Source organism: Microcoleus sp. PH2017_05_CCC_O_A, from assembly GCF_020738785.1.
GTDB lineage: Bacteria > Cyanobacteriota > Cyanobacteriia > Cyanobacteriales > Microcoleaceae > Microcoleus.
The window spans coordinates 1-52063 of the sequence record NZ_JAEQCB010000064.1; the positions used below are offsets into that span (position 1 = coordinate 1).

53 protein-coding genes and 1 pseudogene are annotated in these 52063 nt (G+C 45.3%); 18 read left to right on the forward strand and 36 right to left on the reverse strand.

The genetic code is table 11. The annotated features are described in order from the left end of the window. Window positions 1–199: 199 nt before the first annotated feature. The 3 genes from JGK20_RS15815 to hisF all read right to left on the reverse strand — a co-directional run bounded on the left by JGK20_RS15815 (window position 200) and on the right by hisF (window position 2454). Window positions 200–580 carry an IS200/IS605 family accessory protein TnpB-related protein gene (locus JGK20_RS15815; RefSeq protein WP_293185320.1) on the reverse strand — a complete coding sequence of 127 codons (381 nt, stop codon included), beginning with the start codon at window positions 578–580 and terminating at the stop codon, window positions 200–202. Beyond that, the gene (locus JGK20_RS15820) at window positions 573–1256 is read right to left on the reverse strand and encodes a transposase (protein ID WP_293185319.1); all 684 of its coding nucleotides are present in this window, start codon (window positions 1254–1256) and stop codon (window positions 573–575) included. The genes JGK20_RS15815 and JGK20_RS15820 overlap by 8 nt, the downstream gene beginning before the upstream one ends. Window positions 1257–1683: 427 nt before the next feature. After that, complete coding sequence (gene hisF / locus JGK20_RS15825; protein ID WP_293185318.1) at window positions 1684–2454, reverse strand: imidazole glycerol phosphate synthase subunit HisF; 771 nt, start codon at window positions 2452–2454, stop codon at window positions 1684–1686. Between the two features lie 463 nt (window positions 2455–2917). Between hisF and JGK20_RS15830 the strand changes: the two genes are divergently transcribed. The 3 genes from JGK20_RS15830 to nadB all read left to right on the forward strand — a co-directional run bounded on the left by JGK20_RS15830 (window position 2918) and on the right by nadB (window position 6560). Continuing rightward, on the forward strand, window positions 2918–3901 hold the full coding sequence (locus tag JGK20_RS15830; RefSeq protein WP_293185317.1) for an adenylate/guanylate cyclase domain-containing protein: 984 nt from the start codon (window positions 2918–2920) through the stop codon (window positions 3899–3901). A 202-nt stretch (window positions 3902–4103) separates the two neighbouring features. After that, the gene (gene psbU / locus JGK20_RS15835) at window positions 4104–4538 is read left to right on the forward strand and encodes a photosystem II complex extrinsic protein PsbU (protein ID WP_293185315.1); all 435 of its coding nucleotides are present in this window, start codon (window positions 4104–4106) and stop codon (window positions 4536–4538) included. A gap of 477 nt (window positions 4539–5015) precedes the next feature. Next, complete coding sequence (gene nadB, locus JGK20_RS15840; protein WP_293231304.1) at window positions 5016–6560, forward strand: L-aspartate oxidase; 1545 nt, start codon at window positions 5016–5018, stop codon at window positions 6558–6560. 69 nt (window positions 6561–6629) lie between these two features. On the opposite strand, the pseudogene iscB reads toward nadB, so the two are convergent. The 5 genes and pseudogenes from iscB to btpA form a co-directional block, all read right to left on the reverse strand. Next, window positions 6630–7902: pseudogene (gene iscB / locus JGK20_RS15845) on the reverse strand (RNA-guided endonuclease IscB). 249 nt (window positions 7903–8151) lie between these two features. Beyond that, a complete protein-coding gene (locus tag JGK20_RS15850; RefSeq protein WP_293185313.1) occupies window positions 8152–8400 on the reverse strand; it encodes a hypothetical protein in 249 nt (82 codons plus the stop codon). 462 nt (window positions 8401–8862) lie between these two features. Continuing rightward, window positions 8863–10998 carry a CHASE2 domain-containing protein gene (locus JGK20_RS15855; protein WP_293231307.1) on the reverse strand — a complete coding sequence of 712 codons (2136 nt, stop codon included), beginning with the start codon at window positions 10996–10998 and terminating at the stop codon, window positions 8863–8865. Between the two features lie 1545 nt (window positions 10999–12543). Beyond that, window positions 12544–13470, reverse strand: coding sequence for a vitamin K epoxide reductase family protein (locus tag JGK20_RS15860; RefSeq protein ID WP_293185307.1), 927 nt, complete (start codon window positions 13468–13470; stop codon window positions 12544–12546). Between the two features lie 374 nt (window positions 13471–13844). Continuing rightward, a complete protein-coding gene (gene btpA, locus JGK20_RS15865) occupies window positions 13845–14732 on the reverse strand; it encodes a photosystem I biogenesis protein BtpA (protein WP_293231348.1) in 888 nt (295 codons plus the stop codon). 512 nt (window positions 14733–15244) lie between these two features. Here btpA and JGK20_RS15870 point away from each other — a divergent pair. After that, on the forward strand, window positions 15245–16240 hold the full coding sequence (locus tag JGK20_RS15870) for an SGNH/GDSL hydrolase family protein (protein ID WP_293231310.1): 996 nt from the start codon (window positions 15245–15247) through the stop codon (window positions 16238–16240). Window positions 16241–16590: 350 nt separating this feature from the next. On the opposite strand, the gene JGK20_RS15875 is transcribed toward JGK20_RS15870, so the two are convergent. The 3 genes from JGK20_RS15875 to JGK20_RS15880 form a co-directional block, all read right to left on the reverse strand. Next, window positions 16591–17643 carry a Gfo/Idh/MocA family oxidoreductase gene (locus JGK20_RS15875; protein ID WP_293192652.1) on the reverse strand — a complete coding sequence of 351 codons (1053 nt, stop codon included), beginning with the start codon at window positions 17641–17643 and terminating at the stop codon, window positions 16591–16593. Between the two features lie 106 nt (window positions 17644–17749). Further along, complete coding sequence (locus tag JGK20_RS34555) at window positions 17750–18031, reverse strand: zinc ribbon domain-containing protein (RefSeq protein ID WP_366039024.1); 282 nt, start codon at window positions 18029–18031, stop codon at window positions 17750–17752. Then, window positions 17913–18944 (reverse strand): transposase, encoded by a 1032-nt coding sequence (locus JGK20_RS15880; RefSeq protein ID WP_366039026.1) that lies wholly within the window; start codon window positions 18942–18944, stop codon window positions 17913–17915. The genes JGK20_RS34555 and JGK20_RS15880 overlap by 119 nt, the downstream gene beginning before the upstream one ends. A gap of 252 nt (window positions 18945–19196) precedes the next feature. Between JGK20_RS15880 and JGK20_RS15885 the strand changes: the two genes are divergently transcribed. The 3 genes from JGK20_RS15885 (at window position 19197) to JGK20_RS15895 (ending at window position 20905) form a co-directional block, all read left to right on the forward strand. Then, window positions 19197–19454 carry a hypothetical protein gene (locus JGK20_RS15885; RefSeq protein ID WP_293231312.1) on the forward strand — a complete coding sequence of 86 codons (258 nt, stop codon included), beginning with the start codon at window positions 19197–19199 and terminating at the stop codon, window positions 19452–19454. 28 nt (window positions 19455–19482) lie between these two features. Then, window positions 19483–20163 carry a PEP-CTERM sorting domain-containing protein gene (locus JGK20_RS15890; RefSeq protein ID WP_293226229.1) on the forward strand — a complete coding sequence of 227 codons (681 nt, stop codon included), beginning with the start codon at window positions 19483–19485 and terminating at the stop codon, window positions 20161–20163. A gap of 109 nt (window positions 20164–20272) precedes the next feature. Continuing rightward, a complete protein-coding gene (locus tag JGK20_RS15895; protein WP_293185298.1) occupies window positions 20273–20905 on the forward strand; it encodes a PEP-CTERM sorting domain-containing protein in 633 nt (210 codons plus the stop codon). Window positions 20906–20945: 40 nt separating this feature from the next. On the opposite strand, the gene JGK20_RS15900 is transcribed toward JGK20_RS15895, so the two are convergent. The 3 genes from JGK20_RS15900 to def form a co-directional block, all read right to left on the reverse strand. After that, complete coding sequence (locus tag JGK20_RS15900; RefSeq protein WP_293231315.1) at window positions 20946–22277, reverse strand: PrsW family glutamic-type intramembrane protease; 1332 nt, start codon at window positions 22275–22277, stop codon at window positions 20946–20948. A 255-nt stretch (window positions 22278–22532) separates the two neighbouring features. After that, a complete protein-coding gene (locus JGK20_RS15905) occupies window positions 22533–22733 on the reverse strand; it encodes a hypothetical protein (RefSeq protein ID WP_293187114.1) in 201 nt (66 codons plus the stop codon). Then, entirely contained in the window at window positions 22733–23293 is a 561-nt protein-coding gene (gene def, locus JGK20_RS15910; protein ID WP_293231318.1) for a peptide deformylase, read from the reverse strand. The genes JGK20_RS15905 and def overlap by 1 nt, the downstream gene beginning before the upstream one ends. Window positions 23294–23394: 101 nt before the next feature. Here def and JGK20_RS15915 point away from each other — a divergent pair, with 101 nt between their 5' ends. Then, a complete protein-coding gene (locus JGK20_RS15915; protein ID WP_293231321.1) occupies window positions 23395–23907 on the forward strand; it encodes a DUF1648 domain-containing protein in 513 nt (170 codons plus the stop codon). A gap of 237 nt (window positions 23908–24144) precedes the next feature. On the opposite strand, the gene JGK20_RS15920 is transcribed toward JGK20_RS15915, so the two are convergent. Next, the gene (locus JGK20_RS15920; protein WP_293212708.1) at window positions 24145–24600 is read right to left on the reverse strand and encodes an aspartyl protease; all 456 of its coding nucleotides are present in this window, start codon (window positions 24598–24600) and stop codon (window positions 24145–24147) included. Window positions 24601–24719: 119 nt separating this feature from the next. Here JGK20_RS15920 and JGK20_RS15925 point away from each other — a divergent pair, with 119 nt between their 5' ends. Together JGK20_RS15925 and JGK20_RS15930 are read left to right on the forward strand one after the other, a co-directional pair. Continuing rightward, window positions 24720–26015 (forward strand): pentapeptide repeat-containing protein, encoded by a 1296-nt coding sequence (locus JGK20_RS15925; RefSeq protein WP_293212706.1) that lies wholly within the window; start codon window positions 24720–24722, stop codon window positions 26013–26015. Window positions 26016–26111: 96 nt separating this feature from the next. Beyond that, entirely contained in the window at window positions 26112–27260 is a 1149-nt protein-coding gene (locus JGK20_RS15930; RefSeq protein WP_293192663.1) for a mannosyltransferase family protein, read from the forward strand. Between the two features lie 154 nt (window positions 27261–27414). Here JGK20_RS15930 and JGK20_RS15935 read toward each other — a convergent pair whose 3' ends face one another. After that, a complete protein-coding gene (locus JGK20_RS15935) occupies window positions 27415–28008 on the reverse strand; it encodes a TenA family protein (RefSeq protein WP_293231324.1) in 594 nt (197 codons plus the stop codon). 168 nt (window positions 28009–28176) lie between these two features. Between JGK20_RS15935 and JGK20_RS15940 the strand changes: the two genes are divergently transcribed. After that, window positions 28177–30114, forward strand: coding sequence for a hypothetical protein (locus tag JGK20_RS15940; protein ID WP_293231327.1), 1938 nt, complete (start codon window positions 28177–28179; stop codon window positions 30112–30114). A gap of 55 nt (window positions 30115–30169) precedes the next feature. Further along, entirely contained in the window at window positions 30170–31126 is a 957-nt protein-coding gene (locus JGK20_RS15945; protein ID WP_293231329.1) for a glycosyltransferase family 2 protein, read from the forward strand. Between the two features lie 206 nt (window positions 31127–31332). On the opposite strand, the gene JGK20_RS15950 is transcribed toward JGK20_RS15945, so the two are convergent. The 3 genes from JGK20_RS15950 to JGK20_RS15960 all read right to left on the reverse strand — a co-directional run bounded on the left by JGK20_RS15950 (window position 31333) and on the right by JGK20_RS15960 (window position 33352). Beyond that, window positions 31333–31614, reverse strand: a complete 282-nt coding sequence (locus tag JGK20_RS15950) for a hypothetical protein (RefSeq protein WP_293231332.1) — start codon at window positions 31612–31614, stop codon at window positions 31333–31335. 270 nt (window positions 31615–31884) lie between these two features. Beyond that, window positions 31885–32793: a DMT family transporter gene (locus tag JGK20_RS15955; RefSeq protein WP_293231335.1), complete on the reverse strand. Its 909-nt coding sequence runs from the start codon at window positions 32791–32793 to the stop codon at window positions 31885–31887. Window positions 32794–33112: 319 nt separating this feature from the next. After that, the gene (locus JGK20_RS15960) at window positions 33113–33352 is read right to left on the reverse strand and encodes a hypothetical protein (RefSeq protein ID WP_293186188.1); all 240 of its coding nucleotides are present in this window, start codon (window positions 33350–33352) and stop codon (window positions 33113–33115) included. Window positions 33353–33909: 557 nt separating this feature from the next. On the opposite strand from JGK20_RS15960, the gene JGK20_RS15965 reads away from it, so the two are divergent. The 3 genes from JGK20_RS15965 (at window position 33910) to ruvC (ending at window position 37064) form a co-directional block, all read left to right on the forward strand. Further along, entirely contained in the window at window positions 33910–35376 is a 1467-nt protein-coding gene (locus JGK20_RS15965) for a PLP-dependent aminotransferase family protein (RefSeq protein WP_293231338.1), read from the forward strand. Between the two features lie 230 nt (window positions 35377–35606). Continuing rightward, the gene (locus tag JGK20_RS15970; protein ID WP_293231341.1) at window positions 35607–36206 is read left to right on the forward strand and encodes a glutathione S-transferase family protein; all 600 of its coding nucleotides are present in this window, start codon (window positions 35607–35609) and stop codon (window positions 36204–36206) included. A 324-nt stretch (window positions 36207–36530) separates the two neighbouring features. Continuing rightward, window positions 36531–37064, forward strand: coding sequence for a crossover junction endodeoxyribonuclease RuvC (ruvC, locus tag JGK20_RS15975; RefSeq protein ID WP_293186193.1), 534 nt, complete (start codon window positions 36531–36533; stop codon window positions 37062–37064). Between the two features lie 36 nt (window positions 37065–37100). Here the strand turns inward: ruvC and JGK20_RS15980 are convergent, their stop codons facing one another. Then, window positions 37101–37238, reverse strand: a complete 138-nt coding sequence (locus JGK20_RS15980) for a hypothetical protein (RefSeq protein WP_293198915.1) — start codon at window positions 37236–37238, stop codon at window positions 37101–37103. A gap of 454 nt (window positions 37239–37692) precedes the next feature. Here JGK20_RS15980 and JGK20_RS34560 point away from each other — a divergent pair, with 454 nt between their 5' ends. Both JGK20_RS34560 and JGK20_RS15985 read left to right on the forward strand, forming a co-directional pair. Continuing rightward, window positions 37693–37833, forward strand: coding sequence for a type II toxin-antitoxin system RelE/ParE family toxin (locus JGK20_RS34560; RefSeq protein WP_366039033.1), 141 nt, complete (start codon window positions 37693–37695; stop codon window positions 37831–37833). A gap of 76 nt (window positions 37834–37909) precedes the next feature. After that, window positions 37910–38251 (forward strand): helix-turn-helix transcriptional regulator, encoded by a 342-nt coding sequence (locus JGK20_RS15985; RefSeq protein ID WP_293198913.1) that lies wholly within the window; start codon window positions 37910–37912, stop codon window positions 38249–38251. A 189-nt stretch (window positions 38252–38440) separates the two neighbouring features. Here the strand turns inward: JGK20_RS15985 and JGK20_RS15990 are convergent, their stop codons facing one another. The 11 genes from JGK20_RS15990 to JGK20_RS16040 form a co-directional block, all read right to left on the reverse strand. Next, window positions 38441–39460 carry a CHAD domain-containing protein gene (locus tag JGK20_RS15990; protein WP_293198927.1) on the reverse strand — a complete coding sequence of 340 codons (1020 nt, stop codon included), beginning with the start codon at window positions 39458–39460 and terminating at the stop codon, window positions 38441–38443. A 588-nt stretch (window positions 39461–40048) separates the two neighbouring features. Further along, on the reverse strand, window positions 40049–40387 hold the full coding sequence (gene petJ / locus JGK20_RS15995; protein WP_293186205.1) for a cytochrome c6 PetJ: 339 nt from the start codon (window positions 40385–40387) through the stop codon (window positions 40049–40051). 130 nt (window positions 40388–40517) lie between these two features. Next, a complete protein-coding gene (gene psbV2 / locus JGK20_RS16000; RefSeq protein ID WP_293186207.1) occupies window positions 40518–41018 on the reverse strand; it encodes a photosystem II cytochrome PsbV2 in 501 nt (166 codons plus the stop codon). A 248-nt stretch (window positions 41019–41266) separates the two neighbouring features. Then, window positions 41267–41755 (reverse strand): photosystem II cytochrome c-550, encoded by a 489-nt coding sequence (psbV, locus tag JGK20_RS16005; RefSeq protein WP_293186209.1) that lies wholly within the window; start codon window positions 41753–41755, stop codon window positions 41267–41269. 149 nt (window positions 41756–41904) lie between these two features. Further along, the gene (locus JGK20_RS16010; protein ID WP_293156461.1) at window positions 41905–42096 is read right to left on the reverse strand and encodes a translation initiation factor IF-2; all 192 of its coding nucleotides are present in this window, start codon (window positions 42094–42096) and stop codon (window positions 41905–41907) included. A 377-nt stretch (window positions 42097–42473) separates the two neighbouring features. Then, a complete protein-coding gene (locus tag JGK20_RS16015) occupies window positions 42474–42599 on the reverse strand; it encodes a hypothetical protein (RefSeq protein WP_293198911.1) in 126 nt (41 codons plus the stop codon). A gap of 205 nt (window positions 42600–42804) precedes the next feature. Continuing rightward, on the reverse strand, window positions 42805–43758 hold the full coding sequence (gene accD / locus JGK20_RS16020; protein ID WP_293186211.1) for an acetyl-CoA carboxylase, carboxyltransferase subunit beta: 954 nt from the start codon (window positions 43756–43758) through the stop codon (window positions 42805–42807). 297 nt (window positions 43759–44055) lie between these two features. Continuing rightward, entirely contained in the window at window positions 44056–44268 is a 213-nt protein-coding gene (locus JGK20_RS16025) for a hypothetical protein (protein WP_293186213.1), read from the reverse strand. Window positions 44269–44292: 24 nt separating this feature from the next. Then, window positions 44293–45618 carry a transposase gene (locus JGK20_RS16030; protein ID WP_293186215.1) on the reverse strand — a complete coding sequence of 442 codons (1326 nt, stop codon included), beginning with the start codon at window positions 45616–45618 and terminating at the stop codon, window positions 44293–44295. 255 nt (window positions 45619–45873) lie between these two features. After that, entirely contained in the window at window positions 45874–46695 is an 822-nt protein-coding gene (locus tag JGK20_RS16035) for an A24 family peptidase (protein WP_293231344.1), read from the reverse strand. Window positions 46696–46992: 297 nt separating this feature from the next. Beyond that, window positions 46993–47253: a hypothetical protein gene (locus JGK20_RS16040; RefSeq protein WP_293186221.1), complete on the reverse strand. Its 261-nt coding sequence runs from the start codon at window positions 47251–47253 to the stop codon at window positions 46993–46995. A gap of 87 nt (window positions 47254–47340) precedes the next feature. Between JGK20_RS16040 and JGK20_RS16045 the strand changes: the two genes are divergently transcribed. Next, window positions 47341–48918 (forward strand): adenylate/guanylate cyclase domain-containing protein, encoded by a 1578-nt coding sequence (locus JGK20_RS16045; RefSeq protein ID WP_293192690.1) that lies wholly within the window; start codon window positions 47341–47343, stop codon window positions 48916–48918. 35 nt (window positions 48919–48953) lie between these two features. Here JGK20_RS16045 and JGK20_RS16050 read toward each other — a convergent pair whose 3' ends face one another. The 5 genes from JGK20_RS16050 to JGK20_RS16070 all read right to left on the reverse strand — a co-directional run bounded on the left by JGK20_RS16050 (window position 48954) and on the right by JGK20_RS16070 (window position 51968). Beyond that, window positions 48954–49463 carry an N-acetyltransferase gene (locus tag JGK20_RS16050; protein WP_293192693.1) on the reverse strand — a complete coding sequence of 170 codons (510 nt, stop codon included), beginning with the start codon at window positions 49461–49463 and terminating at the stop codon, window positions 48954–48956. Window positions 49464–49842: 379 nt separating this feature from the next. Beyond that, the gene (locus tag JGK20_RS16055; RefSeq protein WP_293192696.1) at window positions 49843–50259 is read right to left on the reverse strand and encodes an aspartyl protease family protein; all 417 of its coding nucleotides are present in this window, start codon (window positions 50257–50259) and stop codon (window positions 49843–49845) included. A 291-nt stretch (window positions 50260–50550) separates the two neighbouring features. Next, entirely contained in the window at window positions 50551–51033 is a 483-nt protein-coding gene (locus JGK20_RS16060; RefSeq protein WP_293198907.1) for a hypothetical protein, read from the reverse strand. 17 nt (window positions 51034–51050) lie between these two features. Next, window positions 51051–51530, reverse strand: a complete 480-nt coding sequence (locus JGK20_RS16065; protein WP_293231346.1) for a hypothetical protein — start codon at window positions 51528–51530, stop codon at window positions 51051–51053. A 213-nt stretch (window positions 51531–51743) separates the two neighbouring features. Next, window positions 51744–51968, reverse strand: a complete 225-nt coding sequence (locus JGK20_RS16070; protein WP_293186232.1) for a tetratricopeptide repeat protein — start codon at window positions 51966–51968, stop codon at window positions 51744–51746. Window positions 51969–52063 lie beyond the last annotated feature (95 nt).

Genomic DNA, 52063 nt, shown 5'->3' on the forward strand with positions numbered 1-52063 from the left:
CCTGATGGATTACCCTGTAGAAGCCAGTCATCCCCCGATTTCTCGGTTTCGACTGAACGAATCGCACTTGGCAGCACCATTTAAGTCTGCATTCACAATCGAAGCATTTGCTGATCGATACAAGCCACGTTTAATTCGTTTTCCAGATGCTTTCCACCCAGATGGCTTTTCACCATATTTGGGTAGGGAGTCACCACCCTTAAAAACTAGCTTTCGATGTATATGCTTCTTCTGTTTCAACAAACCTGATACCGTGCAAATCGCACAGTTCTTTTAATCTATTTTTGAGTTTACCTAAAGGCATTTGAACAAACTTTTGATTGTTCACTTTACCTAGATTACTGTTAGACTTAAAACCTTCATTCCACCCAACTATCAGTGTGCCAATTCCAGATTTCAGGCAATGGTTAGCAATCAACTTGGCAGCCTTATTGATACCATCACGCATTTGGTGATTACGTTTTCGGGTAACACGGTCTAACCAATTATCCCAATAACCTTCTGGCTTTCCTTCTTGTCTAGTTGCTACTTTCTTGTTCCACAATTGATTCATCGCTTTCATTGCACGAGAATCAATCAAAAAAGAATTTCCTAATGTATCGACACAAGCTGGCTTTATTATCAGCAGTTCCCAAGTCAATTGATAATGCTTGACCAATGTCCAGATTATGTTGTTGTTTTTCAACCTCGTAGGATATTTCCAGATAAAAAGCACCATTCTTAGGGAGAATCGTAAACTCTTTCACTTTGGAAAAATCCAGATTCGATGGCATAGGTAAAAAGAATTCAGAAACTCCAAACCATCGCCTTACTGTTAAACCCAAGGAAAATCTTAACTGATTGCCAACAAGTTTCGGTCTTAACCCTCCCGAATTAGGATAAACAACTTTGAACAACTTAGAACCTGTCAGGTATCCCGGTGGCTTGGGCTTGAAATGCAATTGACCTTTGATGTACAAATCTCTTACTTCTTTAAAAGATTTGAAGGCTTCTGTGACTGACATCAATGTTTGCTGCATTGGTGTTGATGGCAACGACTTAGCAACCATTGATTTGGCAACTGACGATTCAAAAGATAAGTCGAATTTTCCTGTCAACAGTTTTCCTGTCTTAAAAAAAGTTTGACGAGCCAAATAAACCCCACTGTTGTACAGTTTACCTGATTGTTGGCAGAGATACTCCAACAATGCTTTAATTTGTTTGGTTGGAGACAGTAATACTTGCTGAACTCCCATTGTTTTTTGGGTTTTAGTCACCTCTATTTTCCTGAATATTGGTTGATTTGTCTACTTTTAGTTATTATACTAGATATCTCAAGGTCAATCAACAAAATATTTAAAAAGAAAGAAAGAAAGAAGACGGGGACTCTCATTCCCTCGTGCCACTTCCCTCTCAGGACTAAAGTCTCGCTCGTTTCCCGCATCCCGTATTATTTTTATGAGTTTTCAGCTTGTCTTTGGTTGTATGCTTTTCTTAAACTGTTATCTAAAGGTAAAATCAACAAAATTCTGCTGTTTAATGCACCTGGCATCAGGCACTATTTGCAGCAGTAACGATCGCCTTTGGGTGAGTCCTCTCGCCCACCCCACAGGAAAATCTAATTATCGCGGAACAGGCGAGAAAGCCTATTGCTGATGTGGAACAGGCCAGAAAGCCTGTTACCAATCTTGCTGATGCAAAGAACTACTGTTGCCGCACGGGAACTTGACATTTTGCTAGATAAGTCTTAATTTCTCCGACGCTAAGTTGCCCGTAGTGCAGCAGGGAAGCCAGTAAGGCTGCTTCTGCTTTGCCTTCCGTCACGGCTTCGTAGATGTGGTGACAGTTGCCGGCGCCGCCGGAAGCAATCACGGGAATTTCTACAACTTCGGCGATGCTGCGGGTTAATGATAAGTCGTAACCGGCTTGAGTGCCGTCAGAGTCCATGCTTGTCACTAGAATTTCGCCGGCGCCGCGCTTTTCGGCTTCCTTGGCCCAGACGATCGCATCTAAGCCTGTATTTTCACGCCCTCCGCGCACGTACACGTCCCAACCGGGATTGTCCGCATCTTGGCGTTTGCGAGCGTCGATCGCCAATACAATACATTGATTGCCAAATCGATCGCTCGCTTTGTCAATCAAACTCGGATCGCGCACTGCCGCTGAATTAATACTTACCTTATCAGCGCCCGCCCTCAACAAACTTTTAATGGTGTCCAAGGATTGGATGCCGCCACCCACCGTCAAAGGGATAAATACTCGATCGGCAGTCCGGTACACCACATCAATCATAATGTTCCGGTCTTCGTGAGTCGCCGTAATGTCCAGAAACACCAACTCATCAGCACCCGCATCATTGTATACCTGAGCCATTTCCACCGGATCCCCAGCATCCTTAAGGTTGACAAAATTCACACCTTTGACCACACGGCCAGCTTTCACATCCAAACAAGGCAAAATTCTTTTCGACAACATAAAATTCTCGTGTTTCTAATTGATTCAGCGCCGCAGCGAGGAAAAGGTTTTGTTGGACTCTTCAAAAAGTGGAAGTGTAGCAACAAATCTCAAAGATAGCTTGTGTGTAACCACAGGGTTGTCTGAGACGAGAACCATTGTCCAGCTTTTTTTTTGGCAACAGAAGCAGAAATTAAGTTATATTTTGCCAAAAAGCAGCCAATGCAACTGCCTAGGTACATCTTTGGCGTGCAAAATATTACGCTTTGGCCTATGATCGAGCGGTAACTACCTTCGGTGGTTATCAGGCGGTAATTTGGCAATGCTTTATGGGTTCGGTGCATCGATCGACTAAACTATTTTAAATTTTTAGAACAGCCGATTTCAGGTTTTTAGTGGCAATCTTAGTTATGAGCCGCGTACTAAAGTTAAAATTTAAAGTTGAAAACCTCAAATCGGTTGACTTGATGTTGTTTCTAGGGCTGTGGTGACTTTGCAAGCCAATCCACATTTGTTACTTCGTACAGAAAGCGGCAATCGCTACTTGCCGCTCTCCGGCAGCAATTGCTGGACAGTAGGGCGAAATGATGACAATAATTTTGTATTGACCGATCGCTGGATTTCCCGAAATCACGCGATGTTACAGCAAATGGAGACCGGAGAGTTTTACCTGATCGACTTGGGCAGCCGCAACGGTTCCTTTGTCAACGGGCGGCGGGTGAGTATTCCTGTCACTCTCAGAAATGGCGATCGAATTATTTTCGGTCAAACCGAGTTGGACTTCCATAACCCAACCGGAGGGCGCCGGCTCGATCGCCTGCACGACACAGACTCTGAAGATTTTACAGCTACTTTGACGGTACGCAGCCTGATTACTGTCATGGTAATGGACATCCGAGACTTTACAGTTTTGACTAGACAGCTAGACGAAACCATCCTCTCGGAAGTCATCGGCAATTGGTTCCGCAAAGCCGGACACATCATTCGCGAACATGGCAGTTGGGTGGACAAATACATCGGCGATGCCATCATGGCTGTCTGGTTCCACAAACCAAGCGGCGTCAGCAGCGAAGAAATGATGCGGATTTGCCAAGCTTTAAGCCAACTGCACAAGGCAACTGATTTACTCAGCAGCCGTTACCCCCTGCCTTTTCCGTTGCGAGTTGGGGCTGGAATCAATACTGGCTATGCAATGGTGGGAAATTCCGGCAGCAGCGATCGATCGGACTACACCGCCTTGGGAGACACTGTAAACGCCGCATTTCGCCTAGAGTCTTGCACCAAGGATATCGGCAAGGATATTGCCGTGGGAGAAACAACCTACAAATACCTGACGGAATTGGGCGCCCAAGAAGCTTTCGAGCAGCACATCGTTACTTTGAAGGGTTACGACACTCCCAGCGTGACTTACGGCAGTAATTATACTGACTTGAACGCTTTTCTCAAAAGGAAAGGAAAGAGTTCTTGATAGCTAGAAAATTGGGTGTGCAGCCAAAAATTAATCGATCGTCTCAACTACGTTGCATAGCATATATTGAGAGCAATGTCAATTCTTGGATGTAAATTTTGTTAACAGTCCTCGGCCTGCTGGGGATTTATCTGAAAAACTGCATAAGCAAAATGGTAGTCTCTACATAAATGCTGTGTATGAAATTGGGAGACAAAACTTCATGAAACGATTGGGTCGTCTATTGGCAGTATTGGGCTTAGTGCTGGGCTGCTTTGCATGGGCTGGAGACATGAGCGCGATCGCGGCGAACCTGAGCCGTATCGCCTTGCCATCAGCCTCGCTCATAGCAGTTGATGTTCCGGCTAGAACCAATCGCGCCGATGACAAGCTTGCCACAGAATACGGCAAAAAACTTGATTTGAACAACAGCGCCGTCCGCGACTTTCGGGACTTTCGAGGGTTGTATCCCACTTTAGCTGGACAAATTATTAAGAATGCTCCTTACGAAAAAGTTGAGGACGTACTCAACATTTCAGGCTTGACGGAAGCTCAAAAAAAGGTGCTGCAAGCTAACCTGGACAAATTCACCGTAACTGATGTCGAATCAGTCTTTATTGAAGGAGACACCAGGTTGAATAATGGTCTCTACGACTAGATAGCAGTGAGCCTCTTTTGAAGGCATTAGTCAGTAGTCAGTAGTCAATAGTCATTAGTCAGTAGTCATTAGTCATTAGTCATTAGTAATTTTTTGTTAATTCATGAATTATGGCTTCTGGCTTCTGGCTTAGGGCTTAGGGCTTCTGGCTTCTGGCTCCGGCTGATGAATGCCGAATGCCTTGAAACAGGATCGAACCCAAAGACGGATACAAGCTTCCGATTTTGTGGAGAGAAAAAATTTTAGATATTTGTTTAAATCCAGATTCATCTGTAGATTAAATTATTCAATTATTAAATCTAAAATGGACAGTTCCAGCCCCTCAAGTCATCTGTAGAGTCAAATCTAAAATCGACATTTATATTACCCAGATTCATCTGTAAAGTTAATTTTAAAATCTAAAATCTAAAATCTAAAATCTAAAATCGGCTGACTTATGACTGACAAATTTGACGTATTGGTGATAGGTAAAATATTATGCCTGTTTCTGCAAGCGATTGGGCTCAAGGAGGCATTGCCGCAGCGATCGCCCCAGAAGATTCCGCAGCACTCCACGTTCAGGATACACTGGCTGCGGGAGCAGGTCTTTGCGATTTAGAAGCAGTGCAATTTTTAGTCGAAGAAGCTGCTGCTTGCATAGACTCCCTGGTAAAAATGGGCGTTGCATTCGATCGCACTGGCCCAGATTTAGCCCTCACCCTAGAAGCCGCCCACTCCCGCCGCCGAGTGCTCCACTCCGCCGACACCACAGGAAAAGCCGTTGTCAGTACCCTGACAGCAAAAGTATTAAACCGCAAAAACATTCAACTCGTATCCCCAGCCTTTGCTTTGAGTCTGTGGCTAGACAAAACCGGGCGGTGTCAGGGAATTAGCTCAATTTGCGACTCCCAAGTCAAATGGCTGCGGGCTAGCGCCGTAGTGCTGGCTACAGGCGGCGGCGGACAGGTTTTTGCTCAAACAACCAACCCGTCGGTAAGTACCGGGGACGGGGTAGCAATTGCGTGGCGCGCCGGGGCGCTGCTGCGAGATTTAGAATTTGTACAATTTCACCCGACGGCGCTGAGTAAAGCGGGCGCGCCCCGGTTTCTGATTAGCGAAGCTGTGCGGGGAGAAGGGGCTCATTTAGTTGACAGCAAGGGATATCGCTTTGCTTTTGACTCTCACCCCAGCGGGGAACTCGCCCCTCGCGATGTTGTCAGCCGCGCTATTTTCCGCCATTTGCAGAAGACGGGGGAACCTCATGTTTGGCTGGATTTGCGCCCGATTGCGGTCGATCGACTGCGCTACAGGTTTCCGAATATTATTCAAGTGTGCGCTGATTGGGGAATTGATATTTTTGCCGAACCTGTGCCGGTGACGCCCGCCGCCCATTACTGGATGGGGGGAATTGTGGCTGACAAGTTCAACCAAACTTCGATTCCGGGTTTGTATGCGGTGGGAGAAACTGCGAGTACGGGAGTACACGGCGCTAACCGATTGGCGAGCAATTCGCTGCTGGAATGTCTGGTTTTTGGCGCGCAAATGGGACTTTTGCAGTTAGAAGGTAAAAAGTCCGAAGCCTTACCAGAGGAGGAAGATGCAGGGGAAATCTTGGAAAAATCGGTTTCACAACAGGATATTGAGGCGATCGAAAAATTGCGAATCCAATTGCCGAGTTTGGTGTGGCAGAGTGCGGGAATTTGTCGGGGACAAAGGGATTTGGAAAGTGCGATCGTCCAAGTAGAGATTTGGCGACAAGAATTTGTCTCTTTGGCTTTGAGTCAAGCACTTGATAATTTACGGCCCGGACAAACGATCGATTTTTCGCCGGCTGATGCCGAAAATAGCTCGGTTTTGCGAAATTGGGGGGAAGTTGGCAATTTATTGGATATTGGCTACTTAATTCTCAAAAGTGCTGCGTTTCGCACCGAAAGTCGCGGTGGTCACTACCGGCTGGACTATCCCCTCACCGATCGGGATTGGTGCAGTCACACTTTAATTAACCAATCGAATTGGTACAAATCTGGGCCCATAGAATTTTGAAAAATTGGGTAAGGAACTGAGACTTAATTGCTGGACACATCTGTCCATTCCTGGTCAATTTGTATAGGTCTAAGCATAGTCGTAACCATCCTTTCTGTGGACTGGCGTTAAATAGTCCAACTTGATAGACCTCCTTTTTTTGTCGATAACAAACTCACCGCAACCATGCGACATAGGACAAACTCGTGCTGTAAAAGTCCCCGCGTATTTACCTTTGGGAACATCTGCACGAACAATATCACCTGTACAAAATCCCAAGATAGGACGCAAGGGACGATGTTTTTGTGGATAACCAAATTTGTCTGTTTGACATCGCTTCCTGCCACCGAAACCTGTTGTTTTAACTTTCAAAATCTTTGTAGTAACAAGTTTGATACCTTCAACCTTGCCGACACAAGCAGCATCAATCCAATGAGCTTTAGGCAGTTCAAAACGAATTCGGTTAAACTTAGTTTGTCCGCCAGTTCCCGTTCTTACAGGCAATCCAGTTAGCTTAAGGGTGTTGAACAGTGACCACCTTGTACTATTGACAGATGCTGCGTCTTTTAACGGTGATGCAGCTTGTTTCAGAACGCAATTTAACACATCTGGTTTGCCTTTGAGGAAGTCTTTAATATCTCGATTTCCTTTGCGTTGGTTGCACTTGTGGCAAGCCAGACAAAGATTAGAGATACGGTCTGAGCCTCATGCATGACTTTGGTTGGATATGCTCAATTTCGAGTGGAACGTCTTTGACACCGCAGTAAGCACATTGGCGATTCCATTTTTCCAACAAGTATTCACGGCACTCGTAACCTTTCAAGGTTCCTTGCTGGTATTGGGTTCCAGAAATTTCAGGATTTTGAATCGCTTGAGTATCAAACTTTACCAGTTCCTGAACAATACAATCAATTGGTGCGAACGATGACAGACGTTTCACCCAAGTTTCCGTCGTCAAAATACGATGCTTCAAAGACGGTGCAAGCCAACCATTAGGGCGTTTGCGATTGAGGAATCGAGCTATACGGTAACGAGTATTACGATTTCTTCGTCCTCTCCTAACTGCTCTACGATGTTCCAAAGCATCTTTTATTTGTTGTCCGCGATGCTGCAATTCCATCGCCCAGATAACATTGCCTCGATCTGTAACTAAAGCAATCCCTGTAAACTTGGAACCCGGGTCGATTTTGAGTTCCAGCGGATACAGATTTGGATTTTCAACGACTCGCTTTAAAATCAAAGTGAACGGGTAGCGGCGAAACACGGCGGCTTTTCTGGAATCTAGTAGTTTCCGTGCTTGTGCTGGATGGATTGGATTAAGCGGTGTTTTGTTTTTGTCTATCAGAAAGATGTAATTTGACATATTCTGTCAGCCTTATTTCTAAGTAATGTTTGCCTCGTCAAAGTTCAAATGGCTTGTTAGGAAAGTGACACTATAGCTATAAACCTATTTGCTAATTACTTAATCACTCTCAACAGTGCTACAAGCTGGCGTTCACTCGCAGGTGTTATGACCAATCGAACGTAGTCAGTGAAGACTTAGACTGCACGCTCCGACTTTGTACAGCTTTGACTAGCTTTGGCTAGCTCTGTATAGGTTTTTCGGAGCGGTTCAGCGCGTCCCTGTACCGTCACTTTTAGGACTTCCATTGGGATCTGGTTCGTATTTTTTGGGGTTATTGGGCGCCTCAGATGTGCGCGCCTCTGTCAAGACTGTGGAGGTCGATGGGTCTTTTGCTGAGTAGCTGGTTGAGTTGCCAGCAAGTAAGGCGGCATTTGCAATGCCGATCGTACTGACTTGCAGGCCGACAGCCAGAGTTATCGTTGTGGTGATCCCAATCAAAGTACGCATAGTGTTCATAGTCTTATCCAAATCACTCAAATAGATGCACGTCCCTACAACCTATTATATCTATGAATTTACGTAGTTCCACTTATGTCTTTACATTTCCTTTAATTAATTTTTGTAAGTTTACTTAAATTCTTTTTAATCAATGCTGTTTGGCGATTTGAATTGGGTCTCCAGTCTGCTACAATTTGCGATTTATTATGGGAATGACTTACTCCATAACCGTTTGGAGCGCGGGCTTGCCGTTGCCGTCTTTTTTGAAACTAATCCCAATTTTTTTATATTTCTTAACATTTAAATGAGACGGCTATTTGCTGTCTTAAGCTGCATATTTTTATAAATCTATCTAATGATAGATGACATCTTATACAATGTTTTATAATAAGATTGTAAGTCGAAGAATTGAAAATAACTTAAGCATAAAAGTTGGCACCACTGACTTACAGTTGGATTGTGTTTTTGAACTGAGATTAATTACGAAAATTGATATTGATTTTTCCCGCCTTCCTTAGCACGATACATCGCAGCATCAGCATTGTTAACTAAAATATCTGACTCTTGACCGTCAATTGGATACAAACTAATGCCAATACTTGTAGTTACAGAAACTGTATGTTCTTCTAAAGTAAAAGGCTGCATAATGGTGTCACAAATTTTTTGAGCTACTTTCGCAGCTTCTTCGCTACCAGGAATTCCCGGCAAGATGACAGTGAATTCGTCGCCACCCAACCTCGATATAATATCGCTACCGCGCAAGCATTTTTTGAGCCTCCCGGCCACTGCTTGTAAGAGCAAATCACCCGCATGATGTCCGAGAGTATCATTGATTGACTTAAATCCATCTAAATCTAAAAACAGTAAAGCTACCAATTCCTGATTGCTGGAGGCTCTTTCCAGGGACAGATGCAAGGATTCGTGAAACATTTTGCGGTTCGGCAAACCGGTGAGAGCATCGTGATAGGCTTGGTGGCTGAGTTCAGCATTTTTTTGCTTGAGGGCATCTTCCAGGCGCTTGCGTTCGGTAATATCTCTGATCGCTCCAACTAAAAATAGGTTCCCCGCAGCATCTTTATGCAGGGATCTTTTAGTCGAAATCAGATGGGTAATTCCGTGAGCATCAGTAAAATATTCTTCATTTTCTAGTGGCTGCTGAGTTTGCAATACTAATTCGTCTTGCTGCCAAAATATATCCGCTTCGGCTTGGGGAAATAACTCGTAATCGGTGCGAGAAATTAAAATTTCCAAAGGATAGCTAATAAACCGACAATATGACTGATTCAAAACAACCCAGCGGTGATTTCTATCTTTGACAAAAATTGGGTCGGGAATTGTATCGATTAGCCATTGTAAAAATTCTTTAGACCGTTTGAGTTCTTCTTGTATGTGAGCCAGATAAGCTACAACTGCACAGCCAGAACCCAACAGACTGAGGATGGAAGGAATTAACGGCAGCCACCAACCGGCCAACCATGCTATGTATAAACTAGCACTTAATCCTACACAGATACTTGATAAAGACCAAGCCGATCGCCCGAGCGATCGCAACTTCCAGCTCACATTTGCTCCCGTCCAAGACCACAGTAAAATCCACAGCCACTCCACCGCCTCTGGCCAAACTTTAATACCCTCGCGCCCGTCGAGGGCCGCACTCAAAATTTGGCTCAAGAAATTAGCCTGAAGCTCAACTCCAGGTACTGGCTGGGGAGGAGCAAACAAACCAGAACTGTAAGCGTTTTGGTGAAAGTCTTTGAGGCTGGGGGCAGTTGAGCCGATCAAGACAGCGCGCGATCGCACAAAATCAACCGGTACTTTGCCAGAAAGCACGTCGCTCATCGATACCGTGCGAAAACTGCCTCGTGGGTGGCGCAGGTTGGTGAGAATTTGATAGCCGCGGCTGTCCGATCGCACGTAAGCACCATCATTCGGTTTAAAACGCTGAAACACCCCCTTGCCTAACTGCAAGTATTTAGGATTGACTGTTGCAGGTTCAGGGGAAATCCCTTCGGTTTCGAGGTAAAGCAAAGCCAGTCTCAGCGCTAAACTTTGATGGGTTTTGCCGTTTCCAGGCCAAGCGTAGAGCAAAGTTCGGCGCACTTTTGAGTCAGCGTCGAGGACAACGTTGTTGAAACCGATGCGATCGAGCTTTTCCAGTACCGGAGGCGGGCGCACTCCAAATCTGGTTTCGTCTGGCATTAACTCAATCCCAATTAAATTGGGAATAGTTTTAAAAGTTTTGACCAATTCGGCATTACCCGGTTGAGTCGGCAAATCTCGGTAAACGTCGAGGCCAATCGCCCGCGGCTTCCCAGCGTGCAATTTTTGCAGCAATTGGGCCAATACAGCATCGGAAATGGGGTAGCCGTATTTTTGCAAGTCAGCTTCGTTAATTTCGATAATGACGATGCGCGAGTCCACTGGTTCGGCGGGCCGCCAGCGTACAAAGCGATCGCAAGCAGCCCATTCCAACGCCTGCAAAAATCCGAACCAGCGCAGTAGAATCACCGTACCGCCAACGGCACTCGCAGTAATCAATACTCGGCGTTCTCGATCGAGCCATTTTTTGATAGTTTTTAGCATATTCTGGGGATGTTCGCCTCGCCTGAAGAGCATATATAGCGGTTCTCACAAAGATTCGCGGACGTTGTTGGGAAGAGAGCCCTCTTGGTTTCAGTGGTTATATAACCTGTCAGTCATACCTCACCTTTTTGAGAAAGGCTATAAGGTATTACTACATATCGATCGTTTTTACCAGAAAGAATTGGTTGAAAGCCGGAACACGAGTGAGGGAGAAATTAAAATTAGACTATTCATTACTCTAATCCTCGGACTTCTAGCGCTCTTTCGTCACTTTCATGATAGTAAATTCTCGAAGACAGGACAGCAAAGGATCTCTTCCCAAATGCTCCCAACAAAGGAAGGTGTTAGAAAATCGATTCTTAAGGCCATACTAGATAAGGGACTTGCGTAGAAATAAAATCCCAGCCATGCAATTGTATTGTCGAAGGAGTAGCCAAATGATTGGTATAGTATTAAGCTGCAAGCCCCTAAGCATTATCAAATGGTCATATTTTTCCTTTCAAGTGAGTGATAGAAGAGCGCTAGGTAGAGGTCGCTCTTAAACTGTCAACTGTCAACTGTCAACTGTCAACTGTTGAAGTCTTCGCGGGGTTCTGCTCAGTCGATTTTATATTTTTGATTTTAGACGATCGCAATTTTTCGGTTGTGCGGTGTGGCAGATGCGTGGATTGTTGATTTTTGATTGTCGAATTGTTTAGTTTTTCGGTGCGCTATGCTGGTTGGTAATTGGTAATTGGTGATGGTAATTGGTAATTGGATTCTAAGCTTTTAAAACGCCACCTTTTTTCTGATACTTTTTATAAGTTTGTGGCGGTCGGCAAACCGGATATCCTTACTCCGAGGGCATCACAGAATTGCGAAGAGTTGTGTTTGATACCATATCCACCATAAACCCAAGAGACCCTTTCTACCGATTACCGATTACCTTTTACCAGAAAGAATTGGTTTAAAGCCGGAACCTTTGAGGGAGAAATGAAAATCAGACTATTCATTACTCCAATCCTCTTCCTTCTAGGTAGAGATCGCTCTCAAACTGTCAACTGTCAACTGTCAACTGTCAACTGTTGAACCACTTACCGATTACCATAAAAAATTGGTTTAAAGCCGGAACCTTTTTCGGGATAAATTAAAATCAGACTATTCATTACTCCAATCCTCTTACTTCTTTTGTCAAGTGCTACCGGTGCGGTCAACTGTCAACTGTCAACTGTCAACTGTCAACTGTCAACTGTCAACTGTCAACTGAACAAAGCGTCCGCTAATCTTTCGATCGAACTGCTATATCAATGCAGATAATTTTCAGAAGAGCGAGCGAATGTAATAACTCTGGCAGCAGAAACCCGGTTTCTGGAATTTTTGTGTAAAATTTATAGTATTTATTCGCAGACAGCCTAGTAGATAGTCACCACTTTTTGGCAAATTTCGACCTGACTAATTTTTACTAATTTATAAATATTAATCCTAGATGGCAGATTTGAGATTAATTTCGCAGCACTAGGAAACGAGCAAATAACTTGCCTACGGATATTTACTGCTTCACCATCTAAAATCTGTCATCTAAAATTTCTAACTATTCTGTCAGTTTTGAAAGTTGCGCGGGCCCGTGTAACCGGATAAATCGGCGAGTTTATCCAAAGTTTGCGTCCCTGAATAAAACTGACCTTGAATCTCCCAAGTCGGGAAACCTTTAATATTCGTAGCAGCAGCTTGGCAAATTTCAGCACGGGAATTTTGCCCTTTAGGATCGCATTCAAAATAATCAATTATTTTGGCTGCTTCTTTGCCGAATAGCATTTTTTGGTCGTGGCAGTGGGGACACCAGTAAGCACCGTATTCTTTGGCGTCAATTTGTCGGAGGTGGCGGGCTAAAGCAATTTGTGCAGGGCCGGAGGTTGTAGTCACGGCTGGGGGTAGAATTCCGGGGGTAGAAGAAACAAAAGGAGCAGGTGAACTGACGCTGTTATACAGTCCCAAGGCGCCGATCGAACTTACCATCATTACCAAAATACCTGTAAACACCAACTGTCCGATATCTTCCCACTCGCGGCCGACTAGCACCAGCACAAACAGCGACAGCGCAAATACGGCGGAACTGATGCAGTAAATGCACAGTTCCTTAATTTCAAAAGACATCAAATACATCAAATAGCTGCTGAAAATTACCATCGCAGCGGTGATGATAAATAGCGCTTGCCAAGTTTGATTTTCTAGTTGAGAGTGCAGACCTTTATTGGTGTCTGGATTGACGGCTTTGGGAGCGAGTGCCAAAATTGCGATGCTCAGGTAAGCCAGACAACCTAATAAACTTAAAGGCACTGTGCCAAAAACTGTAGCGTAGGGACTGTTGAGAACTTTGTCGCAGCCGCTGGTGGGACAAATGACTGAGCCTGTCGTGAATTTAGCGATCGTCAGATAGGCCGTTTCTACGACGCCGATGGCTGCGATGGCTGCGATCGCAGTTCTAGACCAGCGATGAATCCAAGGGGTTGAACGTCGGCGAATCATTTTTTTGATTTGGTAATTGGTAGTTGGTCATTGGTAATTGGTAGTTGGTCATTGGGCATTGGGCATTGCGAATTGGGAATTGCTAATTGGTGCTTTTTTTAACTGTTAGCTTTTAGTTTTCAGCTATTTCCAATGACCAATCACCAATTGCCATTACTGTCAACAACCAGCTCAAACGTAGTCAGAGACTGCTGTTTGGCGACTAAGGCTAGATCCCCCCTAGCCCCCCTTAAGAAGGGGGGAACCGGAAGCGATCAAAGTCCCCCTTCTTAAGGGGGATTTAGGGGGATCTCGCAAGAGGATAAAAGCGAGATGTCTCAGGTTTCATACTTAAGTTGACACGCTTTGCCCATTCCCCATTACCAATTCCTATTTTACGTTTTACTTCCGACTTTGCCCGGTTCCGGTGTTGGCCCTCTTGAACCATTTGTCTCGATATTTTCCTGTTCTCGCTCTTTTTGGGAAAAGCTACGACGGGCGGCTTCTACAAACTGACTGACGCGGATCGGATCGATCGGCTGCTCGATGCGGCCATTTCGCTTCAGAGAGCTCGATACAATTACACCATCGGCGGCTTGCATGAGCGTGGAAACGTTTTCCCACGAGGCGCCGCTGCCGATGAAAACAGGAATTTCCCCCGCTGCTGCACTCGCGAGTTCTAAGTCTTCGAGATTGGGAGGGCTGCCGGTTGTCCAGCCAGAAAGGATTACGGCGTCGGCTAAGGCGCGCCCGATCGTCTCTTGGACGGCTGTGGTTAAGTTGGGGCTGCCGAGGGGGCGCCCGTGCTTGACTAGCACGTCTGCGAATATTTTGACATCGCTGCCCAATTCCCGGCGGTAGCGCAGTAGCTGGTGAGCTTGGCCTTCAATTAGGCCTTGATCTGTAGCCATGATGCCGTTGAGGACGTTGACGCGGATGAATTGGGCTCCCGTGCAGGAGGCGATGGCGATCGCGCTGTGGGCGTCGTTTCGTAGCACGTTAATACCGATCGGCAGTGTCACCAGATTGGTTAGCCTCTCGACTACCAGAGTCATGGCACTTACCACAGCCGGATCTACGCTGTCTTTGGCAAAAGGAGCGTCGAAAAAGTTCTCGACTATGATACCGTTTGCGCCGCCAGAAGCCAGCGCAGTAGCCTCTTGCTCGGCTCTTCCGATAATAGCTTTGAGGTTCCCGCCCCAGCGGGGAGAAGTTGGCAAAGGCTGTAAATGTACGACACCGATTATGGGATTCGGCGTTTTGAATATTTGTTTTAAGTCCACGGGTTTTCCTGAAACCACCAAGTTCACTGACGGCTGACGGCGGATTTTGACGGTATATTCTAGAATTCTATATCCACGGGGGCGATTCGGATGACTGAATTGTGCAGGGACTGTCGCTAAAAGCCCGAATTTAGCAGCGGTTAGTCGATTTGAGATTTTCCATTTTTCGATTTGAGATTTACTTGCAGCATAGGAGTTTGAGACCTTGAACTCTGGATTTTCCATTCTCCTGGTGAGATTGACTCTATTGGGAGATCCAACTGTCGATTTACCAGAAAGAATTAGTTTAAAGCCCCAAGCCTAAGCGGGAGAAATTAAAAGAAGACTATTCATTGCTCCAATCCTCGGACTTCCAGGTAGAGGTCGCCCTCAAGCAGTCAACTGTCAACTGTCAACTGTCAACTTAATGAACCCACATCATGAATCTGGGGGCTGGAACTTTGGTCTAAAATTTTGGCATCTCCCCGACTCCTGTGTCCAAGCAAGTATCCGTTTTCGATCGAGGTTAATTCTTGAAAGTTGTTCTGCTCGTTTTGGCCCTCACCTCCGGATTGTGGGCGACAATCGAAGTGCTGCTGCGCGTGCTGCTGGGTTTTGGCAATCCCTTGATTTACATTGCCGATGCCGAGTGCGGCTATTTGTTGGCGCCCAACCAGAGGGTGCGCCGCTTGGGCAACCGGATCGAGATTAACGAGTATTCGATGCGTACTGGATCGATCGCCCCAACTCCCACTCCCGAAACTCTGCGTATCTTGCTGTTGGGTGATTCTGTCGCCAACGGCGGTTGGTGGACAGATCAGACAGATACCATCTCGGAAATTATGGCTCGGCAGTTGAGCCTGCAAGTACAGAATCTGACGAGCGATTCACAATCAGGTGCAAAAGTCAACTATTCGGATGTTGAAGTTCTCAACGCTTCAGCCAATTCTTGGGGGCCGAGGAATCAACTTGCTTATGCGAAGCGGTTTGGTGTTTTTGGAGCAAAGGTTTTGGTTTTGCTGCTGAATACGGACGATTTGTTTGCATCGGCTCCCTGTGCTGAAGTTGTGGGGCGCGATCGATCTTATCCCGATCGCCAACCTCGATCGGCGACACTAGAGTTATTGAGCCGCTACCTGCTACCAACACTGCCGGCTCGCCAATTAGCACCACCAGCAGCCGAAAGCGATGTAGTCGGCTGCAACTTAGAAGCTATTCACCAAATCCAGAAAATAGCAGTATCGGCCAACGTCAAGTTTTTGCTAGCCGTGACGCCGAAGCGGGGCGAATTCGGCGACTCTGGCTCTCGCGACTGGGAAATCAAGGCTAGAGAGCGTCTCGCCGAACTCGTCGAACGTGAGAAAATTACTTACATAGATTTTCTTCCCATTTTCAATTGTGCAGCCAATTGTGCGGCTCAAATTTCAACTTTGTATAGAGACAGCATTCACCTCAGTCCTCAAGGAAATCAGTTAGTTAGCAAAACCATCAGCCGTCAAATAGTCGCTGTTTTTTTACTTAAATTGTAATTTGAGTCAAAAACAGATACTTGCCATACTTAGATTGTAGAGAACCCAAAATTTCAATTTTAGTTCAAGCCCTCAGATTCATCTTTGGAGTCAATTCTTTCATCTCAAATCTCAGATTTCAAATCGACTGTTGAATCCCCCTATAGAGGATAGGAGTCAATCTCAAATTGAAAATTGAAAATCTCAAATCGACTGTTTAAGCCCTCAGATTCAATACTGCAAGTCAATCTCAAATTGAAAATCTCAAATCGACTTACATCGAATCCGGTTGCGCCCGAACAGTTACCCTTTTCAACGAACAACCAACCCAAACTGTAGAAGCACCCGGAAACGACACAATTTTTGTCGATTTAGCTAACTTGCAAAGTAGACTCTAGCTCTTTGGGATACCAAGCTTGACCGTCGAGAGCCATTTGCTCGATCGAACTTGCAAGCCGAAGAGCTTTGAGAGCTTGTTCTCCTCCGACAGAAGGCTGATTGCCACCCCGCACGCAATTAATAAAATGCTCCAATTCTGCATGGAGCGGTTCAATATTGCTGGTGTAGACTTTCTCGATCAACCCATCTTGACGGTAAAGCACCTGACCGTAATCCGTCACGTAATTGGCGGTTGTTTGTCGGTGAATCAAGATTTCGTTGTTGAGAAAATCTGCCTCTGTCAAAGAATTTTTGCAGTGAGCGGCGATTGAACGTAGTTTGCGGTGCGTTACCTTGCTCGCAGTCAGAGTGGCGACAATGCCGTTAGCAAAGTTCAGCGTCGCTGTCACGTAGTCTAAATAACCTGAATCTGAGGCCCTGCTGCCAGTTGCCGTCAGCTTCACCACTGAAGAATCTGCCAATTCCAAGAGCAAGTCGATGTCGTGGATCATTAAATCCAAAACTACCGATACGTCGTTGGCCCGATCGGAATAGGGACTCATCCGGTGAGCTTCCAATGCCAGTAATTCTTCAGTTTTCAGCACTTTGCCGAGTTCCTGAAAAGCTGGATTGAAGCGCTCGATGTGACCCACTTGTAAAATCCGGTGGGCTTCAGCAGCCGCATTGACCAAAGATTCGGCTTCAGCAATGCTAGCCGCGATCGGCTTTTCAATTAAAACGTGAACCCCTGCTTGGAGACAAGACATCCCCACAGGGTGGTGCAGGCGAGTTGGAACGGCGACGCAAACTGCGTCTACGTGGGCAAGCAAATCCCGGTAGTCTTCAAAGAAGCGAACCCGGTATTTGCTTGCTACATCAATTCCCCGCTCTACATTTATATCTGCAACACCTACGAGTTCGATATCTTTGAGCAAGCTCAGAACTCGCGTGTGGTGCTGACCCATATTGCCAACTCCAATAACCCCAATGCGGAGGGGTTCGAGTTGACTTCGCTGACCGAAAACATTTCCGTATCCCAATGACATCCTATCTAGCACTCCTGGATTCTCCTCCACCACAGGAATCAAGCCCGTTGGCTTCCCGATCGACTCACAGCCATCCAGATAGTACCACAGTCAAACTATTTGTAAACTACCCCACGACCTTAAGCCGGGGGCTTTCTGTAGCCCTGATGTAGTCTGCAAGGTTGCAAGACAACACCGAACCTCCGAGCATGTTTACGGATGCTCCAACGATTGAAATCACCTTTGAACCATTCTCATCAGCATCACAATGATTGCCACAGTGTCCACACTTAAACACTTTGCCACTTCGATAAGACTTGCCTTTTATCGGATGAATGTGCAAGCACTTGTGGCAAGTTTGGCTGGTGTAGGCAGGATTGACAGCCACCACTTCCACCCCGTATTTCACGGCTTTGTAGCTCAGAAACCATCGCAGTTGAAAGAATGCCCAACAGAAGCGAGCGTCTACGTTCCGTCTTGCTTCGAGGTTGCTGATTGGTGCGTTCTCTAATTCCTGTCAGATCTTCAATCGCAATGATGGCATTGTGTTGAAGTGCAGACAGCACAATCAATTTGCTGATGTTATGGTTTAGCCAAGTTTGATAGCGACGTTCACGTCCCGACAGCCGTTGCAAAATCTGTCTTGCCCTGCGGCGAGTAGATCTTGTGCCTTTCGAGGCTTTTTGTTGGAGCGATGCTCTGACTCTGGCAAATTTGTCTCTAACGTCCGTTATCTGCTTTCCATCCCACTGATCGCCAAGGCTGGTAACTGCAATATCTCTGCGACCGAGATCTACGCCAATCACTCGTTTGGATGGGATGGGATCGGTCGCCTCAGACTTAATCTGGATGTTGACGTAGTAGCTTCCATCCTGACGCTTGCACAAGGTCGCACTGCTAGGATTCGCTCCCTTAAGCAGTCCAACCTGGTAATTACCAATGGCAAGTTTGAAGCGTTCCCGACCGCCCACCAACGTCAGGCTAACCGTCCAATCCTTCTCTCTAAAAGCAAAGATTCGAGCGTCATAGTCAACGCTAGTTGGCTTAAATGCTCGGACGGGATTGCCTTTTTGTTTGGCGGTTTTACGGTTGCTAGAGACACGGGCGATTGCCCGAATCGCTAAGTTGGCAGACAGCCCAAATTGCTCCCTCACCTGCTCATAAACCAAGCCTTGAATGCGGGGTTTATTTGTCAGCTTAGGGTCAACAGTTTGATTGATGTAGGTGCAAGCATCAGAAAACGCCTGAAGCGTTGCCTCCAACTTAGGGGCAACTTCGGGAGACACTTCAATCTTGCAAGCTACTGTCAAAACTTGTTCCATACCGCTAATTATATCACATATGACTAAAGATAGCTCAAGGCGGCGGTCGGCGCAGCAGCGTTCCTCTCCAAGTCGGTAGCCAGGGGCTTCCCGCCGGTTTTTCGGTGAAGAATTTCTAAGACAGGTGAAGAAGAAACAGGGAAGAAGGCAGGCGACAGAAGCCAGAAGGCAGACGGCCAAAGGCAGTAGGAACCCGATCCCTTTTCAGGGAATGGCGTATTGACAAAATCGCTAAGATATGAAATTGAATCTGTGAAGCCTAGTTATCCCGATCGTGAATCGCCCGACACATCGCCACAATACAAACCGATCGGCATATTTTTCCAGGACGATCGAACATTTCTCTTGTTTGGGCAAAAAATTCCCAGTCAACAAGTAACAAATAATACAAATTTCGGAAAAATGCCATCCGTAGTAATTCGATATTTAGATTGGGCAATCTTTGAATTGAAAAGAATTTATGTTAAGAATGGGCATACTTACTGGCGATCGCTGTCAGCAACAAACTAAACTTAAGTAAAATCTGATGAGGCCGACTATGAATCAAAAACAAAGGCAGAGATTCGGAAGTGCGATCGCCAGCACAATTTTAAGTTTGGCAGCCGTGTCATTGGTAGGAGTTGACAAAGCACAAGCAGCCGTCCTCACCTACAATTTTCAAGTGGCCGGATCGAGCGGTTTTTTTAAATTGAGTAACTCCTCGCTTACAGGCGGAGAAACTGAACAAATAGCAGTTTCTGAGGGACAATTTAATGGTTTTACAGCTCCCTCTGGCAGGGGCCTATATGAAGAAAAGCCACCTCAAAAATACCACGATTTAGCAGGGGCAAAAGCTGAGTTCAAGGGTGGGGAATTTCAGGGACTGATAGCAAGCGGTGGCGACTACTCGATTTCAGAAACTAACATTCCGGATGCAGAAGGAGGGCCTGTTTATACTAGATATGAGGGCTCGGCAGTTTGGCGTATGTATCCTGCTATGGGCAATGGGAAACCTTTGTTTTGGGGATACAGTAGTATCCTAATTACATACTTAAGTGGCGGTCAATTAAGACAAATAATAGACCGAGGTGCGGGTCAACAGCTTAACTACGTGCCTATGTCTTACACCCTAGTGGATACGGCAGCCGAACCGGTTCCCGAACCCTTAACATTTGCGGGTACAGCTTTAGCACTGGCTGGTTTGAGTTGGTTTAAATCCCAGAAAAAAAGGGCGGTATGATGGGTGCGATCGCTCTTAACAACAAACAGTGAAGGGCGGTTTTAAGAAGAAAAATCAGACCAACAATCACAGAAAATCACGCCAATTTAATGTAGCGAAGAGGCAAATTATGAATCGGAAACAACGGCAGAGATTCGGAAGTGCGATCGCTAGCACAATTTTAAGTTATGCAGCGTTGTCATTGGTAGGAGTAGACAAAACACAAGCCGCCGTACTCACCTACAATTTTCAAGTGGAAAAGGGTGGAGGTAGTGGTTTTTTTAAGTTTAGTGATTCCTCACTGACAGGAATAGGATCTGAAAAAATTGCAGTGGGTGAGGGAAGATTTAACACCCCTATCAGGGTCTATAAAAATGACTATGATTTAGCAGGGGCTATAGCTTTATTTAATCAAGGGAATTTTCGCGGACTGCAAGCATCGGGTGTGGAGTATGCGACGAGAGAAGAGGCACGAGGAGGGACTGATTACATCAAGTTTGAGAGCAGGGCAACCTGGTATATGGGTACCGAGGAGGCGATCAGTACGTGGGCATCTTATTTCTGGGGGTATGGTGAGACAATAGTTAGCAACAGGCAGGGTTATTTGGGCAGAGGTCGTACAATTATCAGCAGTGCGCGGGTTTCTTACTCCCTAGTGGATACCGCAGCCGAACCAGTTCCCGAACCGATAACATTTGCAGGGACAGGTTTAGCACTGGCAGGTTTAAGCTGGTTGAAACACAAGAAAAAAATGGCAGCTTGACGCGCGGGGCTGTTAACAATTAAGCTCTCAGCAATCATTTTTAGGAAAATATTCGAGTTGCAAAATTTTGCGATCGATTGGGAGACAAAGCCCGGGCTTTCAAAATTGCGGCTACTAAAAACGCATAGGACAAAACTCCGACTAATGCTAGCAAAAGTACGCTGACTGCACCTGACGCATTCCACAAGGCGTGAAGTGCGGAAGCGCTGAAATAACCTACGCCTAAAATTTGCCAGCGCTTCGTGGGTTTGAGTGCGCTCAAACCGATGAAATATCCCAAATAGCCGCTGTAAGCCATGTGTCCGGCGGCGGAACCCAAAATTCGGGGAATTAGCAATTGCAATCCTACTAATTGTCCGGCTTCGGGGCCTGCTTGCAGGGTGACATTTTGGATGATATGGGGGACGTACTGTCCCAGGGTTTCTAATAGTGTAAAGCTGACTGCTGAGGCACTTCCTAATAAAATTCCGTCTAATGGTTCCCAAACGCCGATGCGATCGCGCCACGGATTTTTTAGCAAATTGCCCAGGATCAAAGCTCCCAAAACGGGCAAGGCTTTCAGCAATTCTTCCATCAGACCCGCCCCGAAGAACATTCTGATTAAAAAAGGCAAAAAACTGATTTCTTCGCCTTCTGCGGGCAAGCGACCGGGCAAAATTTCTCTAAATACTAATATAAATCCAATCAGTAAGGGGCTGAGCAATATCAGAACTGTAGCTAAAGCGGTACCAAGCAATACCCACCACGGCTTGTGTTTGCCGCACAGTTGATAGATAAAGTAGTAAGCCGCACCGGCGAGGTAGGCTGACAGCAGAAAGTTGAATGCTACGGAATTTCCGACGGCGACAAACATCGACACGACAAAGATAACTGTGGCAATACCTGGATATAAATAGGCTTTTTGACTTAATTGTTTGCCCGTGGAGGCGATCGGGAATAATTGAGTTAAAGTGAGAGCGTCTTTTTCACTGACTGGAAAATTGCCCGTTTTTGTGGCTGGGTATGCGGGTTTAGTTTGGTTTGGGGTTGGGGGAGATTCAAATATGAATTCAGGGCCGTCAATACCGAGACTGATGCGATCGCCTGTTTCTAAAGTTTGGCAGCCTTCGAGCTTTTGGCCGTTGATATAAGTTCCGTTAGCGCTGTTGAGGTCGCAAATTTGCCATTTCGTCCAATTACCATGAGTTAAGGGACGGACTGCGGCATGGCGGCGGGAAACCATGCCGTGGGCGATCGACTCTAAAGCTATTTGACAATTGCGATCGCGCCCGATCGCCACTTCTCCATATTCAGAAAGTTGGTACTTGGACGCTAGCCCGGACGCAGCGCCTTTGGCGGGCACTTGTCGCAGAAATCCGATTTCATTAGTCATCAGTCAGTTGGCAGTTGGCAGTTGGCAGTTGGCAGTTGGCAGTTGGCAGTTATTAGTTATTAGTTATTAGTTATTTGTTATTAGTTATTTGTGATTGATGGTTGGGGAGCAGTTATTAGTTATTAGTAACAATCAATAACTCACCACTAACACCTAACAACTAGGAATCAATAACAAGTAATATAGGACAACTCACCAATAACAAATAACAAATAACAACTGACTACTGACTAATGACTGCTGACTAATGACTAATCATAAATTTGCTCTGGCATCCTGAACGGCTGCATAGAAAAATATGCCTGTGAGCGGTATGCTGAGGGCGAGGATGATGCCGGTAACTACGTTGCCGAGTTGAGCTTCTCCCGAAGACAGCTCAAAGATTGAGCCGACTGCGGCGATCGCAGTGATGCACGAAAGAGCTAACAATAAACCACTTTTTGGAGTTCCTGCCATCATACTGATTTTACTGCCTTTGGCGAAAATTTGTTCTTGACTAATTCTTCATTGAGTGCGAGCTTGTTTTCTACTCTATCTACAAACAGCACTCCGTTGAGGTGATCCATTTCGTGCTGAATTGCCCTCGACAATAAATCTGTCGCTTTCAGGGTTTGCGGGCGGCCAAATTCGTCGCGATATGACACTTCAATGACTTCTGGGCGTTTGACATCAAAATAGACTCCCGGAATGCTCAAACACCCTTCTTGCAAGATGCAGATATCGCCGCTGCTACTTTTGATGGTGGGGTTGATCAAAACCAATGGGGGTGTGGCGGGATTGTCGGGTTCGCAGTCGAGTACGATTACTTGTTTGTGGACTCCGACTTGGGGGGCTGCCAAACCGATGCCGTCGGCACTGTACATGGTTTGCAGCATTTCTCGGACTAGCTGCCGAATTTCTGCATCGATGCTGCTGACGCGCTTTGCTGGCTGCCGCAGGACGCGATCGCCTAAAGTGTGTATTGTTAGGGGCGGTTTTTCTAACTTTTTCTTTTCAACCAAAACCTGAACCGTCATAAAACCTCGCGAGATGTTTGGAAACCCCCAACGAAAGCGGTTGGGGGATTACATGGGAACCAATACTATTATTTTCAATATTAATCTAATTTTAAGTAGCTATGACTGGAAATGCACCAAACCAACGGCCGGTGATTTCTCTGGGGCTTTCGCCTGTTTTATTGGCGGTAGAGCTTGCGGGGGCGATCGCGATTTTAGTGTCGATTTTGCCGATCGTACAGTTTTGGGCGGTTTTGCCCGATCGTATTCCAATTCACTTCGGCTTGGGGGGGCAGCCTGATGCTTTGGGCGACAAGGTGATGATTTGGATGCTGCCAGCAGTGGCTGCTATTATTTTTGTGGTTTTAACTGCGGTATCGCGCTATCCGCATACTTTTAACTATCCAGTGCGGATTACTCAGGAAAATGCGCGCCGACAATATCTCTTGGGGCGAGGCCTTTTGGTTTGGCTGAAAGCTGAAGTTTGTTGGCTGTTTGCTTTTATAGTGCGCCAGCAAATTCTTGTGGCTTTGGGGAATGCTCAAAGGTTTAGTATAGAGTTGGTTTTCGGGATGACTTTTTTGATATTTGCGACGGTTGGGGTCTATTTGGGGAGGGCTTATTTAGCTCGCTAGCTGTAGGCAAAAACTTTCACATAAAAAGGTTTGTAGTGAGGACTTTAGTCCGCATTAAAGAAAGGACTAAAATCCTGACTACAAACTTTCACATAAAAAGGTTTGTAGTGAGGACTTTAGTCCGCATTAAAGAAAGGACTAAAGTCCTGACTACAAACTTTCACATAAAAAGGTTTGTAGTGAGGACTTTAGTCCGCATTAAAGAAAGGACTAAAGTCCTGACTACAAACCTTTTGACTAAGCCATTAGATATGTTTGCTGGTTGTTCATCGGCAATACTCGCAACCGTCTATTTTTCAAATCTGGTTCTAACCCTAGTTCTTCCATGGGAATCACGCCCAGCAAAACAGCAGCAACGCCTTCGGGCAATTCTAAACAATCAAATCTACCTTCTCTCCCTTCTACAATAATTTGAGCGCCTGCAAAAATTCGACCTTTTTTGATGCCAGCCGATGTTTCTACATCTCTTTCTCCTACTTGTCTTAAACCTAGTTGGCTAATAATGGGAGCTGGTAAGGAAAGCAGAGTTGCTCCGGTATCGACAAGAACTTTGTCTAGCAGCGCAGAACGAACTTCCTCGGTAGAAATGAATCCCCGCTCGGCCATAACTAGATCGATGAAATTCGTGACGGTGATTGTAGTGATTACTTGACCCATTTGTTTGCCTTGAAGATTGGGGAGTACCAGGGTCATATTATGTTACCTCTTTGAGTGTAATTACTGGATATTTCTATTGTAATGCTATGTAGAATCGTGCTTCGTTGGTTAAAATTGTTTTAGCGATCGCCCTAAATTAGAATTTGCCTCAACGCATGACACCAGAACCCAACTCTCCTCAACCCAATCCTCCTAAGTCGAACGTGACTGTAGAAAGCCCTAACGGTGCGCTCCCTACTGTGCCGCCAGAAGCCACGACAATCGTTGCTACTGCTGAACCGGCAAAACCGCTGCCACCGCCGCCTCCAACTCGCAAGGTTTTATTGCCGCAGCAGCCTGCACAAACGACTGCTGAGGTGACGGGTTCGGTGCTGACACTGGCGGCGATCGCCTCGATGATTGTCGGGCTGGCTAACGATAGCATTTGGATCGGCTTATTTGGGGCTATCGGTGCGATCGGCATATCGCTGAGGATGATGTGGCCGAGTTGGGGCAAAATCTGGGTGCAGGTAATTCCGCCGACTTGGCGCACGCTGATCATCTCTTGCTTCGGGCTGTTAGCTGGGATTGTGGGCTTGCTGATGCTCAGCGGTACTAATACTGAACCGGGAAGCCGCAACATCCAAATCAACTGGGATGCTATCGGAGCTCTCGGCGAGTTAATTGGTGCTTTGGGTCAAATTTTGATCGCAATTTTGGGCGTTTACGTGGCTTGGCGCCAGTACGTGATCTCGAAGGATTTGACGATTCAGCAAAATCGCATTACCCAGCAGCAAACGATCGATGCTTATTTTCAAGGGGTTTCCGACTTAGCCCTTGACGAGCAAGGGTTTTTGGAAGATTGGCCGCAGGAAAGGGCGATCGCCGAAGGCCGCACCGCTGCAATTATGAGCAGTGTGGATGCTGAAGGTAAAGCGAAAATTCTGCGGTTTTTGTCGCAGTCGAGACTGATTACTCCTCTGAAGCGCGATCGGCTTTTAGGCCGCCCCATCCTTGACGGCGATGGTGGCTACGCTGAAGACAGAGATCACGGCCTCCGCGTCATCGATTTAAACGTCATGTTAGCGGGTGCTGACCTCGCTGGCACAGATTTACGGTGGACTGAGTTGAGCGAAGCCAACCTTGTCCGAGCCAATCTCAGCAAGTGCGATTTAGTGAAAGCAAACCTCTCGCGCGCTATTCTGTACGACGCCAATCTCGTTCGCGCCGACATGAGAGCCACCAAATTATTCTACGGCTCGGCAGAAATGGCATCTCCCCGCAGCCGCACGGAATTTGCCAACTATCAAACGGGTGAATATACCGGCGCTGTGGTTGAACGTGCTGATTTCACTGCTGTCAAGCGGCTGTCGGACGAGCAGCGCTATTACTGCTGCGCTTGGTGCGGCTCGAAGTCGCGAGAGACTATTCCCGGCGGCTGCGAAGGTATTCCCAATAAACTGGGACGCTAAAATTAGCAGTACCGCTGTACTTACGTATATATTTGGCGATCGATAGGCAGCCGACTATACTGTATTTAAAATCAACAGTCTGGCGCTGTTTTAGCGATGACAAATACTGATTTAGGGCTAGAAGTAAGTCCGCGTCAAGCAGGCACTAAAAGCAGAGATGGGTTAATTTTTGTAATTACTATGTGGTTGCTGAGCCGATCGGTAATTGCGATCGGGATGCAGCTAATTGCCCCCTTCCTGTACCATCACTCGCTGCTCTACCAGTCTCAGGACTCAACGCCTTTTGTTGCGGGCTTTATTCCCAAAAGTGGCTGGGAGTTGTTCTCCCATTGGGACGGCGAATGGTACACCAAAATCGCTACCCTAGGCTACTCCTACGCCGATGACGGAGAGCAACATTCTGTTGCCTTCTATCCGCTGTTTCCCTTGCTAATTCGGGGGCTGATGACCCTCGGAATGCGATCGGACGCAGCAGGGGTATTAATCAACTCTTTTGCATTTTTGGGCGCATTAGTGCTGATTTATTTTTGGGTAGAACAGCGATACGATACTGGTGTTGCCAAATGGACAACCGCTATGCTAGCTTGGTGTCCGTTCTCGCTATTTTGCACTGTCATGTATACAGAAGGATTGTTTCTGTTTCTGACAGCATCTGCTTTGCGATCTTTTGAGAGGGGCGAGTATATTTGGGCTGCTGTTTGGGGAGCTTTGACAACTGCTACTAGGGGGCCGGGAGTAGCACTGATACCTGCTTTTTTGCTGACAGCTTGGAGGGAAAAAAGACCTCCACTTGCTTATTTTGCAGGTTTGGCTAGCGCTCTTGGGATATTTTCATTTAGTATATATTGTGCTATTAGATTTGGAGATGCTTTAGCATTTGTTCATGTTCAAAAGGGATGGGTTCAGCCGAGTTGGTTCGAGGTATTGATTCAAGCTCTCAAATTGAAGGTATCTGCTATCAGTAGAATTGTGATGATTTTTGGCAGCGGCTATTTATTATGGTTTTTGCACAAAAGGCTTACCACTATTGTTTTGACTTACGGTTTTTGCTCTTTAGCACTGCTGCTTAATTCCGGAGCTTTGCGATCGGTAAACCGCTACGCTTACGGTATGCTGCCGCTTTCAATAGCTCTCGGCTTGTTGCTAGCAGCTAAGCCTCGTTGGGGTTACGGGTTGATGGGATTGTTTGGTATATTTCTGCTGTACGTTTCCGTCAGATTTGCAGGTTGGCTGTGGGTAGCTTAGGGGCGATAGTTGGCGAGCATCTCTTGAAAAAACTTAATTTACCAGAAATAATTGGTTGAAAGCCTCTCACGAGTGAGGGAGAAATGAAAATCAGACTATTCATTACTCCAATCCTCGGACTTAAGGGTAGAGGTCGCTCTCAAACTGTCAACTGTCAACTGTCAACTGTCAAAGCGTAGCGATAGGTTGCTTCTACTTCCGGTATAGATTCGGCATAGCGATCGACCAAACTTTCCAGCCGTGAAGCTAAAATCTCAAACTCAGGGCTGCTATAGGTGACAATCCAGTCGCTCAAGGCGTGTTTTGGTATATTAGGCTTGGCTAACTGCTGTCCCAAAAAAGCATACAACCGCAAGCAAGGAGTCATCGCCGCTACTGTCAAACCGACACCGCTTCCCCAGGCAGTTGCTAATAAAAAATCCGTGTAGCGGCGGGTAGCAATTCCCGGTTTAGCCTCTTGCAAGTTTACACCCCATTTCGCTGCATATCCTTGATGCAAGCGAAGTTCTTCTAAAACGCCACTCCCGAGATTGTGGAGGATTTCAAATCCCTCCCAGTCGGGTGCTTTTGCCGCAGCGATACTGTAAGCGCGAGCAAATGCTCCCAGAAAAAATGCGTCTTGTGCAACATAATATGCAAAACTATTTTGGGGGAGGCTGCCGTCAGCAATGCCTCTGAGAAAGGGATGTTGCAGACAAGCTTCGCTTAAGTCTTGATTTGCTTGCCACAGATAGTTAGAACTTGTCATGAATTTTTTAATTTATCGGTGGTTATGATGGTAATTGTTATATGACTTACAGAAATCACTCGGTTTCTCGTAGAAATATTGGGGAAAGACAACGATGAATCTACTCACAAACCAGGTTTTTAGCCTCCGGGCCCTGAGTACCCTGTCTTAGAGTCCACCTCAAAATCTATGATAACAAATATATTTGGCTTGATTCCATTGGTGACTCTGGGCATTTTGTGGCTTATATTTCAGAAAATAGATAAGTGTTGGCGCAGTGCTATTTTGTCCGCAGCAATTGTTTGGGGAGTTATAGTTGCTTTGTCTACTGAAATTTTGAGTTTATTTAGGTTGCTGACTTTTGAGTGGGTGTTTGGGCTGTGGTTGGTAGCAAATATTCTCGGCTTGATGGTTTATCTAAAATTTAAACCTGTCAAGCCAATTTTTGAGAAAAGTCAAGAGGAGAAATTTTCTAGTGTATTAGTTGGGTTGCTAGGCGGTGTATTTTTTATTTTTGCTGCGGTTGGTTTAGTTGCTGTAGTTGCACCGCCTAACAATTGGGATTCTATGACTTATCACATGAGTCGGGTTGCTCACTGGATGCAAAACCGCAGTGTCGAGCATTATCCCACTTCTTACGTGCCGCAGTTGTATCACCCGCCTGGGGCTGAGTTTGCGATTATGCACTTTCAGATTTTAACCGGGGGCGATCGCTTTGCTAATTTGGTACAGTGGTTGAGTATGGTGGGAAGTGCGATCGCAGTTTCTTTAATTGCTAAGCAACTGGGGGCAAATGGGCGGGGTCAAGTTTTTGCAGCAGTCTTTGCTGCGACTTTGCCGATGGGTATCCTTCAGGGTTCTAGCACTCAAAACGATTATGCTGTATGTTTCTGGGTAGTGTGTTTTGTTTCCTGCGGTTTAGCTGGACTCTCGGCAGGAATAACAGGGATTAATACTTTCAAAATCGGTGCGAGTTTGGGTCTGGCTCTCTTGACAAAAACGACAGCTTATATATTTTGTTTGCCTTTTATTATTTGGTTTTTTGTAGGAGGAATTCAAGGTTTTCGGGGGAAAATGCTGCAACCTATTTTGATAATAGCCGGTGTGACTTTTGTATTGAATGTCGGTCACTTTTGGCGAAATTACGATTTGTTCGGTTATGCGATCGGAGCGCCAGAAAGTTTTACCAAAGAATATAAAATTGAAGCAATTACTCTGCCAACTTTCCTGTCAAATGTCATTAGAAATTTAGGTATGCAAGCTGGTACGAGGATTTCCCGGATTAACGGTGCGATTGTCGGAGTGATTAACGTGCTGCACCGAATACTGGGCGTAGCGACAAACGACGCACGCATCACTTGGCCTCCCGGACAAGTATTTGCGATCGTCACACCCTCATTTAATGAAAATACAGCTACCAATCCCATTCACTTTGGGCTGATATTTGCCAGCATTACACTTATACTTAAAAATCCTATTTGGCAAAAAACAAAAATAGTGATAACTTATTTGATTGCTGTAATAATGATATTTTTACTTATCTGCTTCCTTCTGAAATTACAACCTTGGCACAGCCGCCATCACCTGTCAATATTTGTATTATTTTCGCCAATATTTGGATTGGTAGTATCGCAATTATCAAATCATAAAAACGCAAATTATCTGGTGGCAATTCTGATTTTAATGTCGCTACCGTGGGTTTTTCACAACAACTTTAGACCTCTCGTGGGAGATGGTAACATTTTTAATAGCAGCAGACACGATCTTTACTTTACAAGCCGCCCGAATATCGAGGTTGCTTACAATACAGCAGTAGATTTTGTTAAAGCTCAAAACTGCACGAATATAGGACTTTCTTTTTGGGCTAAAAATGCCTGGGAATATCCCTTGTGGGTGATGTTTCCAGAGCCGGGAAAACCAGCACCTCGCATTGAACATATTTCTACTATCGATCCTGTTGTCAAGCAAAAATTAAATTCCGAACCTTACAAAAGTTTTATCCCTTGTGCGATAATTTACCAGTCTACAAAAAATGACGGCAAACAAGGAAAAGAGATAGTCCTCAAAAATCAAACTTACGCACAAAAATGGTCGATGGAGCCGCTGAGCGTGTTTGTGAAAAAATAAAGTTTTGATTTATTTGATTTAACCGTTGACACCAGATTTTACAACACAAACTGAGATGAACAATATACCTAAGTATTCCTTGATAATTCCCATCTATAATGAAGAAGAAAATCTCCCAGAATTGTACCGACGAATTAGTGCTGTGATGGATCGAATGGACGGCGCTGTAGAATTAATTTTAATCAATGATGGCAGCCGCGATCGCTCTCTGGAAATTTTGCGAGAATTGCACGAACAAGACTCGCGAATTTGTTACCTCAGTTTGGCGCGCAATTTCGGCCACCAAATAGCTGTAACTGCTGGGTTAAACTTTTCTAGGGGTCAAGTTGTAGTTATCATGGACGGCGATTTGCAAGACCCGCCAGAGCTAATTCTAGATATGGTAGAACAGTGGCGTCTCGGGTATCAAGTTGTTTACGCTCAGCGCACTCAACGCCGTCAAGAAGGTTGGTTTAAGCGGTTGCCTGCTTATATGTATTATCGCATTTTGCGGAATCTTGCTGATGTTGATATTCCCATAGATACGGGGGATTTTTGTTTGATGGATCGGTGTGTAGTGGATGTGCTCAATGCTATGCCAGAACGCAATCGCTACATTCGGGGACTGCGGGCTTGGATTGGTTTCAAACAAACTGCGGTTAAGTTTGAACGAGATCCGCGTTTTGCTGGCGATGTTAAGTATACCTTCAGCAAATCTTTTGCTTTGGCGATGAACGGTTTAGTCTCTTTTTCAAAGGTTCCTTTGCAACTGTCGATTTATTTGGGTTTATTTTCGGCTTTGGTGTCTGTTTTAATGGCTTTTCTGGTTTTGTACTGGCGTCTTTTCTCTCCGGGTGCGGCATTAAGTGGTTTGACAATTATAATTATGGCGGTTTTCTTTTTGGGTGCGGTGCAGTTGGTTAGTATTGGGATTTTGGGCCAGTATATTGGGCGGATTTATGAGGAGGTGAAGGGCAGACCGCTTTATACGCTGGGAGAAGTTGCTGGTTTTGCCGATCGACACCGACGATAGTAAAAAAATTATCAAGTAATAATCAAAAACGCCACCTTCGGCGATAAATTTATGTCAATGGGCTTTAACCAAGACACAAGTAGCAGCTTGACTAACTAGAAACTACCGAATTAAACGTAAAACAAGCTCGCGCTTTAGATTCCCGACTTCTTAAAAAAGTCGGGAATCTGGGTATTATATTTGTTTAGGTGGACTTACTTACCTACTTATAAAAGCTTCGACGCAATCAGAGCAACAAGCACAATTAAACCTAATCCTTGGCGAAAGTAATTAACGCCTTGAAATAATTCTTCCCAAGCCCAAGTAAACAAGGAGCCAAAAGCTACTAGCTCGAATCCTAGATGAATTTTACCTGTGGTAAAGATGAGGGTTGATAAAGTAGCTACAATCCCGACAATTAGCGGTAAATTTGGCGGTTGAGCTATAACAATGTTGCCTTCGTTGTCGCGGAATACTCGATCGAACAACGTATCTTGTCGGATTTCCATGAGTTTATGCTGTCAATGTAATAAAAGGTAGGAAGTGTCTGATAGGCAACCAGAAACTAGGCAACCACAAACACGATCGGCTTGATGTTTTTTGGTTTGTATTATGATAGTAAAATTCAAATATTTAAATTTCATCTATCGCTAGAAACAGTTGTGATGAGAAGGCGATCTATAATTGGACAGACTAGCGATCTGATGTCCGGTTTGTAGTTAGATTTGTAGTCAGGACGAAGAGTCCTTTCTTAGAGATTTGGAGGTTGGTCACTCCCCTCACAAATCCTCTGCCCGCTTAATTGATGCTTTTTTACCCGCTGCGACGCAGGCTACCACTAAACAAGCGCTGCCTAGGGCGATCGGCTGAACAGTTTCACCAAGCAAAATAGCCGATGCTAGGATAGTCAAAAATGGTTGCAATAGCTGAATTTGACCTACCCTGGCAACTCCGCCAATGGCCATCCCCTCATACCAGGCAAAAAATGCTACAAATTGACTGACAAAACTCACATAGGCAAAACCCAACCACGCCGTCGGTGCAGCGACTAATCCTTGTTTTAAAACTACAAATATTGTAGGCAAAACCTCGAAGGGAGCGATAACTATCAATGCCCAACAGATAACTTGCCATCCACCTAAAGTTTTAGCTAATCGCCCACCTTCGGCGTAACCAAAAGCAGCAGCAATGACTGATGCAAATAAAGCTAAATCTGCGGTTTGGAGTTGCCCTGCACCACTAATAATTCCAAAACAAACAACGGTTAAACTTCCGGCGATACTAGCAACCCAAAACCGAGAAGATGGCCGATCGCCCGATCGCAAAACTCCCCCTATTGCTGTTGTCAATGGCAAGATTCCCAATACTACAGCACCGTGGGCGGCAGGTACTCGCTGCATTGCCCAGGCTGATAATAGCGGAAATCCGACAACCACTCCCAATCCGACAACTAATAAACTCCACAATTGCCGTTTAGAGGGAATAGCCTGATGTGTTATTTTTAAAGTAACTGCTGCTAGTATAGCTGCTACTAATCCGCGTCCTAAGCCTACAAATATAGGGTCTAAATCCTGCACTGCGGCTCTGGTTGCTGGCAGTGTTAAGCTGAATCCAACTACGCCTAGGAAACCGTAAATTAGCCCGATTGTTTCTCGATCGAATTGAAGATGTTTCCAGTGTAGTTTCATTTTTTACCTGTGAAGTAGACTTGTTTTTTTAACAAAGTGCAGAGGCGTAAGAAGAAATTAAAATCGGGAGCATCCCATTTTTGCTTTCAGATGGCGGACAGTTGCATCAGAATAGTATATTTGGATCGCAGCAGTGCGAGCGTCTCGCTCGCGAACCCTGCCACGAGCGAGACGCTCGCACTGTGTAAAAAACGCTTTTTACCAAATTGGGATGCTCCCTTAAAATCAGACTATTCATTACTCCAATACTCGGACTTAAGGGTAGATGTCGCTCTCAAACTGTCAACTGTCAACTGTCAACTGTCAACTGTCAACAGTCTTACCAGACTGCTAGAATCAGCGGCATATTGTTGAGAGCGGAGATGACAGCAAAGTTTTTGCTCGGTGGAAGCGATGATTTTTCTGGACTGTGCAAGATGATGTCCTGTTTGTCAAGTGTGATCCAAGCAATTCCTGACAAGACTTGAATTTCTTGATGATTTTGAGGCAACCTGTACACCTCGTTTTTCATGAGGATTATGCGATCTGGCGCTGCACATTCGGAATATCTTTGAAGCATAGCATCTCCTTGATAATTAACAATCAAAAAGTCACAAATTTTCCCTCAATATCCTAGGAACGGGTTAAATATAGCCTTTCTCAAAAAGATGAAGTATGACTGACAGCTTATATAACCGCTTAGACAAAGAGGGCTGAAGCCCAACAACATACCTCACCTATCTGAGAAGGGCTATAAGTTCTTTGAAAACTGCAAATTATCCCTAAGGTTGTGTTCCCACAACCAACTTGCTAGATGAGCAAGCGAACTCTTAAACTCGCACTCCTAAAAAACACTTTTTACAAAAGTGAGATCCTCTCAAATAGAAGTATTAATTCACTTTAATCAAAAAACTGGAATCTGTGAAGATACGGTTTGGGAAACTTTGATCGGTACAGTTGCTCAATCCACCAACTGTTTTGGTAAAATATCTGAAAACTGTACTGGGCCATTGGACAGAGTAATCGCTTATAGTGTGGCTATAGCGGTTTTCGGTTAGGACACGGCAGAGCAGTGTCTTGTATTTCATTGAATTGAAAATTGCGATCGCCCTGTAGTGTCACGAGCGAATATGTGCTGTGAAAATACCCCTAGACAGACAATCTCCCAAACCGATTTACTTGCAGATTCGCGATCGCCTCAGACGACTGATCCAGTCTGGGACATTACCACCTGGACAACGCTTGCCTTCAATTCGATCGCTAGCTAACACCTTGCAAGTTGCTCGATTGACAGTCATTGAAGCTTACGGCGTTTTAGAAGCAGATAGCTTGATTTATGCTCGCCAAGGCTCAGGATACTTTGTCAGCCATCAAACAGTGCCTACCCCGAGACTGGGAACAGCTTTTCCGTCGCTTCAAGATGCGATCGTCCCAGATAAAGATGGAGGCGGTTTTTGCGATCGCTTCTTGGCTTCAATTCAGGTACAATCGCAAACAGGAATTACTGACTTTAGCTCGGGTTTTCCCCGTCCCTGGGGATTGCAAGACTTGCAAAAAATCGCCAGACGAGCCGTCACCGAAGCCGGAGATACACTCTTCAGATACGGTTTTCCTGGGGGACAGCCGATTTTGCAGCAACAAATTGCTCAAATGTTGGTGCAACAAGGACTCGATATTGCTCCAGAACAATTGATTCTGACTAACGGATCTCAGCAGGGATTGTCTTTAGCGATGCGTCACTATGTCCAAGCTGGCGATCGGGTAATTGTAGAAGCACCAACTTATCACGGAGCACTTGCTATTTTAGAAGATATAGGAGCTAAAATTGTCGGCATTCCCATGACGGTCGAAGGGATGAATTTAGCTATCCTAGAATCTTGTCTCCAGACTCACCGCCCTAAATTAATTTACACGATCAGCACGCTGCACAATCCTACTGGGCTGACAACTTCTCAAACTCATCGCCAGCAGTTATTAGCATTAGCCAGTCAATATGAATGTGCCATTTTAGAAGATAACGCTTACGAAGGACTAAATTTTCAGCCTGTTCCTCCGCCTATCAAAGCCTTTGACCAGCAAAACCTGGTAACATATATTGGGACTTTCTCCAAAACTCTAATCCCAGGTCTGCGAGTTGGTTGGATTATCGTTCCAGATGTCAACTATCAGGCGATTATGAGACAAAAATTATTGCACGATTTTCACGTATCAACTATTTCTCAGGCTATAGTTAGTGAATATCTGGCTTCCGGTCATTACCGCCGACATTTGAATCAGATTCGGATGCAAAACTTGCAGAGTCGAAATGCCATGCTGCAAGCTTTGGAGCGTTACTTTCCCCAGGAAGCAAGTTGGACAGTGCCTGAAGGTGGATTGTTTTTATGGGTGCATTTACCGAATTGCCTGTCAGTGCAAAAAATTTGTCAAGAGGCTTTATCTCAGGGTATTTTGATTGCTTGCGGTACAGCATTTTTCCCCGATCGCAAAGGCTATCCAGCAATGCGATTGAATTTCTCTCTTTTGCCTGAAGAAATTGAACGGGGTATCGCTATTGTTGGTAAGTTACTCCAGCGACATATGATATCAAGCTTGAAAGCAGTATGAATGATATAGCGGTTCTCAAAAAAGTAAGGTACGTTGTTGGGCTTCAGCCCTCTTATATTTATTATATAGTAAGCGAGGTCGCATCAAAAACTCCATTTATAATCATACCTCATCTTTCTGAGAAAGGCTATATATCGCAATCCTTGTCGGATATATTAATCTCTCTCTCTTTCTTTTTTATGCTTCTCTTCGTCTGTCTAATCTGCGGTTAGTTCAAAACAAGAATACTTATGTTCAAACTCTACGAATATTCGCCCTCAGGCAATTGCTATAAAGTTCGCTTGCTCTTAACTCAGCTCAATATTCCGTTCGATCGCACAGAAATTAATATTCTCCAAAAAGAAAGTCGCACACCCGAATTTTTGGTCAAAAATCCCAATGGCCGCATTCCGGTTTTAGAGATTGTACCGGGTAAATTTCTCTTTGAATCGAATGCAATTATGTTTTACTTGAGCGAAGAAACTGAGTTTTTCCCCAGCGATAAATTTGAACGCGCTCAAGTCATGCAGTGGTTGTTTTTTGAACAGTACAGTCACGAACCTTTTATTGCAACTTCTCGTTTTTGGTATTTGACAGGGAAAGCTGAGGAATATCAAGCAGCACTGCAACAGAAACAAGCACCGGGTTATGCTGCTTTGGGGGTGATGGAACAGCATTTAGAAAAAAATAAGTTTTTTGTGGGCGATCGCTATTCTATTGCTGACATCGGTTTATTTGCTTACACTCACGTTGCTGCCGAAGGCGGATTTGATTTGACGGGGTTTCCGGCAATTAAAACTTGGATTGAGCGAATCAAGAATCAGCCTCGATATATTAGCATTACAGATTAAGATTGCAGTCGGCTGCATTCTGGCATTACAATGTAAGTATAATGCCATAAAGTCTCCTATGAATCGACGCTTATTTTTGCTTTGTAGTATTTAAATAAAGAAGTAAAATTGTGAATACTATCATTGATCGTATTATATTAATCCAATATATTGTCCAATAAAAGCATAAAACTATCGTCGCAATCAAGAATTTTGTTGTATAATTTAAACAGATTGCCGGACTTTATATTGAAGGATATAATAATTGAAACCGAGAATCTTTACGCAAGGTTTTCGGGTGTAATTAATCGGGTTTAACACGAGACAAAAAATAAATAATTGTGAATGAAGACAAGAATTTTAGGATTAGACCCCGGCTTGGCAAATCTCGGTTACGGCGCGATTAGTTGTCATATTATCCCCGGTAAACAAGACGAAAATAGCGTTTCCCTGATTGATTGTGGCGTGATTAAAACAACGCCTAAGCAGGAAATGGGACAGCGCCTAAAAACAATTTACGAAGATTTGCACACGGTAATTGATGAAGTAAAACCAGATTTGGCAATTGCCGAAAAACTGTTTTTTTACAAAATGGGAAATACCATACTTGTAGCCCAAGCACGGGGCGTTTTGACGCTAGTATTGGCTCAGTGCGGAGTGCCACTGTTTGAGTTTACACCTGCTCAAATTAAGCAAGCTTTGACTGGTCGCGGCAATGCTGATAAATCGGAAGTTCAAGAGGCTGTGGCGCGGGAGTTGGAGTTGGGTTATATTCCGAAACCTGATGATGCGGCAGATGCTTTGGCGGTGGCTTTGACTGGTTGGTACGATGATGATATTTGTCCGAAAAAAATACCCTTGGAAACTGGAAAAATTTGATTTGAGGGCTGGCAAAGCAATACAATCCCAGGTATGCTAGGAAGGTAGGAAATAACAAATCTGACATGAAGAGAATTCGTCTAAATAGAGTTCTGTTGCTTCTTTCAGATTGGCGATCGCTTCTTCAATAGTTTCACCCGGGCTAGCTGTTCCCACTTCAGGGCATTCTGCCACATAAATATCTTTTCCCCAATAAACGATTGTTGTAAAGATACATTGTTGTAAAGATACGAGGCATATTTTTTACGATGCTTACTTAGTTTTCACTCTAATCATTATTTTGGCAAATCGGGCGATCGCCCTTTCTTGACTAAAGTGCGATCGCTCTTTTTTTGAGTATTCCTAACTATGTCGATCCAACACTATAGGCGATTTTTACGGCTTTGACAATCTTTGATGATATCGGGTATATTGCCACTATGTCTGATTTGACATTTAATCTAAAACAACCTAAACTATAGATGGTAGATTCAGAAAGTAAACCCATTGTCTGGCTTAGTGGTGAAGTAAAAACACCCCCCTTTTCTACTGATGCGCGTATTCAAGCCGGATTTCTGCTCCGAAAGCTACAGGATGGCGAAAACCTATCCATGCCATTATCTCGTCCTATGCCAAGCATCGGAGAGCGTTGTCACGAGCTGCGTATAAGCGATTCAGAGACAAGCAAAGCAAGGATTGGCGCATCATTTATCGAATTGATGTAGATGCTATTATTCTCTTAGATGTCTTTAACAAAAACACAAAAAAAACACCGAAATTTATAATATAAAAATGTAAAAAACGATTGAAACAATATGACTGAAACAATACGACCTAATTTGAATTGATATCGGGAAGGTATTTTTATGGATCGAGCTAAACGCCAACGCTTAGAAGCAGCCGGATGGACTATTGGCACTGTAGAGGAATTTCTCGGACTTTCGCCAGAAGAAACAGCATTCATCGAAATGAAACTTGCACTTAGTAAAGCCATCAAGCAAAACCGGATTAGCCAACAGATGACGCAGCACGAGCTTGCCCAAAGAATTAAGTCTAGCCAGTCAAGGGTTGCTAAAATGGAATCTGGCGATCCTTCCGCTTCCCTCGATCTTCTTGTTCGCACTTTGCTCACCTTTGGTGCTACACGTCAAGACATTGCTGAGGTAATCCTTAACAGTGCTTCCTCACAGATATCTCCTCTTAACTGAGTTAGCATTCAAGTTCGATCGCCCTTTCTTTAACTTCATCCGCAAGAGCGATCGCCCTTTCTTGAGTTACACGATGAAGGACACGGCAGTGCCGTTTCCCTAGGAATATCTGTTATTTTAGGTCATATTTGTAGGGACACGGTAATGCCGTGTCCGGCTTCTAATCCCCGCTGTCTGCAAGCAAAAAACCTAATTTGGGTGTGGCGAATGCACCTTAGCAGCATCATCAACCACAGGATGAATTAAGGTCGATCGCAAATCTTGCCTAATTTCCGATTTCAAATACTTGCGCTGCAAAACCTGCCATTTTTGCCAAGCCCCGTAGCGTTTTTCTGCGAACAAACCAGCCAGTTTCGGCAACTCTTTTTGCAAATCGCGATCGACAAAATCTGTCAGAAACTCCCCTAAAACTTCACAGTCTTGAATATCGCCCAAACATTCCTGAACAGCTTTTACATCTTCGACATAAGCTTCATAAGTCTCCCCGTAAAAATCGCCAAACAGATTCATCAAATAGCGAACCCGCTTAGCTTGCTTCCGCAAATCGTGCAGAATTGTTCCCTCCGCTGCTAGCTTTTCTTCCACAGCCTCAGCAGTCAAATCATCAGCAACTTTAACTTTGCCATCCTGATATTCGGTGCCCAGCAGCCAAGCCGGATGCAGGAAAAATTCGCTGACTTGAGGTAACAGCAAATCCGGCAAAACCTCAGCAATTGGCAAATGTTCGATCGCCCGAAACTGCGGTTTTTCTACCCAATTCTCGATCGACTCTTTCAGCGACTGGTAACTTTTGTGTTCCAAAACAGCCCTCACCGCTTTCAAAGCCCGACGGCGCTGTTTGAGCAAACTCAACAAAGCCTCATCCAAAACTTCCTGTTCGTCAGCCGGCAAATTCGGGTAATAGCCGTTTTGGAGACTTTCGAGCATCACATCCAAATCTCTGAGCGTTCCCAGAATCCGACCCACCTTACCAATTTTGCATTCAGAAGCTGCTTTTGGCAAGTCTAAAACGGGAGCAAAACCCGTTACAGCCGATCGCAAACGCCGCATTCCGACTCGCATTTGATGAAGTTCTTCTGCATCTTTGTCTTTGAGAACTTCAGCCTCGTGCGCTACTGCTTTGCGGAAATATTTCTCGATCGCACCAGAGGCTGCGTCTCCGAGAGTTTTGACTTGATTTTTAACTTTTGCTGATGTTTTTACGTTCATGGTTGATGTAGAGTCCACTTTCGCGATCGACTTTAATTTTGATTTCAAGGCTTTTCTAATAAGGTTTTAAATCCTAACACACACTTTTCATTGATGAACCACAGCAATAATAAATCTTAATGTAAAGTGCTTGACAATTTATCCAAAGTCAGCATTTAGTAATACCAAATCCGGGTTATTCATCCCCGTTATAAATTGTAGGGTGCGTCGCTCACTGGCAGCCTGGTGGAGGGCGAGAATTCTTCGTGGCGACGCACCCTACGTCTCTGAGATCGTAAAGGGGGTTTCTTGTCGCCATTCGTAAGAAATATTAATGTCATGTGCTTGACAATTTATACAAAATCAGCAATCTAAAAAATCTTCAATCTAAAATCTTCAATCTAAAATCTAAAATCTAAAATCTAAAATAAAATTCCCTCCCCCGCCCTTGGGCTAATAAAAATCTGATTTCTGGCGGGCTTTCCCAAATAGGTTAAGATCGCTGCAAACCGAGATTTATTTACCAAAGGGAGAGAGAGGGTGCGATCGGGAAGACAAGTTTTAAATTAAATCAAGTCCGCCCAGGTTGTCCGACTTCAAAGAGGCAGTTTAGCCTTTCCAGTCTTTCTCAGATTGTTCGAGCACGTAGGTTGCTACATCCTCGATTTGGTCTGGCTTCAAGCGGCCACCAAAAGCAGGCATAGCATTTTTGCCCTTAGTTACCTGAGTCGTAATAGCTTCGATAGAATTCATGCCATACTTCTCAAGAGCGCCTTTTTTCAAGGTTTTCATTGCCATAACGACGTTCCCGCCACCGATGTGACAAGCAGAACAGTTGTTGCTGAAGATTTTAGATCCTTTAACAGCATCTCCAGCCAGAGCAGGGCTGCCGAAGCCGAAAGTGAAAATTGTGAACGCTAACAAGGCGATCGATAAGAGTCTTTTCAACGCAGTTCTCCTCTAATGGACAGACAAAGATTGATTCTTTAGTTATTTTACCTGTTTTAACAGGCGCGATCGCGACTACACGCACGATTCCTTTCTCCCGAGTAATTTACCACTTTTTGGCAGTGGCAGTTCAACTCTCAAAATTATCCACGCCCCAGCCTGGAGCTTTCTGAGCCGCCCGGATCACAAAAGCAGCCAAATTTTCAACCTCAGTCTGTGGCATCCAGCTTTCGGGTACTTGGCGGCACCAAAAAGTTTCCTCACTGCCGTCATAAGTCATGGGCTCTCTCAGATATGACACCAAACCATTGATGTTGCTGCGAGGAGGCGTTGCCCCCTGGAGATCTGCCAAAGACAGAGAGATCATCGGATCGGGCAAAGTTGCTCCTCCGACGTGGCAATTCATGCAATTTTGCTCGAACAAAACCTTGCCGACAGACAAATCCTGAGCTGAAAACAACCGAGTGTGTCCCTCCGTGTCCAATTCCAGTGGTACAGGTTCGCTAACTTTCAAATAGCGAGTTACATAAGAATCGCCAGCAGCCAAAACAGGTTGAGGAGCCAGCAGCAGGAGCGGCAAAATAATTAACATCCCCAACAGAAAGCAGAGAAAAACACCACGATGCATCATAAAGGCGTAGAAAAGTCAATAATCCACTAACATTTGCTCGTACAATCGAATTTTTTTTGTTGCGCTCTGACTTTCGTCAGTATCAACCAGTCCGCTAGCTCAAGTCAGCGAGTTCGACTGGGGAGAATCAATCAACTAGAAGTAAATTTGAGATTTCAGATTTTCGATAGAAAAACGGCGAGCCAGCAATCCTTGCCAAATCCCAGCCCCTCTCAATCCAAAATCCAAAATCTCAAATTTCAAACTAATTAACGAGCGCCTTTGCCACCAGCCCACTGGCGGGAGATAATTTTCGGCTGCAACAGAATGTGACCGGCAATCGCGTACAAATCTTCATCGGAGAGATTTCTCATCTCAGCGAAAATATCGGCACTCTTCATGCTCGGATGCAGTTCCGAAATTTCTTGAAACCCGTCATAAGTCGTGGGATTTTTCATATAGTCCACCAGCGACTCAATATTATTGCGGGGTGGGTTGGCCAAAGCCAGAGTTTCGGGACTCAAATTGAGGTTGGGGTCAGTTTTTGTCATGCCGGAAGCGTGACATTGAGCGCAAGTATTTTGGAACTGGCGTTTGCCTTGCTGGACTTGTTTGAGGCTCAGCACTACTGGAGTGCCCTTGTCATTTAAAGTTACAGTGCGAAGCTCAGCACTCAGTTCGACAGCCATCGCGCTGCTGACAAATAACTGAAATGTCAAGAATACAGCGGTCAGAGCAATGAAATATCTTTTAAGCATGGTTCTCCTTAAAAAAATCCGGCAAATTATTGAACGCTAAGAGAGTATAGCTGGCAAACAGATTTCTGTTCAAAATTCCTTTCTTTGGTGACAACTGGCGAAAGTTTGTGCAGCCATACCTTTAAAGGTAGAGGAATTTTGCGATCGATCTAATCTGCAATTCGTTTTGAGTCGCGCCTTTTTTCGAGAGCGGACATAATTGCCTTAACATCTTCCAAAGCCAAACGGGTTTGAGGGTGTTTGTAGGCAATTTCCAGCTCATCACACAAGCGGAGCACGTCTTCAACAGGGACGTTGAAGTCTTCTGCTATTTCTGCGATGGACAGGTCTGCAAAACCCATAATTTTCAGGTCGCTGACGGGTCAGAATTGAGTTGACGGCTATTGAATGAAAGCTGGACAATTTAACAAAGCGCTGTTAGCTGTCATAAAAAATATTCGGTAAGTGGGAAACTCAGAGTCTTTAGACCTGAGAGGAAAACGACGGGCGCGGTTTCAACCGCCTTGAATCCCCTTTCGGGGTTAGAGGGGTATGGTTGCCCCTCTGTGGAGATATGGTTGTCTCCGAATCCCTTTCGGGTAATGTTCCGATCGAGGGGTCTGGTCAGAACAGCTTGTAATTTCTTACAAGCTCAGTGGCGTTGATTCCCTGAGTTCCTGACCTGATAGTTTGTTCTGAGATTTTGTGCGATCGCCAGCTAACTAATCACTAATTAACACTAAGCATTTTTGCTCAGCCAAGCTTCCCACTCCATCAACTTCCAACCAATATCATCCCATTGCCGCGTCTTTATTATCAATAGGACTTGGGCGCGCAGGACTAAAAACCCCGTATCTGCGTGCATTTCTCGCTACCAAACTTCATGTTTTTCGTAGAAACCACGGTTTTTGGGGAATTCCTCTGACATTTTCGTCTTTGGCGGACTCACCAACAGACGGGGCGATTTTCCATTTTTCGATTTGAGATTTACTCCACAGGTGTCTTATGGGGCTTGAACTTTGGTCGAAAATTTTGATCGGTTCGCCACAGGAGTCATCCGGCGCAGCAGCTTAGGGAGAAAGCTTGAAAGCGTGAGTCGGTGTCGCCACAGCGTGGTGGCTTTCGGTAGCATCGTGGGCGGGGAATTCCGAGTCTGCCAAGAAAGGCTGGGGCTGGTGGAGGCTGATGAGTCCAGCCAGAGTTTTCTTTAATTGAGTTCGGGGTACGATCAAGTCTACAAAACCGTGGGCGAAAGAGTATTCGGAAGTTTGATAATTTTCCGGCAGCTTTTCGCGCAGAGTTTGCTCGATTACCCGGCCGCCCGTAAAGGCTACAGTAGCTTTTGGCTCTGCAATTATAATGTCTCCTAACATGGCAAAACTAGCGGTGACGCCGCCGGTGGTCGGGTGGGTCAAAATTGGGATGTAAAGCAGTCTCGCTTCCCGGTGGCGCTCTAGAGCCCCGGAAATTTTAGCCATTTGCATCAGGCTGAGCATTCCTTCCTGCATTCTCGCACCGCCGGAAGCGCAGACAATGAGTACGGGTAAGCGTTCCCGCGTGGCGTGTTCGATGAGGCGAGTCAGTTTTTCTCCGACAACTGAGCCCATGCTGCCGCCGATGAACTGAAATTCCATGACTCCGAGGGCAACGGGCAAATTTTCGATTTTGCCGATGCCTGTTTCTACTGCGTCTAGGTGGCCTGTTTTTTCTTGAAATTCTCGCAGTCGATCGCTATATTTTTTGCGATCGCGAAATTTCAGCGGATCGGTGGCGTGCAGACCTCCGTTAAGGGGCACCCAGGTATTGGGGTCGATCAACTGCTCGATGCGATCGTCACTGTAAACTCTGATATGATGCCCGCATTCCAAGCAAACCATTTGATTTGCTCGCAGGTCTTTGGTATAACTCAGGGCATCGCAAGCTGTGCATTTATTCCAAAGTCCGTCCGCAATTTCTCGTTCCGGCCGTTCTTGGGAATTCGGTACTGATTTTCGTCGATTTGCAAACCAATCAAATAGAGACATTAAAACTTAGGAATTGGTAATTGGTAGTTGGTAATTGGGAATTGGTAATTGGGAATTGGGAATTGGTAATTGGTAATTGGGAATTGCCATTTGTCATAATATCAAGTCCGCACTACAGAGGAATTATACTATAGACTGCCCGATCGCGCTGAACTACGAATGTCTCGCGTTCCCCCTGCTGGACGCTCGCGCTGTACTCTGAAGGTTATTATTCCGATGCTCGTCTCAAAGATATCAATTATCTACTATTGACTATTGACTAATGACTAATGACTAATGACTAATAACTAATCACTCTTATTCTGGCTCATCTTCAACAGGACTGATGAGCAGCGACGCAGTGCGCTGGTGTTGGGGAAGAACTTGCAAAGCTGTAGCACTTCCAGCCCCAAAATAAGATGCTATACCCAAGTCTACAATTCGAGCCGGGATTTGATGAGCCGCCAGGAGCTGCTGCATTAATTCGGCTTCCCAACGAAAGCTAGTGGTTTTGAGTGTAATCCAAGACACGGGATAATTTTACCAATTTGTCAACTACCCATCATCAAGCGGGGTACCGCTATGATGTGGGCTTGTATCTGAACTCCACCGCAATTCCGAAAACCTAGATAGAATCTCAGCTTTAGTTTCACTGCCCGATACATTAGGGGATGCTGACAAGCTCCCCGTACTCATCCAGTCTTGCCGGACAAGCAACGCTCTCATTGCAATGTTTCGTGCACCAACCAAATCAGCGTGTAACTCGTGACCACAGCATTCACAGCGAAACAATAGCCCTTTGTTAGGTCTATTAGCATCCGAAGTATGTCCACATTTAGGACAACTCTTCGATGTATAATTTGCCGGAACTTTAGTTGCTAACGAACCATTTAGATGGGCTTTGTAGTCAATATAGCCGTGCAATTCGGCAAAGGACCATTTCGCCTTATTTCTATTAGCTCTACGCTGCTTCTTGCTAGTCTTTTTCCCGGATTTAGACTTAGTTCTATCCCTAATTCCGGTCAAGTTTTCTAGTCCAATCAGGCTGTTAGGCTTGGCAATTTCCTTGCTAATTTGGTGGTTCACGTCAGCGATAAACCGTCTTTCTCTTCCTGACAAAGCGATTAGTCTGCGCTTGGCCGAACGAGTGCCTTTACGCTGAAGAGTTGGTCTGGCTTTGTGATAACGGTTGGCTTTGTGTCTCGGGTCTTTTCCTGAGTAGAATTTCGACTTGTTTTGTAAGTCTGTTTCTACTGCTAAGTAGCGCATACCCACATCAACACCAGAAACTCTGGTTATTTTTAGTGGGTTAATTTCAGGTACTTCTACTTCAATACTTACCATTAAGTAGTAAGTCTTAGAAGAACGCTGATAGACGATTTTGGCTGCCCCAATCTTGGCACCATTGGCAATCAAATCTAGATGCTTGTTGTAGCCATCATACGGGACTACTATTCTACCTTGCAGCGTGATAATACTCACTTGCTGTTCGGCTTTAAAAGAGTAGTCCCGCTGATAATTTAAGGTACAGGTTCGAGAAATGTATTTAGGGGGTTTGTCCAACCCTTTGTACCGTCTCTTGGTATAACCTTTGGCAATAGCATCGTTAGATTGTTTTACCTTAGTCCAAAGAGTTTTGTAGGTTCCAGACACTTGTCTGGGTACGTTGCAAGCCATCTGAGCACCGAGTCCAAAACGAACTCGCAACTCGTTGTAGACGGCTTTTTGCAACTTCAGACCGTTACTGGTTTTACCCGTATCAAAAGCGACTTGTGAAGTATAGTTCAAAGCATCTCGGTAGGCTAAAGCAATCTGAGACACCAAAGCTTTTTGCTCGGCATTCAGGTTGAGTTTTAACTTGGCGGTGATTATTTGAGGCATTACTTTCACTAACTCTGAAAATATTGTATCTCGTGAATACGGCAAAAGCAAGTGGTGTGGCAGAAATAATTTGTACAGCGAGTCGACCGCCCCGAACCCTCCGATTTCTAAAGCTACCGATTTGGTTTGGGGCGGATCTCTTCACTCACGCGCATTCCTCCCGACGCTCACCTGGAAGTAGAGCGCGGGACTCCTGCTGATTTAGTTGAACTGATATTATGTTCGATCGCGCTCCCTAACCGTAGATCGCAAACCCTAATTCGGGAAAAAGAACTGCAAGTAAATAGATAAGATCGGTTCGCCCCAGAGAGCTGTAATGGCTGCACCGAGAGCCAGAAACGGGCCGAAGGGCATGGGTTGACGACGATCGAGCAATCCGATCGCGATCGCCCCACCACCAACCAAAGCCCCGGCTAAACAAGCGATAAATGTCGCTAGCAGCAAGAGTTTCCAGCCCAGCCAAGCTCCCATCAAGGCTGCTAATTTGGTATCGCCGCCACCCATAGCAGTCTGCCCGAAGCCGATCGATCCTGCAAGTCCGATCGCGTCAAACAGCCACAATCCGACAACTGCTCCCAAAATTCCGTCTAGTACCAGATAGTGCACGGAGTCGATCGGGCTAAATGTCGGCCACCAACCCTTGGCGATTTGGAAAACCAATCCGAGTATCAAACCCGATCGAGTCAAAGCATTAGGCAAAGTCATTGTATCGCAGTCTATCAAAGACAAAGCCAACAGCCAGCTAAAAAAAGTCCATAACCCCAGTGTTTGGACGCTTACCCCAAACTGCCAATAGATCAGCAAAAACAGCAAACCCATAGCTGCTTCCACCAGGGGATAGCGGGCAGAAATCCGACTGCGGCAGTGATTGCAGCGTCCCCGCAGCCACAGCCAACCGAACACGGGTATATTTTCGTAAGTTCTGAGTTGATTTAAACATTTGGGACAGCGAGAAGGAGGATGTATCACCGACAAACCCGCAGGCAACCGATAGATTACCACATTTAGAAAGCTGCCGATCGCTGAGCCGATGACAAAGACGATCGCGGTGACAAGGGAATTAAATATTATTTCCATTAAGTTGTCTGTTGACTGTTGAATGTCGGGATTTATTAGTTGTTATTTGTTAAATTGTGTCCTGTAAATTACTAATCATCTTTGTAGTAACTAATCCAAATTCTCTGATTTTGATGCGGACTAAAGTCCTCACTACGAACCTGATTTTTCCAATTGTGCGATGTGTTATTATTTTAAGGTGTTACCAATCACTAATTACCAATTACTAATCACCAACTATCAATTACCAATTACCAATTACCAATTACCAATTACCAATTACCAACTGTCAACTGTCAACTGTCAACTATCAACTGCCTAATACATTTGAGATTCAATTTCGTCAAAAGTAACAAAACGTTCACCGGGCAACAAAACGGGATGCGAAGCAAAAATTAGCTGACCTCGATCGCTTCCTTGACTGACAACTACACCGGCAGGACGCTGCATCTGCTCGGAATGCACTTTCAAATACATACCATAGGCCGATCGAGCAACTCGGATCAAATCGGGAGCGATCAAGCTGTGACTTTGGGAAATTTCTATCCGGTGTTCTGAGTTGGGCTGGTATCGGGTCACGGGAAACTTATGATAATGGTATAGGTCTAGCTATTGGTTTTGGCTTGAGATCGATCGAACTTACCTTATTTTTTAAGAATAGACTAGGTGGAAATTAATACATTAACTTACAATCCTCCCTTGGCTGCGATCGAACTGCGACTGCGAGCTCTCCTTTCGTCTGAACTCTACGCTGGTGCGTGGGTAGATCCATCGCCGGCGACGTTAATGGGGGTTTTCGAGCACCTGCGGAGTCTCCGCTACATCCTCCACGACTACGTGCCCAGGCCCGTGTCCGAATCTCCGGCCAACCCTGGGGAGGTTCGCTACCAATGGCAAACAGGCACTTTGCTGTTCACAGATTTAGCTGGGTTTACGTCGCTGTTGGAAGCAAACACAGCCCAGGGGCGCAAGGGCGCTGAAACGCTGTTGGGGGTGATTAACGACTATTTTGCCTCAATGATTGAAATCGTCAGCAAGTCGGGGGGGGATTTGCTGGAGTTTACAGGAGATGCGCTGCTGGTGCAGTTTCTGGGAGGGATTGACCAAGAGGAGGATACAGCTAGGGCGGTGCGGGCGGGTTTGCGGATGCAGCGGGCGATGGCTAAATTTGCCAATATCGAAACGGCACGGGGTGTTTTGTCTTTGAGGATGCGGGTGGGTATCCATTGCGGTCGCTATATTAGTGCTGATATCGGTACACCGCTGCGGATGGCTCACGTACTGCTGGGGCATTCAGTCCAGCAAGCCAAGCAGGCTGAGGGTTCTGGGACTGTGGGGCGGGTGTGTTTGACTGAAACTGCTAGTTCGTCTTTGGGGGAGCAATTTCGTTTTGAATCGTGGAAGCCCGGTTATTTGTTGGTGGCAGATGATTTCACGGACGATCTACTCGGAGAGTACGATATTACTTTGACTGGGCGGCGGATGCCAAGTTCGATATTGCTCGATCGCACGGTATCGGGTTTGGTGAGCGAAATTGAGGAAGCTGTGAAGCGGGTTGAACCCCTTGCTAGTTATATTCCCAAAACCATCTTGAGACTGCTGGTTGAAAATGCCGACAGGCGGAAAATCCCGCCGGATTTTCCCGAACCGACGGTGATGTTTGTCAACTTGATCGGTTTACCGGAGTTGGTGGACAAAGCAACGCCAGCGGAGGAAGCTAATCTGGTATTGGGCTGTTCTCGCGTGTTTGCGCTAATTGATGCTGTGGTGTCCGCGAAAGGGGGCGTCTTGCAAAAAGTAACGGCGCATTTAGACGGTTCGGATATATTGATTTATTTTGGTGTACCGGACGTTCATACCGACGATCCACGTCGCGCGGCGAGTGCGGCGATCGCAATTCGGGATCTAATTGCCAGTTTACCTCCGATCGTTATCGGCGGTGAAAATGTGAAAGTAAGCTGTCAAATTGGGCTGTCTCGGGGCCCTGTGTTTGCTGCTGAGGTTGGGGAACCGCGAGGGCGCAGGGAGTTTAATATCCTCGGCGATACGGTGAATACGGCTGCTAGGCTGATGAGCAAGGCGGGGGAAAATGAAATTTTGATTGGCGAAAGGGTGTTTGAGTCGATCGGGCTAAACTTCGATTGCGAGGCTTTGGGATCTGTTTCTTTGAAGGGCAAATCTGCTCTGACTCCGGCTTTTGTGCTGCACGGTTCAAAGGTGGAGAGGGGAAAAGGCAGCGTTTAAATAAATTTTAAGACCTAGGCAAGTGGTATTATTGGCTACTCGCACAGACTAAACTCCGATCGATATTTCACCGTTCCGCTGCAATCCTGCAAAGCACCTCTTTCTAACTCCAACACCATAAAAGCTTCATCAGGTACATCATATTCGCATCGCAACATCTTGCTACTAGCAGGAACGAACCCGAAACGCGAATAGAAATCAGGAGATCCCAGCACAACCACTGCCTGAAAGTGCGATCGGGCGCACTGTTTTAAACCCTCGCGGATCAGCAGCGATCCGATACCTTGCCGCTGATAGTTTGGTAAAACTGCGACTGGCGCCAACCCCAGAATTGACAAAGTGCTAGAACATTCTCCTGCGATGACAACCGGACTGAAGAAAATGTGTCCGACTACTCGATCCGATTGTACCGCAACCAAGGAAAATGTAGATGCAATTCCCCGCAGGCGATCGACTAAATTTGCCTCATTTTCTCGCCCGAATGCCACAATATTGACATTGCGAACAGTTGCTAAATCTTCTGGCTTTTCAGTACGGATATCCATAGCTAATACCAAGAATGAGAAATCAATGCAACGGGTGCATCTCAGTTTTGCATTTAATAGTGCTGTCCCCGCTCGCGTATTATACGATACGCGAGCGGGGACGCTCGCACTATAAGAAAAAAATGCTTTTTATAAAAATGAGATGCTCCCAATGCAAAGATATTGGTAGGGTGTGGATTCCTCGATAGTATCCAAAAAGAGGCGAAAAATCGATCGAGCGACGCACCAACGATATTGGTAGGGTGTGTCGTCCTCGATAGTATCCAAAAAGAGGCAAAAAATCTATCGAGCGACGCACCATAGACAATATTTTATAAAACAAACTCAACATCAATTATTGTAGCAAGGATGTTTGAAATTGGTATAATTCCTGTGAAAGCTACACTCGAATATAGCTTTGCATTCCCTCTGCCGGCAAAACAATCAACCGCTGATTTCTCAAGTCCGGTTCTAAACCCAAATCTTCGAGGGGAATTAAGCCTAGTAAAGGTTCTTCTCCTGCGGGAATTTCTACACAATCATATCTGCCTTCCCGGCCAGCCACGGCAATACTGACATCTTTGAACAGACGAAATTGTCTGGCTCCTATTGCTGTATTTCCTTGGATTTCACCAACTAGGGTTAAACCTAACTGACTGATAATATCTGCTGGCAAACAGAGTCGAGTTGCTCCTGTATCGACTAAGACGTTATCGATGGTGATAGAGCGTATTTGCTCTGGGGGGATGAACCCTCTTTCTCCCAGGATTTCATCAATGTGATTGGTCACGGTTATTGTTGCGGTAACTCTGCCCATTTTTTTATTTTTTTATTTTTCTATAGAATGTTTTCTGTTTTCGGGTGCATCTGGCGCAAGGCGAATATATCCGTAGGGGCGAAACATGACCGCAATCAATATGGGATTATAACTAATAACTTATAGGCGGTCATGCTTCGCCCTCTTCCAAAACCAGATGCACCCCTGTTTTCGTTGACTTTTGATAGAAAAATATACAACCTAGGGTGCATATTCTATATTTTAACAATATTTGTAACTGAGAGCTATATTTTTATTTTTTGCTGAATTTCTGCTGACAAATGTTGCACATTAATAGCAAAAATGCTCTCTAAATATTGATTGTCTCAGCTTCTTCCATTGTTGTTTAGAAACATCTGCGCGAGTTTTGTCACCCGATGGATCGCGGATAGTCCAAATTGTATCTGCAATGCGATCCTCTTCGAGGGCTCCGCTAACAAGCGATCGCCCGTGAGAACGATAGTCGAAGTCCCAGAAAGCATCACCGGCGCAATCTCCTGGTGTAGCAATCATTTCGCGATCGACTGTACGGCGAATCGCATTCCATTCGCGGATGTAGATAGGAGAATCGTCCGATCGCAATTTGCGATCGCCTAATTGAGGATTAACCTTGTAGAAAAACCAATCCGTAAGATTATCCACGGCTTGAGTTCGTGATTCTAAATCCCGCGCTGTAGCACAGTCTAGATTTGGGCCGAGAAACATGGCAAAAGTTAACATACACACTGCGGAAAACTTCGAGATTGACTCGATCGATCGCGATTTAATTAGCATAGTGATGCGCTCCAGTCTTATAGTCCACAATTAGAAAGAAACATCTCGCGTCGAATTGCTGACCATTCGCTGATGCCAATTTTATCGTTTGTAGGAATTGGCTGTCCAGTCCGTTGAGGATGGCGGCTGTAAAAAATTGTATCTGCGAGGCGATCGTAAGTTTGCTCGTAGGTTTCGCCGTTAATTACTGTGAATTCCCATCCTTTGTCTTGTGGCGAGACTCTGAAGCAGACTTCTTGTACCGACTTGACTCGCGGATCGATCGCCTCGCGTAATTTTTGCCATTGATTGCTATATTCGCGATCGTCCGTTTGGAGTTTGCGATTGTTTAGTTGAGGATTTACCCTGTAGAATAGGAAGTCTGTCAATCGATCGACGGCTTGTTCTCGCGATTCGGCTTTGGCTGGATGGGGGCCCAGGAGGAGAAGGGCGATCGCAAAAACACAAACCATTAATAATCTGGAGAGGGGTTTAATTGACAGCGACTTGACTAACATAGCAATTTGGCATTAATTCCTACTGATATCTCCACCATCTTAACCTGCACTTACGCAAGAGTCCAGAAAGCAGATTTTCATCAGAATACTTCGTTACAGTCCGTAAGTAGATGAGTGGGAAAATACATAAGTATGTCATTGCGAGCTCTTAGCGAAGCAATCGCAATCGCTATGATATCATTCCGATACTACCGGAAGTGATACAATTTTCTGTTATTCCTGAAGTTCTGCTAATAACTGTTCCCCGAAAGGATGTTCTTGCAATTTCTCATATGTCAAATCTCCTTTGCTGATGCCTTCCCGACACAATCCAACATAATTTTTCCAACACATGAGAACTTTAGGATGATTTTCTGGCAATTTGGTGCGAATAATTTCCGCTGCATCAAAATACAGCGATTCCGCTTCCGAGTACCTTCCTTGGGATTTATAAAGCAATACGGTTTACTTAAGGTCGAACAAGTGGTACACTAAGTATGATGTATAAAAAAGTAAATCAAGTATAGTGCCGTACAAAAAATTATTATTAGAAT

Excerpts from the sequence above, each read along its gene's own strand:
- JGK20_RS15990 (WP_293198927.1), bottom strand. The coding sequence starts at position 39,460 with ATGAACGTAAAAACATCAGCAAAAGTTAAAAATCAAGTCAAAACTCTC.
- JGK20_RS16050 (WP_293192693.1), bottom strand. The coding sequence starts at position 49,463 with ATGGATATCCGTACTGAAAAGCCAGAAGATTTAGCAACTGTTCGCAAT.
- JGK20_RS15925 (WP_293212706.1), top strand. The coding sequence starts at position 24,720 with ATGACACCAGAACCCAACTCTCCTCAACCCAATCCTCCTAAGTCGAAC.
- JGK20_RS15890 (WP_293226229.1), top strand. The coding sequence starts at position 19,483 with ATGAATCAAAAACAAAGGCAGAGATTCGGAAGTGCGATCGCCAGCACA.
- psbU (WP_293185315.1), top strand. The coding sequence starts at position 4,104 with ATGAAACGATTGGGTCGTCTATTGGCAGTATTGGGCTTAGTGCTGGGC.
- ruvC (WP_293186193.1), top strand. The coding sequence starts at position 36,531 with ATGAAGACAAGAATTTTAGGATTAGACCCCGGCTTGGCAAATCTCGGT.
- JGK20_RS15960 (WP_293186188.1), bottom strand. The coding sequence starts at position 33,352 with ATGCTTCAAAGATATTCCGAATGTGCAGCGCCAGATCGCATAATCCTC.
- JGK20_RS16030 (WP_293186215.1), bottom strand. The coding sequence starts at position 45,618 with ATGCCTCAAATAATCACCGCCAAGTTAAAACTCAACCTGAATGCCGAG.
- JGK20_RS15930 (WP_293192663.1), top strand. The coding sequence starts at position 26,112 with ATGACAAATACTGATTTAGGGCTAGAAGTAAGTCCGCGTCAAGCAGGC.
- JGK20_RS15945 (WP_293231329.1), top strand. The coding sequence starts at position 30,170 with ATGAACAATATACCTAAGTATTCCTTGATAATTCCCATCTATAATGAA.
- JGK20_RS15855 (WP_293231307.1), bottom strand. The coding sequence starts at position 10,998 with ATGCTCTTCAGGCGAGGCGAACATCCCCAGAATATGCTAAAAACTATC.
- JGK20_RS15850 (WP_293185313.1), bottom strand. The coding sequence starts at position 8,400 with ATGAACACTATGCGTACTTTGATTGGGATCACCACAACGATAACTCTG.
- JGK20_RS16060 (WP_293198907.1), bottom strand. The coding sequence starts at position 51,033 with ATGCTAATTAAATCGCGATCGATCGAGTCAATCTCGAAGTTTTCCGCA.
- JGK20_RS15905 (WP_293187114.1), bottom strand. The coding sequence starts at position 22,733 with ATGGCAGGAACTCCAAAAAGTGGTTTATTGTTAGCTCTTTCGTGCATC.
- JGK20_RS15875 (WP_293192652.1), bottom strand. The coding sequence starts at position 17,643 with ATGTCATTGGGATACGGAAATGTTTTCGGTCAGCGAAGTCAACTCGAA.
- JGK20_RS15985 (WP_293198913.1), top strand. The coding sequence starts at position 37,910 with ATGGATCGAGCTAAACGCCAACGCTTAGAAGCAGCCGGATGGACTATT.
- hisF (WP_293185318.1), bottom strand. The coding sequence starts at position 2,454 with ATGTTGTCGAAAAGAATTTTGCCTTGTTTGGATGTGAAAGCTGGCCGT.
- JGK20_RS15860 (WP_293185307.1), bottom strand. The coding sequence starts at position 13,470 with ATGATTCGCCGACGTTCAACCCCTTGGATTCATCGCTGGTCTAGAACT.
- accD (WP_293186211.1), bottom strand. The coding sequence starts at position 43,758 with ATGTCTCTATTTGATTGGTTTGCAAATCGACGAAAATCAGTACCGAAT.
- JGK20_RS15955 (WP_293231335.1), bottom strand. The coding sequence starts at position 32,793 with ATGAAACTACACTGGAAACATCTTCAATTCGATCGAGAAACAATCGGG.
- JGK20_RS15935 (WP_293231324.1), bottom strand. The coding sequence starts at position 28,008 with ATGACAAGTTCTAACTATCTGTGGCAAGCAAATCAAGACTTAAGCGAA.
- JGK20_RS15895 (WP_293185298.1), top strand. The coding sequence starts at position 20,273 with ATGAATCGGAAACAACGGCAGAGATTCGGAAGTGCGATCGCTAGCACA.
- JGK20_RS16035 (WP_293231344.1), bottom strand. The coding sequence starts at position 46,695 with ATGGAAATAATATTTAATTCCCTTGTCACCGCGATCGTCTTTGTCATC.
- JGK20_RS15880 (WP_366039026.1), bottom strand. The coding sequence starts at position 18,944 with ATGGAACAAGTTTTGACAGTAGCTTGCAAGATTGAAGTGTCTCCCGAA.
- def (WP_293231318.1), bottom strand. The coding sequence starts at position 23,293 with ATGACGGTTCAGGTTTTGGTTGAAAAGAAAAAGTTAGAAAAACCGCCC.
- JGK20_RS15940 (WP_293231327.1), top strand. The coding sequence starts at position 28,177 with ATGATAACAAATATATTTGGCTTGATTCCATTGGTGACTCTGGGCATT.
- JGK20_RS15900 (WP_293231315.1), bottom strand. The coding sequence starts at position 22,277 with ATGACTAATGAAATCGGATTTCTGCGACAAGTGCCCGCCAAAGGCGCT.
- nadB (WP_293231304.1), top strand. The coding sequence starts at position 5,016 with ATGCCTGTTTCTGCAAGCGATTGGGCTCAAGGAGGCATTGCCGCAGCG.
- JGK20_RS16065 (WP_293231346.1), bottom strand. The coding sequence starts at position 51,530 with ATGTTAGTCAAGTCGCTGTCAATTAAACCCCTCTCCAGATTATTAATG.
- JGK20_RS15915 (WP_293231321.1), top strand. The coding sequence starts at position 23,395 with ATGACTGGAAATGCACCAAACCAACGGCCGGTGATTTCTCTGGGGCTT.
- JGK20_RS16010 (WP_293156461.1), bottom strand. The coding sequence starts at position 42,096 with ATGGGTTTTGCAGACCTGTCCATCGCAGAAATAGCAGAAGACTTCAAC.
- JGK20_RS16055 (WP_293192696.1), bottom strand. The coding sequence starts at position 50,259 with ATGGGCAGAGTTACCGCAACAATAACCGTGACCAATCACATTGATGAA.
- JGK20_RS15920 (WP_293212708.1), bottom strand. The coding sequence starts at position 24,600 with ATGACCCTGGTACTCCCCAATCTTCAAGGCAAACAAATGGGTCAAGTA.
- JGK20_RS16015 (WP_293198911.1), bottom strand. The coding sequence starts at position 42,599 with ATGCACGCAGATACGGGGTTTTTAGTCCTGCGCGCCCAAGTCCTATTG.
- JGK20_RS15970 (WP_293231341.1), top strand. The coding sequence starts at position 35,607 with ATGTTCAAACTCTACGAATATTCGCCCTCAGGCAATTGCTATAAAGTT.
- psbV (WP_293186209.1), bottom strand. The coding sequence starts at position 41,755 with ATGCTTAAAAGATATTTCATTGCTCTGACCGCTGTATTCTTGACATTT.
- JGK20_RS15950 (WP_293231332.1), bottom strand. The coding sequence starts at position 31,614 with ATGGAAATCCGACAAGATACGTTGTTCGATCGAGTATTCCGCGACAAC.
- psbV2 (WP_293186207.1), bottom strand. The coding sequence starts at position 41,018 with ATGATGCATCGTGGTGTTTTTCTCTGCTTTCTGTTGGGGATGTTAATT.